57 protein-coding genes (2 of these 57 only partly in view) are annotated in these 56,262 nt (G+C 53.5%); 28 read left to right on the top strand and 29 right to left on the bottom strand.

What is annotated here, in order from left to right; genetic code table 11:
• A protein-coding gene (locus tag ACP9M6_RS02500) for an ABA4-like family protein (RefSeq protein WP_427453142.1) crosses the window boundary here: on the bottom strand, positions 1–352 show its 5' portion. 101 nt of this gene lie to the left of the window's left edge; the window shows 352 of its 453 coding nt (coding positions 1–352); it begins with the start codon at positions 350–352; its stop codon lies off the left edge, out of view.
• 163 nt (positions 353–515) lie between these two features.
• Here ACP9M6_RS02500 and ACP9M6_RS02495 point away from each other — a divergent pair, with 163 nt between their 5' ends.
• Both ACP9M6_RS02495 and ACP9M6_RS02490 read left to right on the top strand, forming a co-directional pair.
• Positions 516–887 (top strand): YMGG-like glycine zipper-containing protein, encoded by a 372-nt coding sequence (locus ACP9M6_RS02495; protein ID WP_427453141.1) that lies wholly within the window; start codon positions 516–518, stop codon positions 885–887.
• 81 nt (positions 888–968) lie between these two features.
• On the top strand, positions 969–1,334 hold the full coding sequence (locus tag ACP9M6_RS02490; protein ID WP_427453140.1) for a lecithin retinol acyltransferase family protein: 366 nt from the start codon (positions 969–971) through the stop codon (positions 1,332–1,334).
• A gap of 9 nt (positions 1,335–1,343) precedes the next feature.
• Here the strand turns inward: ACP9M6_RS02490 and ACP9M6_RS02485 are convergent, their stop codons facing one another.
• From ACP9M6_RS02485 to ACP9M6_RS02475, 3 genes are read right to left on the bottom strand one after another with little or no spacing between them, the layout of a single operon-like run.
• Complete coding sequence (locus tag ACP9M6_RS02485; RefSeq protein ID WP_427453139.1) at positions 1,344–2,651, bottom strand: HlyC/CorC family transporter; 1,308 nt, start codon at positions 2,649–2,651, stop codon at positions 1,344–1,346.
• Positions 2,652–3,770, bottom strand: coding sequence for a 3-dehydroquinate synthase (aroB, locus tag ACP9M6_RS02480; protein WP_427453138.1), 1,119 nt, complete (start codon positions 3,768–3,770; stop codon positions 2,652–2,654).
• Complete coding sequence (locus tag ACP9M6_RS02475; protein ID WP_427453137.1) at positions 3,763–4,338, bottom strand: shikimate kinase; 576 nt, start codon at positions 4,336–4,338, stop codon at positions 3,763–3,765. The genes aroB and ACP9M6_RS02475 overlap by 8 nt, the downstream gene beginning before the upstream one ends.
• 153 nt (positions 4,339–4,491) lie before the next feature.
• On the opposite strand from ACP9M6_RS02475, the gene ACP9M6_RS02470 reads away from it, so the two are divergent.
• The 6 genes from ACP9M6_RS02470 (at position 4,492) to ACP9M6_RS02445 (ending at position 8,759) form a co-directional block, all read left to right on the top strand.
• Entirely contained in the window at positions 4,492–4,626 is a 135-nt protein-coding gene (locus ACP9M6_RS02470) for a hypothetical protein (protein WP_427453136.1), read from the top strand.
• A 44-nt stretch (positions 4,627–4,670) separates the two neighbouring features.
• Positions 4,671–6,161: a hypothetical protein gene (locus ACP9M6_RS02465; RefSeq protein WP_427453134.1), complete on the top strand. Its 1,491-nt coding sequence runs from the start codon at positions 4,671–4,673 to the stop codon at positions 6,159–6,161.
• Positions 6,158–7,096, top strand: coding sequence for a site-specific tyrosine recombinase XerD (locus ACP9M6_RS02460; protein WP_427453132.1), 939 nt, complete (start codon positions 6,158–6,160; stop codon positions 7,094–7,096). Before ACP9M6_RS02465 ends, ACP9M6_RS02460 begins: the two co-directional genes overlap by 4 nt.
• 5 nt (positions 7,097–7,101) lie before the next feature.
• On the top strand, positions 7,102–7,374 hold the full coding sequence (locus ACP9M6_RS02455) for a hypothetical protein (protein WP_427453131.1): 273 nt from the start codon (positions 7,102–7,104) through the stop codon (positions 7,372–7,374).
• 1 nt (position 7,375) lies between these two features.
• Entirely contained in the window at positions 7,376–7,747 is a 372-nt protein-coding gene (locus ACP9M6_RS02450) for a hypothetical protein (RefSeq protein WP_427453129.1), read from the top strand.
• 79 nt (positions 7,748–7,826) lie between these two features.
• Complete coding sequence (locus ACP9M6_RS02445; protein WP_427453127.1) at positions 7,827–8,759, top strand: acetyl-CoA carboxylase carboxyltransferase subunit alpha; 933 nt, start codon at positions 7,827–7,829, stop codon at positions 8,757–8,759.
• A 79-nt stretch (positions 8,760–8,838) separates the two neighbouring features.
• Here the strand turns inward: ACP9M6_RS02445 and ACP9M6_RS02440 are convergent, their stop codons facing one another.
• Positions 8,839–9,576, bottom strand: coding sequence for a TorF family putative porin (locus tag ACP9M6_RS02440; protein ID WP_427453126.1), 738 nt, complete (start codon positions 9,574–9,576; stop codon positions 8,839–8,841).
• Between the two features lie 277 nt (positions 9,577–9,853).
• A complete protein-coding gene (gene secA, locus ACP9M6_RS02435) occupies positions 9,854–12,631 on the bottom strand; it encodes a preprotein translocase subunit SecA (protein ID WP_427453125.1) in 2,778 nt (925 codons plus the stop codon).
• Between the two features lie 157 nt (positions 12,632–12,788).
• Between secA and ACP9M6_RS02430 the strand changes: the two genes are divergently transcribed.
• From ACP9M6_RS02430 to ACP9M6_RS02420, 3 genes are read left to right on the top strand one after another with little or no spacing between them, the layout of a single operon-like run.
• Entirely contained in the window at positions 12,789–13,700 is a 912-nt protein-coding gene (locus ACP9M6_RS02430) for a peptidylprolyl isomerase (RefSeq protein ID WP_427453123.1), read from the top strand.
• On the top strand, positions 13,693–14,928 hold the full coding sequence (gene argJ, locus ACP9M6_RS02425; protein ID WP_427453121.1) for a bifunctional glutamate N-acetyltransferase/amino-acid acetyltransferase ArgJ: 1,236 nt from the start codon (positions 13,693–13,695) through the stop codon (positions 14,926–14,928). The genes ACP9M6_RS02430 and argJ overlap by 8 nt, the downstream gene beginning before the upstream one ends.
• Positions 14,929–14,981: 53 nt before the next feature.
• Complete coding sequence (locus ACP9M6_RS02420) at positions 14,982–15,347, top strand: (deoxy)nucleoside triphosphate pyrophosphohydrolase (RefSeq protein WP_427454743.1); 366 nt, start codon at positions 14,982–14,984, stop codon at positions 15,345–15,347.
• Here ACP9M6_RS02420 and ACP9M6_RS02415 read toward each other — a convergent pair whose 3' ends face one another.
• Together ACP9M6_RS02415 and ACP9M6_RS02410 are read right to left on the bottom strand one after the other, a co-directional pair.
• Positions 15,348–17,309: an acetyl/propionyl/methylcrotonyl-CoA carboxylase subunit alpha gene (locus tag ACP9M6_RS02415; protein WP_427453119.1), complete on the bottom strand. Its 1,962-nt coding sequence runs from the start codon at positions 17,307–17,309 to the stop codon at positions 15,348–15,350.
• Positions 17,306–18,919, bottom strand: a complete 1,614-nt coding sequence (locus ACP9M6_RS02410; RefSeq protein WP_427454742.1) for an acyl-CoA carboxylase subunit beta — start codon at positions 18,917–18,919, stop codon at positions 17,306–17,308. The genes ACP9M6_RS02415 and ACP9M6_RS02410 overlap by 4 nt, the downstream gene beginning before the upstream one ends.
• 131 nt (positions 18,920–19,050) lie before the next feature.
• Between ACP9M6_RS02410 and acs the strand changes: the two genes are divergently transcribed.
• The 5 genes from acs to ACP9M6_RS02385 are packed head-to-tail and all read left to right on the top strand — an operon-like array spanning position 19,051 to position 24,385.
• The gene (gene acs / locus ACP9M6_RS02405) at positions 19,051–20,991 is read left to right on the top strand and encodes an acetate--CoA ligase (RefSeq protein ID WP_427453118.1); all 1,941 of its coding nucleotides are present in this window, start codon (positions 19,051–19,053) and stop codon (positions 20,989–20,991) included.
• 1 nt (position 20,992) lies between these two features.
• Positions 20,993–22,060 (top strand): SMP-30/gluconolactonase/LRE family protein, encoded by a 1,068-nt coding sequence (locus ACP9M6_RS02400; RefSeq protein WP_427453117.1) that lies wholly within the window; start codon positions 20,993–20,995, stop codon positions 22,058–22,060.
• 9 nt (positions 22,061–22,069) lie between these two features.
• Entirely contained in the window at positions 22,070–22,462 is a 393-nt protein-coding gene (locus ACP9M6_RS02395) for a DUF4345 domain-containing protein (RefSeq protein WP_427453115.1), read from the top strand.
• A 54-nt stretch (positions 22,463–22,516) separates the two neighbouring features.
• The gene (locus ACP9M6_RS02390) at positions 22,517–23,164 is read left to right on the top strand and encodes an endonuclease III domain-containing protein (protein ID WP_427453114.1); all 648 of its coding nucleotides are present in this window, start codon (positions 22,517–22,519) and stop codon (positions 23,162–23,164) included.
• 54 nt (positions 23,165–23,218) lie between these two features.
• Positions 23,219–24,385 carry a saccharopine dehydrogenase family protein gene (locus tag ACP9M6_RS02385; protein ID WP_427453113.1) on the top strand — a complete coding sequence of 389 codons (1,167 nt, stop codon included), beginning with the start codon at positions 23,219–23,221 and terminating at the stop codon, positions 24,383–24,385.
• A 58-nt stretch (positions 24,386–24,443) separates the two neighbouring features.
• Here the strand turns inward: ACP9M6_RS02385 and ACP9M6_RS02380 are convergent, their stop codons facing one another.
• Positions 24,444–24,848, bottom strand: coding sequence for a hypothetical protein (locus tag ACP9M6_RS02380; protein ID WP_427453112.1), 405 nt, complete (start codon positions 24,846–24,848; stop codon positions 24,444–24,446).
• Between the two features lie 89 nt (positions 24,849–24,937).
• On the opposite strand from ACP9M6_RS02380, the gene ACP9M6_RS02375 reads away from it, so the two are divergent.
• Positions 24,938–25,936, top strand: a complete 999-nt coding sequence (locus ACP9M6_RS02375; protein WP_427453111.1) for a LysR family transcriptional regulator — start codon at positions 24,938–24,940, stop codon at positions 25,934–25,936.
• A 9-nt stretch (positions 25,937–25,945) separates the two neighbouring features.
• A complete protein-coding gene (gene ubiE, locus ACP9M6_RS02370; RefSeq protein WP_427453109.1) occupies positions 25,946–26,710 on the top strand; it encodes a bifunctional demethylmenaquinone methyltransferase/2-methoxy-6-polyprenyl-1,4-benzoquinol methylase UbiE in 765 nt (254 codons plus the stop codon).
• A 194-nt stretch (positions 26,711–26,904) separates the two neighbouring features.
• On the opposite strand, the gene ACP9M6_RS02365 is transcribed toward ubiE, so the two are convergent.
• The 7 genes from ACP9M6_RS02365 to truB form a co-directional block, all read right to left on the bottom strand.
• Complete coding sequence (locus tag ACP9M6_RS02365; RefSeq protein WP_427453107.1) at positions 26,905–27,240, bottom strand: DUF6481 family protein; 336 nt, start codon at positions 27,238–27,240, stop codon at positions 26,905–26,907.
• Positions 27,241–27,456: 216 nt separating this feature from the next.
• On the bottom strand, positions 27,457–28,041 hold the full coding sequence (locus tag ACP9M6_RS02360) for a hypothetical protein (RefSeq protein ID WP_427453105.1): 585 nt from the start codon (positions 28,039–28,041) through the stop codon (positions 27,457–27,459).
• Positions 28,038–29,237 (bottom strand): M48 family metallopeptidase, encoded by a 1,200-nt coding sequence (locus ACP9M6_RS02355; protein WP_427453103.1) that lies wholly within the window; start codon positions 29,235–29,237, stop codon positions 28,038–28,040. Before ACP9M6_RS02355 ends, ACP9M6_RS02360 begins: the two co-directional genes overlap by 4 nt.
• On the bottom strand, positions 29,237–29,977 hold the full coding sequence (locus ACP9M6_RS02350; protein WP_427453101.1) for a hypothetical protein: 741 nt from the start codon (positions 29,975–29,977) through the stop codon (positions 29,237–29,239). The genes ACP9M6_RS02355 and ACP9M6_RS02350 overlap by 1 nt, the downstream gene beginning before the upstream one ends.
• 260 nt (positions 29,978–30,237) lie before the next feature.
• Positions 30,238–32,424: a polyribonucleotide nucleotidyltransferase gene (gene pnp / locus ACP9M6_RS02345; RefSeq protein WP_427453100.1), complete on the bottom strand. Its 2,187-nt coding sequence runs from the start codon at positions 32,422–32,424 to the stop codon at positions 30,238–30,240.
• A gap of 245 nt (positions 32,425–32,669) precedes the next feature.
• Positions 32,670–32,939 carry a 30S ribosomal protein S15 gene (gene rpsO / locus ACP9M6_RS02340; protein ID WP_427453098.1) on the bottom strand — a complete coding sequence of 90 codons (270 nt, stop codon included), beginning with the start codon at positions 32,937–32,939 and terminating at the stop codon, positions 32,670–32,672.
• 13 nt (positions 32,940–32,952) lie between these two features.
• Entirely contained in the window at positions 32,953–33,867 is a 915-nt protein-coding gene (truB, locus tag ACP9M6_RS02335; RefSeq protein ID WP_427453096.1) for a tRNA pseudouridine(55) synthase TruB, read from the bottom strand.
• Between the two features lie 107 nt (positions 33,868–33,974).
• On the opposite strand from truB, the gene ACP9M6_RS02330 reads away from it, so the two are divergent.
• Complete coding sequence (locus tag ACP9M6_RS02330; protein WP_427453094.1) at positions 33,975–34,397, top strand: PEGA domain-containing protein; 423 nt, start codon at positions 33,975–33,977, stop codon at positions 34,395–34,397.
• A gap of 79 nt (positions 34,398–34,476) precedes the next feature.
• Here ACP9M6_RS02330 and rbfA read toward each other — a convergent pair whose 3' ends face one another.
• The gene (gene rbfA, locus ACP9M6_RS02325; protein WP_427453093.1) at positions 34,477–34,860 is read right to left on the bottom strand and encodes a 30S ribosome-binding factor RbfA; all 384 of its coding nucleotides are present in this window, start codon (positions 34,858–34,860) and stop codon (positions 34,477–34,479) included.
• Between the two features lie 158 nt (positions 34,861–35,018).
• Here rbfA and ACP9M6_RS02320 point away from each other — a divergent pair, with 158 nt between their 5' ends.
• Positions 35,019–35,687: an OmpW/AlkL family protein gene (locus ACP9M6_RS02320; protein ID WP_427453091.1), complete on the top strand. Its 669-nt coding sequence runs from the start codon at positions 35,019–35,021 to the stop codon at positions 35,685–35,687.
• Between the two features lie 111 nt (positions 35,688–35,798).
• Here the strand turns inward: ACP9M6_RS02320 and infB are convergent, their stop codons facing one another.
• Together infB and ACP9M6_RS02310 are read right to left on the bottom strand one after the other, a co-directional pair.
• A complete protein-coding gene (infB, locus tag ACP9M6_RS02315) occupies positions 35,799–38,390 on the bottom strand; it encodes a translation initiation factor IF-2 (protein WP_427453089.1) in 2,592 nt (863 codons plus the stop codon).
• Between the two features lie 185 nt (positions 38,391–38,575).
• On the bottom strand, positions 38,576–39,346 hold the full coding sequence (locus tag ACP9M6_RS02310; protein WP_427453088.1) for an RNA-binding protein: 771 nt from the start codon (positions 39,344–39,346) through the stop codon (positions 38,576–38,578).
• 389 nt (positions 39,347–39,735) lie between these two features.
• Between ACP9M6_RS02310 and ACP9M6_RS02305 the strand changes: the two genes are divergently transcribed.
• Together ACP9M6_RS02305 and ACP9M6_RS02300 are read left to right on the top strand one after the other, a co-directional pair.
• On the top strand, positions 39,736–40,134 hold the full coding sequence (locus ACP9M6_RS02305) for a UrcA family protein (protein WP_427453086.1): 399 nt from the start codon (positions 39,736–39,738) through the stop codon (positions 40,132–40,134).
• A 1,164-nt stretch (positions 40,135–41,298) separates the two neighbouring features.
• The gene (locus tag ACP9M6_RS02300) at positions 41,299–41,892 is read left to right on the top strand and encodes a thymidine kinase (protein WP_427453085.1); all 594 of its coding nucleotides are present in this window, start codon (positions 41,299–41,301) and stop codon (positions 41,890–41,892) included.
• Positions 41,893–41,946: 54 nt separating this feature from the next.
• Here the strand turns inward: ACP9M6_RS02300 and nusA are convergent, their stop codons facing one another.
• From nusA to gshB, 5 genes are all read right to left on the bottom strand, one after another.
• Positions 41,947–43,599: a transcription termination factor NusA gene (gene nusA, locus ACP9M6_RS02295; RefSeq protein WP_427453083.1), complete on the bottom strand. Its 1,653-nt coding sequence runs from the start codon at positions 43,597–43,599 to the stop codon at positions 41,947–41,949.
• Entirely contained in the window at positions 43,599–44,153 is a 555-nt protein-coding gene (gene rimP / locus ACP9M6_RS02290; RefSeq protein WP_427453082.1) for a ribosome maturation factor RimP, read from the bottom strand. Before rimP ends, nusA begins: the two co-directional genes overlap by 1 nt.
• Before the next feature lie 144 nt (positions 44,154–44,297).
• Positions 44,298–45,680 carry a CCXG family PEP-CTERM protein gene (locus ACP9M6_RS02285; protein ID WP_427453080.1) on the bottom strand — a complete coding sequence of 461 codons (1,383 nt, stop codon included), beginning with the start codon at positions 45,678–45,680 and terminating at the stop codon, positions 44,298–44,300.
• An 85-nt stretch (positions 45,681–45,765) separates the two neighbouring features.
• Entirely contained in the window at positions 45,766–47,358 is a 1,593-nt protein-coding gene (locus ACP9M6_RS02280) for a hypothetical protein (protein WP_427453078.1), read from the bottom strand.
• Positions 47,345–48,298: a glutathione synthase gene (gene gshB, locus ACP9M6_RS02275; RefSeq protein WP_427453076.1), complete on the bottom strand. Its 954-nt coding sequence runs from the start codon at positions 48,296–48,298 to the stop codon at positions 47,345–47,347. Before gshB ends, ACP9M6_RS02280 begins: the two co-directional genes overlap by 14 nt.
• Before the next feature lie 162 nt (positions 48,299–48,460).
• On the opposite strand from gshB, the gene ACP9M6_RS02270 reads away from it, so the two are divergent.
• From ACP9M6_RS02270 to ACP9M6_RS02250, 5 genes are all read left to right on the top strand, one after another.
• Entirely contained in the window at positions 48,461–49,132 is a 672-nt protein-coding gene (locus tag ACP9M6_RS02270; protein ID WP_427453075.1) for a fasciclin domain-containing protein, read from the top strand.
• 91 nt (positions 49,133–49,223) lie between these two features.
• Positions 49,224–49,538: a YbjQ family protein gene (locus ACP9M6_RS02265; protein ID WP_427454741.1), complete on the top strand. Its 315-nt coding sequence runs from the start codon at positions 49,224–49,226 to the stop codon at positions 49,536–49,538.
• On the top strand, positions 49,538–49,978 hold the full coding sequence (locus ACP9M6_RS02260) for a YbjQ family protein (protein WP_427453074.1): 441 nt from the start codon (positions 49,538–49,540) through the stop codon (positions 49,976–49,978). The genes ACP9M6_RS02265 and ACP9M6_RS02260 overlap by 1 nt, the downstream gene beginning before the upstream one ends.
• Positions 49,978–50,808: a lysophospholipase gene (locus ACP9M6_RS02255; protein ID WP_427453073.1), complete on the top strand. Its 831-nt coding sequence runs from the start codon at positions 49,978–49,980 to the stop codon at positions 50,806–50,808. The genes ACP9M6_RS02260 and ACP9M6_RS02255 overlap by 1 nt, the downstream gene beginning before the upstream one ends.
• Positions 50,805–51,146 carry an ArsC/Spx/MgsR family protein gene (locus ACP9M6_RS02250; protein ID WP_427453071.1) on the top strand — a complete coding sequence of 114 codons (342 nt, stop codon included), beginning with the start codon at positions 50,805–50,807 and terminating at the stop codon, positions 51,144–51,146. The genes ACP9M6_RS02255 and ACP9M6_RS02250 overlap by 4 nt, the downstream gene beginning before the upstream one ends.
• 64 nt (positions 51,147–51,210) lie before the next feature.
• Here ACP9M6_RS02250 and ACP9M6_RS02245 read toward each other — a convergent pair whose 3' ends face one another.
• The 3 genes from ACP9M6_RS02245 to ACP9M6_RS02235 all read right to left on the bottom strand — a co-directional run bounded on the left by ACP9M6_RS02245 (position 51,211) and on the right by ACP9M6_RS02235 (position 54,436).
• A complete protein-coding gene (locus tag ACP9M6_RS02245) occupies positions 51,211–51,759 on the bottom strand; it encodes a hypothetical protein (protein WP_427453070.1) in 549 nt (182 codons plus the stop codon).
• The gene (locus tag ACP9M6_RS02240) at positions 51,756–53,447 is read right to left on the bottom strand and encodes a tetratricopeptide repeat protein (protein WP_427453069.1); all 1,692 of its coding nucleotides are present in this window, start codon (positions 53,445–53,447) and stop codon (positions 51,756–51,758) included. Before ACP9M6_RS02240 ends, ACP9M6_RS02245 begins: the two co-directional genes overlap by 4 nt.
• Positions 53,448–53,962: 515 nt before the next feature.
• Positions 53,963–54,436: a GatB/YqeY domain-containing protein gene (locus tag ACP9M6_RS02235; protein WP_427453067.1), complete on the bottom strand. Its 474-nt coding sequence runs from the start codon at positions 54,434–54,436 to the stop codon at positions 53,963–53,965.
• A 199-nt stretch (positions 54,437–54,635) separates the two neighbouring features.
• Between ACP9M6_RS02235 and carA the strand changes: the two genes are divergently transcribed.
• Entirely contained in the window at positions 54,636–55,790 is a 1,155-nt protein-coding gene (gene carA, locus ACP9M6_RS02230) for a glutamine-hydrolyzing carbamoyl-phosphate synthase small subunit (RefSeq protein WP_427453065.1), read from the top strand.
• On the opposite strand, the gene ACP9M6_RS02225 is transcribed toward carA, so the two are convergent.
• Positions 55,787–56,131: a hypothetical protein gene (locus tag ACP9M6_RS02225; RefSeq protein WP_427453063.1), complete on the bottom strand. Its 345-nt coding sequence runs from the start codon at positions 56,129–56,131 to the stop codon at positions 55,787–55,789. The genes carA and ACP9M6_RS02225 overlap by 4 nt on opposite strands.
• A 24-nt stretch (positions 56,132–56,155) precedes the next feature.
• Positions 56,156–56,262, bottom strand: the 3' portion of a protein-coding gene (locus ACP9M6_RS02220; RefSeq protein ID WP_427453061.1) for an NAD-dependent epimerase/dehydratase family protein. Its footprint extends 916 nt past the window's final position; the window shows 107 of its 1,023 coding nt (coding positions 917–1,023); the start codon falls outside the window, past its right edge; it ends in the stop codon at positions 56,156–56,158.

The raw sequence follows: 56,262 nt of genomic DNA, 5'->3' as shown, positions 1-56,262 counted from the left end.
GGCAGGGGATGAGCAACCAATGACTGAACCCGCGTCTCTGTGCGTCGCGGGCTTCCCAGGCGCCGACAAAGAGATCGAAGACGAGGAAATGCGCCCAACCCACAAGGACCCCGACATCACTGCTGAAGATGGCGCGGACTTCGGCAATTGATGTAAATCCCGCGCCCTCTCCGCCCATACCGAAAAAGAGCGAGGCGATGATCCCGCAAGCATAAGCGAGGCCGAGGACGACCGGATAGAGCATGGAATGAACGAGCGTCCGCGTCATAGACCAGCGCGGCGCGAAGATCAAAAGCGCCCAGGCCGGCATGACGCTCAGGTTTAAAAGACTGAAAAGGGTTTCGACCGTCATAGTATGCCTCCAATGGTAAGCTTACAGGAAGATAACAAAAAAGAAACATGGGAACTTATTCATGCCATAATTCATTGGTCCTCTGTTAAGACGAAAAAAGTTTAGGGGCTTGAGCGAGAAATGCTCAGGCTTTTTCGTTTCAATTGTTTAGAAAGGATCTGACATGACGAATTTTATTAAACTGACATCTTTGGGCTTGGCCAGCGTCGCGTTCGCGGCCTGTACGACCACGGGAAATGTTGAAAGAAATGCTGCGGCGGGTGCTGCCATTGGTGGTGTGGCCGGTGCCGTGATCGGCAATAATGTCGGCGACGGCGATGCCGGAGAAGGTGCTCTGATCGGTGCAGCTATTGGCGGAGCCGCGGGAGCCTATAAAGGCAAACGTGATGACGAAGCGATTGGTGCGAATTCAGGATTCAAAGCGAATTTGGATCGGTCGACGCGTTATTATGACGACCGAACAAACCGTTACTACTATTATGAAAAGGGAACGTCCCGGACATTCTATGAAAATGGTCAGTTACGCTCCAGCTAAATCACTCCGAATAGGAGTTTTGAAACGGCTCCCATTTGGGGGTCGTTTTGCGTTTTGGAAAATTGTGCTTATATCAGAATTATGAGCCGATATCCGTATGAAAACGTCCCCATCCTTCATCCCGCAGGAACCCTGTTGGAAGTGGGTGTCATGGGCGTCGTTCGACATGTCGGCATTGCGACAGGATATGGGACTGTTATTCATTCCTCACGTCGGTTTGGCCGCGTGGCGGAGACATCGGAAACCCAATTTTCGCGCGGTGCGCCTGTACGGGTCGTGCCTTATCGGACAGCCTTATCCGGCACAGAAGTTGTGGCCCGCGCCCGCGGCAAGATTGGACAACGTTACGGCGTAATGACGCGCAATTGCGAACATTTTGTTAGCTGGGCAATTAGCGGGAAAGCGCGCAGCAGACAGCTTGGACCGCTGGATTTGGGCCGTCTCTAAGACGTAGGTCTAATTCTGCTCTGACCGCATGTCCGGCTCGAAAGTCTTCTTGATTTTCAAGCTCTGAATTTGGTTGCGCTGTTTTTTCAAAATTTCAAAGCGGTAGCCATGGTAGGCAAAAACCTGACCCGCATTCGGGATGGTTTGACTCTCGTGAATGACCAAGCCGGCAACTGTCACAGGACCCTCATCATCCGGTAATTTCCAATCCATCGCGCGGTTCAGATCGCGAATGGCCACATCACCTCGAACGGTTGCGCCGCCCTCTTTCAAGCGTGTGACACCTGCAAGCTCTTCATCATACTCGTCCTGAATATCGCCAACAATTTCTTCCAAAATATCCTCGAGTGAGATGACACCCATGAGCGAGCCATATTCATCGACGACCAGCGCAAAATGCTCGCGTTTCTGTTGAAACGCGCGAAGCTGTTTCACGGCGCTCGTGGTTTCAGGCACAAACCACGCATCCCGCGAGATTTTCTTGATATCTAATGTTTCAACCGATCCATTTGTGCGCGTGACGGCTTTCAAAAGGTCCTTCATGTGCAGGACGCCGATGACATTATCGGAATCTCCGCGGTAGACAGGAATGCGGGAATGGCCGGAGGCGATAAATTCTTTGATGATCTGATCAGGTGGTGCGTCCGCGTCGATCATGGCGACATTCCGACGATGGGTCATGACTTCCTCGATCGACATTTCGCCAATTTCGAGCACACCGTAAATCTGGTCCCGGGCACGTTTCGCCACGCCGCCTTCCTGCAGGTGAAGGTCGACCGCGCCCTTGATTTCATCGGCTGCCGTCCAGGCGCTGGCGTTGGTATCAATCCCAAAGACGCGAAGCACGCCATTGACGATGATCTGCACGACCGAGACAATCGGGCTGAGCAATTTGACGATTAGGTTGATGGGCCGTGCGACGATGAGGGCGAGTTTGTCGGGCTGCGAAATGGCGTAAGTCTTAGGCAGAACTTCCGCGAAAATCAGGATCAGCGCGGTCATCACGGCGGTCGCGGCTGCAAGGGCGGCGGCGCTGCCACCAAAAATATTGGTGAAGAGTGTCGTCGTCAGAACAGAGGCCAGAATATTGACGAGATTATTGCCGAGCAGAATACCGCCCAGCAGACGCTCGCGCATATTCATCAGGCGTTGGACGATCGAGGCCCGCTTATCGCCATCCTTCTCCGCCGCATGCATACGCACGCGGGAGGCGGCGGTCAGGGCCGTCTCGGAACTGGAGAAAAAGCCCGAGAAGATCAGCAGGGTGAGAATGACACCCACAAGGATCAGATTTTGCGGTTCGAGGAAGGCTTGCATTTAGAGCTTATCTCTCAAATTCATTAAAAATGCACGGACGGAGGCGGTGTCCGCCCGTTTCTCGACATAGGTCTCGCCAATCGCGCGCGGGAGGATGAGGGTCAGGTGCCCGCCCTCATTTTTCTTATCCTGCCCCATATGTCGCATGAGGGCATCCGTATCGCCCAACAGATGCGCCATGTTAGAAACGCGCGGCATATTCGTTTTCGTCAGATGCGCCGTGACGCGGTCCGCATCAGATTGTGTGCAAAGTCCTTGCGAGGCGGCATAGTGAAACGCCATTTCCATGCCCGCACTGACGGCTTCCCCGTGCAGGAGATCGCCATCATATCCGGCTTCCAATTCCAAGGCGTGGCCGAATGTGTGACCCAGATTGAGGAGTGCCCGTATTCCGCCCTCGCGTTCATCTTCGGCCACAATCCGCGCTTTGGTCGCGCAGGAGGTCTGGATGGCTTGGGTGAGGGCGGCGGGGTCTAGCGCGAGAACATCTGCGCCCAATCCCGCATCCAACACCTCGAAAAATCCGGAATCTCCTAGCAATCCATATTTCAGGATTTCCGCATAACCGGCCTTCACTTCACGCGGGGGCAATGTCGAGAGCAGGTCCGTATCAATCGCGACGAGACGGGGTTGGTGGAACGCGCCGATCAGGTTTTTGCCGTGAACCGTGTTGACCGCCGTCTTGCCGCCAACCGAACTATCCACCTGCGCGAGGAGGGTTGTCGGTATCTGAATAAAGGGCGCGCCGCGTTTATAGATCGCCGCGGCAAATCCCGCCAGATCTCCGATAACGCCCCCGCCAAAGGCCAAGATTAAATCGGACCGATCCAATCCCGAGCGGAACAAGCTGTCCAAGACCTCTTCCAGAACAGCCATGGATTTCTGCGCTTCGCCTGCGGGCCGGACAATCATGTGCGTGCGGTACTCGGCGAGCGCTTCCGCAAGGGCTGCTCCGTGTAGACCGTGGACGGTTTCATCCGTGATGACGGCCACGCGCCCCGAAGGGCTGAACGGACGGATGAGCTCACCCAGTTGCGAGATGAACTTCGGGCCAATGCGGATATCATAACTCCGTTCGCCCAGCGCGACGGAGAGTGTTTCGGTCGCGGCATCAGTCATCGGTTTTGACCTCTGCCTTTTCCTGCGCAGCCAGCAATTTCGTATCGCGCGCTTTCAGCGCCCGCATGACGCGGTTGACAGTCCGGATATGGGGCCCTCGTGCGATCTTCACCTTGATATGGGCCTGCGCATAAATCGGATGTCGTGCGTCCATTAACTCGCGCATCTTCGCGCGTTTATCTGTCCCAATCAGGAGCGGACGATTATCATTGCGGGAGACGCGTTCCACCAATGTATCCAGATCACCCTTCAACCAGACAACATGAGCATGTTCCAACAGCAATTCACGCGTTGGCGGATGAATAAAGGCCCCGCCGCCCGTGGCGATGACAATCGGCTTCTCGCTGTCCAGCAGGCGTTTGACGACGCGGAATTCGCCTTCGCGGAAATCGGCTTCCCCGTGATCGCGAAAATATCCCGCGACCGTGCGGCCTGAGGCCTGCTCAATCGCATCATCACTGTCGTCGAAAATCCGGCCAAGCCGTTTGGCAAGCCTGCGTCCGACGGTTGTCTTTCCGACGCCCATCAATCCCACCAGTGCGATGGGTCTGTCTGTCTTCAGCGGCATGAGCACGCTTTCATCGTTCGTGTGGGTAAGGTTCCGCAGTGAACTGCGCCTTACAATCTCTTAAGCCGCAATATGGTCATAAACCGTGTTAGACTCAACATCTATTGAGTGAGGTTAACTGTGTCTAAACGCGCAGGGCGTTAGGAAGTCGTCATGAAGAAAATTGGTATCATCGCGGGGGTCGTGGCCCTCCTCTTTATCGGATTATTCCTGTGGGCTTTATCAGGTGCGTCGCCGGACAATGCGCCCACGGATGAGCGCGTCATTGACGTGACGCCCGCACCGTGATGCGGGTCGGCTTGATTGCAGTTGCCCTCCTATGGCCTGGCACAGTGTTGGCTCAGGATTACGGCCTGTCCGGTCCAACGCAGATTGAGACCGAAAGCCTGGACGCCGCGCAGGATTTTGACGCGGGCATTCTGACCGAAGGCGCATTGGACACACAGCTTTGGCAGGGCACCTCCGCCAACCGCGCCGCGAAACTCCTCTCCACTGCGCCTCTGAATTCTAACGACCCAATCATTCGTGACATGGTTCGAACCGTCATCTTATCAGGCGGTGTTCCGCCGCGCGCGGAAAATGAGTCAGCCGCGAAGACCTACGAATCCGCTCGGTTACAGGCCGTCATGGCCGTGGGTGAAGGTGAGGTTCTCGACGGTTTCCTCGCTCGCAATCCCGAACTCACACGCGCTCCGTCAGCGCAGGTCGATCTCGCTTTGGCGAAAGGTGACCAATCCCGCGCCTGCGAGATTTCCGATACGATCACGACCGGACGGGGAGAACCACAATGGGTCCGACTCCGCGCGGCTTGTCATGCATTACGCGGTGAAATGGCCGCGGCGGAATTGACGCGCGATCTGCTGAGGTCACTCGGCTATCAAAATGATGCCTATTATGCCCAACTCAGCGCCTTGATTGCCGGACGTCCTCCAGCAAAAGAGACGAATAGCTCTGATGTGCTCGTGACTTATCTGGCAAAACGTAGCGGCAGTGAGCGTGAAACAGGCGCAGAGGCCGGACGCGACGCAGATCTCGCGGCGCTTTTCAAGAATTTCGCCACGCTGGATTTAGCGTCGATTGAAAACACCCTCGGCAATATCAGTTTTGATGTCGCGACCCCTGATCTCGATCTGGAGACGGCTCTGTCCGAGCCAAGTCCCCGCGCAACAGCGCGATTATTCGTCTTGGGTCGCTCCGGTGATGCGGGGGCTCTGGACGCTTTTATCTCCCGCGCAACACGGGCGGGTGTGTCGGAAGATGACGTGTTGACCAAACTCTCGCCCATTATCCAAGCCCTCCCTGCCAAAGGCCGAGTCGATTCTAATTTGAAACGCTATGCCCGCGCCGCTCTGCTCGCTCGCGATATTGGCGGCCTGCAGGGTCTCTATTCCGCTCTGCCTGAAGGCGGCCCGGCTCAGGCGCGGATTGCGCTGGCGGCGGATGCACTTGGCGGCGGCTTTAATGCGCAGGGGTTGGGCCGTGATATAGAAACGCGATTGACCGGCACGACAACTCAAGCGCAAGCGCTAACCGATGTTGTTCTTGCCGTTGCCCTTGGCGCACGGGTCTCGGATGTGGCGGGGGATGTTTTGGCAGAGGCCAATCTCCCAAAAGCGACCTTGCCTCAATCGCAAATGCTCCTGCTTAACGCAGCCGTGGACGCAAACTCGCGGGCAGAAACAACATTACGCGCTGCGACGCTCCTCTCCCGCGCAAACCTGAATACAACCGACCGGGCGCAAATTGTGACAGCATTACGCCGGGCCGGACTACAACGGTTCGCGGGGCAGGTCGCGGCGGAAGACTTTCTCGCGGCGCTGTGACAACTGCCCGCCATATCGACGCTTTCCTTGAAATGATGTCCTCTGAACGCGGCGCGTCAGAGAACACGCTTGCCGCCTACGGCCGGGATCTCTTCGGATGGGATGAGGCGCTGGGTCGTCAGAATATGTCGATTGAGACCTGCGGGACGGGTGCGTTGGAAGCCGTCTTGGCAGGCTGGGCGAAGACGGGCCTTGCGCCGTCGACGGCCGCGCGAAAACTCTCGGCGATGAAACAATTCTGCCTGTTCCTGCAAATGGACGGCATCCGGAAGGACAATCCCGCGCATAGCCTGCGCGGCCCGAAACAGGGGCGAAGCCTGCCCAAGGTTCTATCCCATGACGATATTGATGCCCTATTCAAAGTGGTCGAAGCGGACGAGTCCGTCAAAGGCGTTCGCCTCCGCACCCAGCTTGAAATTCTCTATGCGGGCGGGCTTCGCGTGTCTGAACTCGTCTCATTGAAATATAATTCCGCTGCAAGAGTTGTACGCCCGGATGCGCAACCCTGCCTGACCATTCGCGGGAAGGGCGGCAAAGAACGATTGGTCCCACTGACAGGGGCCGCCGTTCGTGCGATTGGCGAATGGGTCGCCGTGCGCGACCAAACCCTGCCGAAAAATGCGATAGCGAAAGACCGCGCGGACCCCTTCCTCTTCCCCAGTCCCGGAAAATCCGGCCATATGAGCCGTGAACGGTTCGCCCAGCTCCTCAAACAACTGGCAACGGATGCGGGACTGGATGCCTCTCGGATTTCCCCGCACACCCTCCGTCACGCTTTTGCCACGCATCTCTTGGAACGCGGGGCGGACCTTCGGGCGGTGCAGACATTACTCGGCCATGCGGATATTGCGACGACGCAGATCTATACCCATGTACTGGACGAACAGTTACAAAAGCTGGTGGAAGACCACCACCCGCTCGCCAAAATTGGATAAGATAAATGGGCTTTGAACGACGTATGCATCCGGTCCTCGCCGAGGATTTGAACATCCTGCTGGATGACCTCTGCAGTGAATGGGATTTCTGCGCAGGCGTCCGCGCGGCGGACCTGTTGGAAGGGTCCAAGCCGCTCACCTCAAAGAAATTCACCGATGCCGTCCTCGACGCTGAAGCCGAACTCCCCGGCCCCCGCGCAGGCTGGGAACGCCGGATTAAGCGCAAATTCGTCCAACGCTACGGCCATGAAGTGAGTACGAAGACCTATAAAATTTAGAATGGCTGGTTCACTCTATCCGAAACACTCGGCAGATTTTCTTGCGGAGATAGAGATCTTACCGTTAGGCAAAACCTATCGGACCAAACATCCAAAAAACGGAATAAGGTGGGCACTGGCCTATCCCGATGATTTCAATTTAGGGAACTTTACAGTCAGCGATGTCTGGCCGGATTTTTTGGATAGTGAAGGCAATTCTATTTCCAAGTCCGAAGATTTGCAGGGAGTTTATAAAGCGGAAATGCATATTCTCTTCCCTGAAATGGTTGCCGTCCATTCTGAGCGTCTAAAATTTGATGCTAACTTCTATTGCACAGAAGGCCGCGATATTGTCGCCCACGGGAAGATGATTAAGTTTTTCAAAAAGCCTTAGTCCTTACCTCCACTCTTTACCCCATCCCGCACATCGCTATGGTGCGGCACCTCTTTAATGGACTGGACAGACCTTATTTATGGCCCGTACTTATCTTGATTTTGAACGCCCCATGGCGGAATTGGACAGCCAGATTGAGGCGGCGCAGGCCGAGGGCAAGGACATTGCCGAACTGGAAGCGAAGTCAAAAGTCCAGCTAAAATCACTCTATGCCAAAATCGGCCCGTGGCAGAAAACCCACGTTGCCCGCCATCAGGACCGTCCGCATACCTCCGCTTATATTAAGGCGCTGATCTCGGATTACACGCCGCTGGCGGGTGACCGGAAATTTGGGGACGATCATGCCTTGCTTGGCGGATTGGGGAAAATTCGCGGGCGGTCTGTTGTCGTGATGGGCCATGAAAAAGGTACTGATACGGAAACCCGTCTCAAACATAATTTCGGAATGGCCAATCCGGAAGGGTATCGGAAAGCCGTGCGCCTGATGGATTTGGCTGAGCGCTTCTCGCTCCCCGTCATCAGCTTTGTCGATACGGCAGGCGCGTTCCCGGGGCGCGGCGCCGAAGAACGCGGACAGGCGGAAGCCATCGCGCGGTCGATTGATCGCGGCCTGTCCCTGAAAGTACCGTTTATTTCCGTTATCACGGGCGAGGGTGGCTCCGGCGGCGCGGTCGCAATTGCGACGGCGGACCGTGTGATGATGTTGGAACATTCGATTTATTCCGTAATTTCACCGGAAGGCTGCGCCTCCATCCTGTGGCGGACCCGTGACCGCGCCGAAGATGCGGCCAAGGCCATGAAAATCACGGCGCAGGATCTGAAACGACTAGGCGTGATTGACCGGATCATCAAGGAACCCGTCGGCGGCGCACATCGCGAACCCGATCAGGCGATGAAGACGGTTGGTGCCGTCATTCTAAAAGAGCTCAAAGAGCTTGACGGTCTTTCCTCGGATGAGCTCGTGAAAGCTCGCCGTGAGAAGTTTCTTCGTATTGGTCGAACCCTCAATTGAGTTTGATCCAATAAAAAACCCGACTGCACAGCAGTCGGGTCATTGTCCTCCCAGACATCCTCTCGCGAGGAATTCAAATTTAGAAACCGGCAGAAATACCTGTACCAAGCCAGAACAGGCTACCTTCCGGTTCGCCATTGATAATGCCGTTAAAGTCCAGAACATCCTCAGAATTCAGGGCAAAGTTTGCACCAGCATAGACCGAAACATCATCAGTGAAAGCGTGGCTCAATGCTGCGCTGGCCGTGGCCCATTCATATGAGAAGCCATCACCATCGACGAGGCCGACCGTCAGGCCAAGATCAAAGCTCTGTGCATCACCGACGGGAACAGAATGACCAACGCCACCTTCCAATGTGAAGGCCTCAAGTGTGAGGTCGTAATAGACAGAGACGCTCGGCTCCAATGGAACGTCGCCAAAGCCCACGGAGGCTGAAACTTCATAAGACCCTGTGCCGCCATTATCGGTACCAAAGAAATCGCCGCCTTGCGGATAGTGATAATAGGTTGCGCCAAGGTCGAGAGAGATGGAGCCTTCAAGCGGAACAGAGTAGCCTGCATAGAGATCAAATTCGTCACCTGCGACCGCGGAGTCGTCACCAATCGCGGTTGAGAACCACCCGCCGACTGTGAAATTTCCGACACTGACTTCTGCATAGGGCTGGATGGCATCATCGGCGAGCGAAGCGCCGCGGAAGACATATTGGCTGACGAAGTCAAAACCTGTCGCGACTGACACATCGGAGTCCTGAGCAAAGGCAGTTGGTGCAAATGTTGTCGCGGCCAGAAGTGCGGCGGCAAAAGTAAGCTGTTTCATGGTCGGTTCCCTTTTGAATAGTGCGCAAACCTCTAAATCGGCTGACGCTTCATGAAGCTGGAACCGAACTGTTCCCCGATGGCCGGTTTTGCAAAGGGTAGAGCTGATAATGGGGGCTTGAGGTCAGTCATGACGCAAAAGGGTGCGCCTCTCGCCCGATAATGATGCGCAGAGGGGCGGTTCAATAAATTATTGCGCTAAAGCGATAATTTTGAGGAGTGTGGCGCAAAAGACGCGCCTGAATAGGACAGCCCGCGAAAGACTGTCCCTTTTTGGTTTAAGCGACTTTGCCGTGACAATGTTTCACCTTGCGACCCGACCCACAGGGGCAAGGGCTGTTGCGGGACACGCCGTTCAGCGCACCTTCGGGCAGTTCCGCCGCTTCGGGGTTGGTCGGTGTACCGGCTGCAGTCGCCGCTGTCGGACCTGAGGTCAGCATATCCATCGGTCCGCGCGCGGGCGAAGCCGGAGCTGCCGCTTGTGCGGCTTGCATGGCGGCCAGACCCTGACGAGCCTGTTCCAACTGTGTTTGATTTTGTGTTTGGGTACGTTCCTGCTGCATTTGCTGGCGACGCATCTGTACGTTCAGCAACGCGCCCATCATGGCTTTCGTCACATCTTCGCGTAAGCTCGTCAGGAGGCCGTCAAACAGGGTGAAGGCCTCGGACTTATATTCATTCAGTGGATCGCGCTGGCCATAGGCCCGCATGCCGATAACGGACTTCAGGGCGTCCAATTGCTGCAAGTGATCGCGCCAGTTCTTGTCGATGACCTGCAGGAGGATTTGCTTTTCCGCCCGTGCGAGTTCAGCCGGTTCCAAGCCGTCAGAGAGTTGTTTGCTGGCCTGATCCGTCGCGTCCTGAATACGATTTTGCAGTTCTTCATCCGCGATGCCTTCCTCGGCCGCCCATTCTTTCAGGGGCAGTTCCATCATCATGGCGTCTTTGACGGATTTATCGAGACCCTCAATATCCCACTGTTCGGCATAGGCGCGTTTCGGCACATGCTTCCCGACGAGGTCTTCGACGAGTTGGTGACGGAAATCCTCAATCACGTCGGAGACATCGTCATCTGTCATAAATTCATTGCGCTGTTCGAAGATCGTCTTGCGCTGGTCGTTCATGACATCATCATATTTGAGCAGGTTTTTCCGGATGTCGAAGTTCCGCGTCTCAACCCGTTTCTGCGAGGTCTCGACAGATTTTGTCATGAAACGGTTGGTCAGGGCTTCGCCCTTTTCCCAACCCATCTTCTCCATCATGCCCTTCAGCTTATCGCCGCCGAAAATCCGGAGGAGGTCATCTTCCATGGAGAGATAGAATTTCGAACGACCCGGGTCGCCCTGACGGCCCGTCCGGCCGCGTAGCTGATTGTCAATCCGGCGGCTTTCATGCCGTTCCGTGCCCAGCACGTAGAGACCACCTGCGGCGAGGGCTTTTTGTTTGTTAAACTCGATATCGGCTTTAATCTCGGAGGTTTTCTGCTCGCGCTCGAAATCGGACATGTCCGGTGTCAGCGTTTCTTCCAGGATCATCTCCAGATTCCCGCCGAGCTGAATATCCGTCCCGCGACCCGCCATATTGGTCGCAATTGTGACCGCGCCGGGCATACCGGCTTGCGCCACGATGGAGGCTTCTTCCTCGTGGTGGCGGGCGTTCAGGACGCGATGCTCAATGCTGCGCTCTGTCAGGTAGCGGGATAAGGCCTCTGACTTCTCGATAGAGATTGTGCCGACCAGCATAGGCTGGCCCTTTTTGGCGGCTTTTTCGATATCGTCGACGATTGCGTCAAACTTCTCTTCTTCCGTGCGGTAGATGACGTCTTCATCGTCAATCCGCTGGATCGGGCGGTTGGTCGGAATGATGAGAACTTCCAGACCATAGGTATCCGCAAATTCGCCCGCTTCCGTTTCCGCTGTACCGGTCATACCGGAGAGTTTCTCATAAAGACGGAAATAGTTTTGCAGTGTGACCGAGGCCATGGTCTGGTTTTCGGGTTTGATCTCGACATTTTCTTTCGCCTCGATCGCCTGATGCAAACCGTCCGAGAGGCGACGGCCATCCATCATGCGGCCCGTAAATTCATCAATCAGGACGACCTGATCGTTCTTGACGATATAATCCTTGTCTGCCGTGAAAATCTTATGCGCTTTCAGAGCCTGGTTGATGTGATGGACAACGGTGACGTTTTCGACATCATAGAGGCTTTCGCCTTCCAACATACCGCGTTCGCGCAGGATATTTTCAATTTGCTCATTGCCTTTTTCATTAAAGGTAGCGGTGCGGGCTTTCTCATCGACCTCATAGCCTTCCGGCAGGATTTCGGGAATGATGCCGTCAATCGTGCGGTAGAGATCGGATTTGTCATCGGTCGGACCGGAAATGATGAGCGGCGTCCGCGCTTCGTCGATCAGGATCGAGTCGATCTCATCGATAATGGCATAGGCATGTCCACGCTGGCCCATTTCTTCGACGGAATATTTCATATTATCGCGCAGATAATCGAAACCGTATTCGTTATTCGTGCCGTAGGTAATGTCGCAATTATAGGCCTCTTTGCGGTACGGCCCGTATGGTTCATGCGCATTGATACAGCCGACGGTCATGCCGAGGAAATTATAAACCTGCCCCATCCACTCACTATCCCGCTTGGCGAGATAGTCATTGACGGTGACGAGATGGACACCCTTGCCGTTCAGCGCATTGAGGTAAGCCGCGAGCGTGGAGACAAGCGTCTTACCCTCACCCGTCCGCATTTCGGCAATCTCGCCGCGATGCAATGTGATTCCGCCGATCAACTGCACATCATAATGACGCTGGCCGAGGGTCCGCTTTGCGGCTTCGCGTACTGTGGCGAAAGCTTCGGGGAGGAGGTCATCCAGTGACTCGCCATCCGCGTGACGTTTTTTGTAAATTTCCGTCTGGGCGCGCAGGGCCTCATCCGTCATGGCTTCGAATGTGGGCTCCAATCCGTTGATCTTATCAACGAGGGGACGGAGTTTTTTGAGTTTCCGGTCATTTTCTGTACCGAAAAGCTTCTTGGCGATGCCGAGCATGGGAAGGTCCTACAAGGTGAGGGCGACCGTCTTCTGCGGTCTGTCCACGGGTTTGTGTCGACTTAGGAAGGGTGCCACGCTAAGTCAACGGATGGACGCGGTTACAACCGCATCATGACCTCAATTCTGCTGGGTGGATAAAGGATAGATAACAGACATGTTGATCCGCACAATTTTCCTGCCCCTCGGCCTCGCCGCAGCCATATTTATCACGGGCTGTACTGATAATTCGGGCGCTGACGATAAAACCACTTCGCCCGCGCTGGAGACTGTTGACCGCGTCGCGGATGACAATGCTGTGGCAATCGTGAACGGCACGAAAATTTTTGCAACAGATGTGAATTTATTCGCGCAGGAACAGGGCTTGATCGACGAGGGCCAGAGCCTGCCGCCGATGGATGAGCGGTTTCGCGGAACGCTGGACGAGCTGATTGACCAGCGTTTGCTTGCGCTCGATGCCGACGCGATTGATTTGGAAACGTCGCAAGAGGCGCAAATTCGCCTCGCGGCGGCGCGGGAGCGTATTCTCGGCAATCTGCGCGTGGAACGACACTTGCGCGATGCCGTGAATGAAACCTCGATCCGCCGCATGTATGAGGAACAATCCAAACTCGCCGCGCGGGGCGATGAGGTACGAGCGCGGCATATTCTGGTCGAAGAAAAAGCCAAGGCCGATGAATTGCTCGCAACGATTAAAGACGGTGGAGATTTTGCAGCGCTGGCGCGGGAAAACTCGATTGATGAAGGCAGTGCGGAACGCGGCGGGGATTTGGGCTATTTCACACAGGATATGCTCAATGGTCGTTTCACCCGTCCGGTGTTTCAGGCGGGAAAAGGCGACTATGTTGGTCCCGTCAAATCGGAATTTGGCTGGCACATCGCGGAGATCATTGACCGCCGCCCTGCGCCTCAACCGACATTTGAAACTCTTCGCCCTAAAATCGTGAACTTCATGACATTTGATGCGATACAGGACTTGCTCTTGGATTTGCGTGCGTCAGGTGAAGTCGAAATTTTAGCGGGCGAGACTCCGCCCGAGCCGGAAGACGAGACATCCGAAAATGAGTGATATGAAAATCAGCCCTTTTGCGCCGGAGCATTTCCCGGACCTGCCACCCTTGGCTGGATTTGACATGGCGACGGCGGAGGCCGGCGTGAAATATCAGGGTCGGACGGACCTCTGGGTTTTACGCGGTCAGGCGGGCACACAGGTCGCGGGCGTGTTCACACAAAATGCCTGCCCAGGTGCTCCGGTAGATTGGTCGCGTAAAGCTCTGGCGAAAAAGACTGAGGGCCCCCGCCTTGTCATCGTCAATTCCGGAACAGCCAATGTATTTGCGGGTCAGAAGGGGCGCGATGCCGTTGTGGAAACGGCTGAGGGTGCGGCCAAGGCTTTTGGTGCAGATACTAATGCCATCCAACTCGCCTCGACAGGTGTGATTGGTGTGGCGTTAGAGGCCTCTAAAGTCGTTGCGCAATTTGAAAATATGACCTTATCCTCCAATGGTTGGGCCTCTGCCGCCCGCGCGATCATGACGACGGATACCTATCCGAAAGGTGCCACCGCGACGGTAAAGATTGGTGAGACGGTTGTCACTCTTAACGGCATCGCAAAAGGCTCCGGCATGATTGCGCCGGATATGGCGACGATGTTGGCATATGTCGCGACAGATGCGAAACTCTCCCAAGAGGTTTTGCAAACATTGTTGAATGATTATGTCGACCCGACATTTAATTCCATCACGGTAGATAGCGATACCTCGACATCCGACACACTCCTCCTGATGGCGAGCGGTGCTGCGAAGCATGCTGAGATTTCCTCTGCCGATGATCCGGCGCTTAATGATTTCCGAAAAGCCCTCCACGCGGTCATGTTCGATCTCTCCCAGCAGATTATCAAGGACGGGGAAGGGATTTCGAAATTCGTGACAATCAAAATTTCCGGTGCAGTCTCAGACGCCTCGGCTAAACGAGTCGGCCTCTCCGTCGCAAATTCCCCGCTCGTGAAAACGGCCATTGCGGGGGAAGACGCAAATTGGGGTCGTATCGTGATGGCCGTCGGCAAGGCGGGTGAACCCGCCGAGCGCGATAGCCTCTCCATCTGGATTGGCCCGCATGTTCTAGCCGAAGGCGGGCAACCCGCGAGCAGTTATCGCGAGGCGTACGGCGCGAGTTATATGAAAAATGCGGAAATAAATATTCGCATTGATCTGGGTTTGGGCGAGGGGAAGGCGACGGTCTACACCTGCGACCTGACGCATAGCTATATCGACATCAACGCGGATTACCGTTCGTGAATACGCTTCTCGTTGCCGCTTGCGCATTGATTGATACGGATGGTCGTGTGCTGATGGCGCAACGTCCCGTCGGCAAAGACCATGCCGGTAAATGGGAATTCCCGGGCGGCAAAGTTGAGGTTGGCGAAACACCGGAACAAACCATCCGCCGAGAATTTTTCGAAGAATTAAATGTCGAACCCTGCGAAGGGTGTCTGCAGCCGTTCAGTTTTGCCACGCACAGCTATCCGGATTTCCACCTGCTCATGCCGCTTTTTCTCTGCCGCCAGTGGGACGGCTTTGTCCGCGCGAAAGAGGGGCAGGCGACGCGCTGGCTCTGGCCCGATAAAATTCCCGCACTCGACCTCGTGCCCGCGGATATTGACTTGGCGCAGGAATTGGCAGACCGCCTGCCTCGCGGGAAGCGGTTTCCTGTTTAATTAATTTTCGATTTTTAAAATCGGGCTGTTGGCGGCAATTTGCATTCCGGCCTTTGCGAAAACCTCTTCCACCGTTCCGTCGCGATCGGCTAAAATGTCATGGCGCATTTTCATGGCCTCTAAGACACCGAGTCGATCTCCCGTTTTTACCGCATCGCCTGTGGTGACAAATATATCCGCCAGCACGCCATGCATGGTGGCGCGGATGTCGCCTTCGCCGATCGCATCCGCAGCTTTAGACGCGAGCGCAACTTTATTGGTGAGATGGAATTGGCGGGCGCCGAAGGAGATGTGAATTTGTGCGGAACTGTTTGAGGCAAAGCGCAGTGTTTCCCCTTTTCCATCACAATTGACGATTATTCGATTGTTATCAGACTCAATTAAATGAAGCTGAAAAACCTGTTCTCCCACCTGTGCGGTGAACTCATCAGCGCTATGACTCGTGATGTCCACGCAGAGGTCCTCATAAATATAGGGCGTTGCCAGGGAGGTTGCGCTGGACCAGCCCAGCAACTGATGCGGAATATTGGCTGCGTGGGTCTCTCTATTGATTATGTGTTGAACCAAGGCGGCGAGGGCGGCTTCGCGATGTGTGAGTTCAATGGGCGCTAAATCATCTTCGGAGAAATTCTCGGCGATAAAGGCTGTCGTGGCCTGCCCTGATGCAAAATCATCGCGCTGAAGCGTCTCAATCAAAAACTGCCGATTTGTGACGACGCCGAAAATGACGGTCTCTTCCAAAGCGCGGATTAAGCTCCGTCGCGCCGTTTCGCGGTCCGGGCCCGACGCGATGAGTTTGGCCAGCATGGGGTCATAGAAAGGTGAGACGGTTCCGCCGGAGACGACACCACTGTCCACCCGCAAACCTTCCATTTCAGGAAAAGAAAGTCTCGCAATATCTCCTGTGGCAGGCAGGAAATCATGTGTCGGGTCTTCGGCATAAAGCCGCGCTTCAATGGCATGCCCGCAGAGCCAAATATCATCTTGCGCCAAGCCAAGCGGCTCACCCTGCGCGACGCGTAATTGCAGTGCGACGAGGTTCAGGCCCGTGACCAATTCCGTGACGGGATGTTCAACTTGCAGGCGGGTATTCATCTCCAGAAAATAGAAGTTTTTTTCCGCGTCCAACATGAATTCCACGGTTCCCGCGCCGACATAATCGACACTTTGCGCGGCTTTGACTGCGGCGTCTCCCATCGCATTGCGCAAGTCCTCCGTCATAACGGGACAGGGCGATTCTTCGATGACTTTCTGATGTCGTCTTTGGACGGAACAATCGCGCTCGCCGAGATGGATGATGTTCCCATACGAGTCGCCAAAAATTTGGATTTCAACATGGCGCGGTTTGATAATGGCGCGTTCGAGAATGAGAATATCTGACCCGAAAGCGTTCAGCGCTTCTGAGCGTGCCTCAGTCAGGGCGACAGATAAACTCCTTGCTTCGTCCACCAAACGCATCCCGCGACCGCCGCCCCCTGCTGCGGCTTTCACCATCAGCGGAAACCCGATTGTCTTGGCTTCTTCTATCAATCGCGCATCATCTTGCGCTTCGCCCTGATAGCCCGGAACGCAGGGCACACCTGCCGTGATCATGCGACGTTTCGCGACGGCCTTATCTCCCATCAGGGCGATGGCGTCAGGCGAAGGACCGATGAAAATTATGCCCGCATCCGCACAGGCTTTGGCGAAACCCGCATTTTCAGACAGGAACCCATAACCGGGGTGAATAGCGTCCGCGCCGGAAGTCTTTGCGGCCTCGATAATTTTCTTGATAACCAGATAGCTCTCACCCACAGGCGCGGGACCAATCGGCACGGCCTGATCGGCGAGTTTCACATGTGGCGCGTCGCGGTCTGCGTTAGAATAAACGGCGACGGAGCGCAGGCCCATATCGCGCACAGTCCGCATGATACGGCAGGCAATTTCACCGCGATTGGCGATAAGGATGGTATGAATACTCATAGTCTCGCCACCCCGAAACTATTGGGTCTGACGGTGCGGGTACGGCCTTCCGTCACAATACTTAGGAGAAGCCCCAGTAATTTCCGCGTATCTCGCGGGTCAATCACGCCGTCATCCAGTAAGTGGCCGGATGTATAAAAGGCACTCGCTTGTGAATCGAAAATCTGGGTCAGTTTTTCTCGTTGCGCGGCCCGTTTCTTTTCATCCGGTGTCACACCCGCCCGCGCTGCCTGCGCATCGGCGACGATTTCCATGACGGTCGCGGCTTGCTCTCCACCCATCACGCCCGTCATGGCGTTGGGCCAGCTAAAGACGAAATCAGGGTCATAGCCGCGCCCGCACATGCCGTAATTCCCCGCCCCGAAACTCGCGCCGATCATCACGGTGATGCGCGGGACATCGGCATTGGTGACGGCCTGTATCATCTTCGCGCCGTGTTTAATCATGCCGGATTGTTCATAGGCTTTCCCGACCATATAGCCTGTCGTGTTTTGCAGGAAGAGGAGCGGCGTATCGACCTGATCCATCAACTGAATAAATTGCGCGGCCTTTGTCGCACCGTCTGGATCAATCGGGCCGTTATTGGAAAGAATGCCGACGGGCTGCCCAAAAATGGAGGCTTGGATACAGACAGTGGATACGCCGTAACCGGATTTGAAATCTGTAAAGTCCGACCCATCGACAATCCGTGCGATGACGTCGCGCACATCATAGGGAATGCGGTAATCGACGGGGACAATGCCCGCGATATCGTCAATGTCCAGAACGGGTTCGGCGAATTTATTTCGTTCATTTCTAGATGCCCAATTCAAGCGCCCGACGACCTCGCGCAGTATCAGAACGGCTTCCGCGTCATCTTCCGCCAGATAATCGACGAGGCCGGATGTGGTCGCGTGCATTTCTGCCCCGCCCAACTCATCGGCGCTCGCGATTTCACCCGTCGCCGCTTTCAGCAAGGGCGGTCCGGCGAGGAAGGCTTTCCCGTTCCCTTTCACCCCCACCACATAATCCGACAGTCCGGGCATATAGGCGCCGCCGGCGGTTGAGGAGCCGTGCAAGATCGCAAGGACGGGAAGGCCCGCTTTTGAAAGCCGTGCCAGATTAGCGAACAGCGTTCCGCCATGTATGAAACTCTCGACCGTATAGTTCAGCAGATCGCCGCCGGCACTTTCCACAAGATGCAGGAACGGCAATTTCTGTGATAGCGCAATTTCTTGCATCCGCTCCAAACGATACCCACCCGCCGTCGTCAGAGATCCGGCCTTAATCCCACTATCATCGACAACCACTGCACAGCGTGTACCGGAGACATATCCGATGCCCGCGAGTATGGTCCCGCCGGGAATGGATTTCTCTTCCACATCTGTGTCGAGCAAATAACCCGCGAGATTACCAATCTCGAGAAATGGCGTTCCGGGGTCGAGCAATCGCGCCAATCTTTCGCGCGGCAGGAGCTGCCCCCGTTTGTCAAATCGTGCCTTTTTCGAAGCCGAGATCGCAGGCGCCCGCCCGTTCAACTCCGAGAGCTTCGCGATAAGGTCGAGCATATCCGCGCGGTTCTGCACAAATCGATCAGACGACGTTAGAATTTTGGACTGGAAAATTGGGATAAATTCACCTTGAAGAGCTATTCAGAATAACTGAATAACGTTCATTCTTTACTACGGTCAAGTCACTCGACAGATGAGCGGTCATTTCCTAACGTCAAGGAAAAGCCTAAATGCGCAAGGGAAACTCAAACATGTCCGACACCGCCTATCCTGTCCCCGCGGATTTTGCCGCCAAGGCCAATCTCTCCCCGGAAAAATATCGCAAGATGTATGCCGCTTCGATCTCCGACCCTGAACGTTTCTGGGCAGAGCAGGGCCAGCGTTTGGATTGGATGACGGATTACACACAGGCCAAAGATGTTTCTTGGGATTCGGATAATTTCCAAACGCGTTGGTATGCGGACGGCGTGTTGAATGTCTCGGCCAATTGCATCGACCGCCATTTGGACACGCGCGGGGACAAGGCGGCGTTGATCTGGGAGGGCGACAGCCCCGACGAGACGAAGACCGTCACCTATCGTCAACTCCACGGCGAGGTTTGCCGCTTCGCCAATGTGTTGAAAACCATGGGCGTGAAAAAAGGCGACCGCGTCACGCTCTATATGCCGATGATTTTGGAAGCGGCTTACGCCATGCTCGCCTGTGCGCGGATTGGCGCGGTGCATTCCGTTGTTTTTGGCGGCTTCTCGCCGGACGCGCTCGCGGGTCGCATCACGGATTGCGACAGTCACTATGTCATCACGGCGGATGAAGGTCTGCGCGGCACGAAGACCATTCCGCTAAAAGATAATTGCGACGCGGCCTGCGTGAAAGCCGGCATTGTTAAAAAAGTTCTCGTCGTGAAACGGACGGGCGGCGAGATTGCGTGGAATGCGAAGCGGGATGTCTGGCTGCATGATGCGCTGGACTCTGTGTCAGATGACTGCCCGCCGGAACCGATGAGTGCGGAAGACCCGCTCTTCATCCTCTACACGTCGGGCTCAACAGGAAAACCGAAAGGTGTGCTCCATACGACGGGCGGCTATCTCGTCTGGGCCTCCATGACGCATGAATATGTTTTCGATTTAAAAGAAGACGATGTATATTGGTGCACGGCGGATGTCGGTTGGGTGACGGGGCATACCTATATCGTCTATGGCCCGCTGGCCAATGGAGCGTCTTCTATGATGTTCGAGGGTGTGCCGAGCTATCCTGATGCGTCGCGGTTCTGGCAGGTTTGCGACAAGCATAAGGTCTCGCTGTTCTATACGGCGCCAACGGCCATCCGCGCCCTGATGCGCGAAGGCGAGGGGTTTGTGAAAGCCACGGACCGTTCCTCATTGCGCATCCTCGGGACAGTTGGAGAGCCGATCAACCCCGAAGCCTGGGAGTGGTATTTCAATGTCGTCGGTGAGAAACGCTGCCCCATCGTCGATACATGGTGGCAGACGGAAACGGGCGGCGCGATGATCGTGCCATTGCCCGGAACGGTCCCGATGAAACCGGGCAGTGCGACCCTGCCTTTCTTTGGTATTCAACCTGCACTCGTCGATGCGGAAGGTGTCGAGTTGGACGGCGCGACGGAAGGCAATCTGATTATCAAGGACAGTTGGCCCGGACAGATGCGGACCGTTTATGGCGATCATCAGCGTTTCCTGGATACTTATTTCTCCGCCTATCCAGGCAATTATTTCACGGGCGATGGCTGCCGCCGCGACGAAGATGGGTTCTATTGGATTACGGGCCGAGTCGATGATGTCATCAATGTCTCCGGCCACCGGATGGGCACGGCCGAAGTCGAGAGTGCGCTGGTTTCGCACCCGGCTGTGGCTGAAGCCGCCGTTGTCGGCTACCCGCACGACATTAAGGGGCAGGGGATTTACGCCTATGTCACGACCATCCCGGACAGCGCGGATGATGAGGATTTGCGCAAAGCGCTCGTCAAACATGTCCGGTCAGAGATTGGTCCGATCGCGAGCCCGGACCTCATCCAATTCGCGCCGGGATTACCCAAGACCCGTTCCGGGAAAATCATGCGGCGTATCTTGCGAAAAATTGCCGAAGACAGTTTCGACAATCTGGGGGATACGAGCACACTCGCGGACCCAAGCGTCGTGGATGATTTGATTGATAACCGGATGAATAGGGCTTGATATGAGAAAAGCTCTTATAGGTTTGATGGCGCTCTTCGGTATCGGCGCGCTCTATCTCACACTCGCACCCGTTCCAATTGAGCCTGAAAACTGGGATGCGCCGGAGAATGCGGGTTATGTGGGTGACTTTGCTCCAAATCGTGATTTGGTTAATCTGGAGCGGATAGAACTGCCCGAGAGTCCGGGGCCAGAAGATGCAGTCGCATTTGATGGTTATATCTTTGCTACATCTCAGACGGGCGATATTTCACGCATTGATCCTGATACAGGAGAGGTGAAAGTTGTTGCTAATACAGGGGGTGTGCCGTTGGGTATCGAAGCCTATGATAGCCTCTTATACATCGCTGACGCACATAAAGGCTTGCTAGAGCTTGGTGGAGCTGTTCGTTCTTTATCTGACACAGTCAATGGATCGCCTATCCTCTATGCTGATGATTTAGATATCAGCAAAAATGGTATTGTTTATTTCTCTGATGCTTCGACAAAATTCGGCGCTCAAGCCAATGGCTCAACTATGGCAGCATCTTTGCTTGAAATAATGGAAAGCAAAGGAACGGGCCGTGTTCTAGCCTATGATCTCGCAAGTGAACAAACGACCATCATAGCAGACAATCTCGTCTTCCCGAATGGTGTGGCCATGCATCCCGATGGTGATATTCTCGTCACTGAAACGGGACGTTATCGGGTCTTGAAAATCAATCCTGAAACAGGCGCTATGACGGATTGGATTGCGAATCTTCCGGGTTTTCCCGACAATATAAATCGCGGACCGGACGGCACGTTCTTACTCGGTCTGATTTCTCCGCGCTCTGACTGGCTCGACGCCAATGCCTCAAAGCCCGCCATGCGGAAACTTGCCATGCGCTTGCCGCCCTCTATGCGGCCCAAGGCGGAACATTATGGTCATATTGTGCAGTTGGATGCGGGTGGAAATGTCTTGCGAACCTTTCAAGATCCGGACGGCGCTTACCATGACGCGACAGGCGCGATTTTTCACGACGGCATGCTCTATGTCACGAGTTTACATGAAGACGCGCTCGCGCGGATGCCCTATCCGGAACTGAATTAGGAGACTGCTATGAGAACTGCTTTCAAGATTGCTCTAATGATCCTCTCGCTCATCCCGCTTTACTTTGCGGCAGTCGGGGCATTTGGCGGACCCGTTCCACAAAATGGCGGGGAGCCTGTGACGGCGGCTTTGGACAATCAATTTCGATATCTCTCAGCTTACTACGTTTCGCTTTTTCTCCTGATTTGGTGGGTTCTGGGCGATATAGACAATCGCGGGACGGTTCTGCGTTTGCTTGTGATTGCAATCTTCCTCGGCGGCGTGGCGCGGCTTTACAGCTATCTTCATATCGGTACGCCCGAGCCTATGCAGGTCATTGGAATGGTTTTGGAACTGGGCGCACCCGTCCTGATCCTCTGGCAGCGCCACATTGCCCATTCGCCGGGACCTGTTGTTCCGTAAACCGTCCGGCCTCTGGCGCGTATGAAGACCATGCCAAGGGCCAAAGTCAGACCTATGCCGCTCGAGGATATCGAGACGGCCATTCGTATTCTCTCGGAAATCATGCCGGGCGACTCCCGCAAGTCGCGGGGGCCGAAGCGCGCCAAGAGTCCGTTCCGCTCCTGCGTCTCCTGCATGCTCTCCGCGCAATCGCTGGACCGCAATACGGCGGCGGCAACCACGGCCTTGTTCAAACTCGCGCGGTCGCCCAAAGGGATGTTGAAACTCTCGGATGAGCAGATCGCCACCGCCATTCGTCCGGCGGGTCTTTACAATATGAAGACCCGAAACATCCGAAAGTTTTGCGAACAATTGCTGGAAGATCATGACGGCGTCGTGCCGCAGACGCGTGACGAGTTGCTGAAACTTCACGGTATAGGTCGAAAATGCGCGGACATCGTTGCGCATTTCGTCTTCGGCGAAAAACATATCGCTGTTGATACGCATATCCGCCGCGTCTGTCAGCGGACAGGCATCGCGGTGGGCAAGACGGCGGATCAGGTCGCGGTGTCCCTGGATGCCCGCGCGCCCGACTGGGCCAAGCCGGAAGCACATTTCTGGCTGCTGAATTTTGGCAAACGTATCTGCAAGAGCCGCACACCTGAGTGCACCAGCTGTCCCATCCGGCAGTTTTGTAATTATCCGGACAAGGTGCGGGCTTGAAGCCGGACGCATTTCACAGCATGTTTGACCACAATAACAAGAGAGAGAAAAATTATGAGTGATCGGGAATTTGACATTATCGTTTACGGTGCCTCCGGCTTTACCGGACGGCTCGTTGCGGAATATCTGCAAGCTGAATATGGCGATTCAGATATTAAATGGGCGATGGCTGGACGGAACGCGGAGAAGATCGCCGCTGTCCGAGATGAAATGGGCGTCTCCGACTCAGTCGCGATTGTAACCGCTAATTCTGACAAACCCGAAACACTCGCCGATATGGCGAAGCGGACCAAAGCCATCATCACGACGGTTGGACCTTATCAGCTTTACGGCGAACCGCTTCTGAAAGCCTGTGCCGAAAACGGAACGGATTATGTCGATCTCTGTGGTGAACCCGCTTGGATGAAGGACATGATCGACCGCTGTGACGCAACGGCCAAATCGTCCGGCGCACGGATTGTGCTCTCCTGTGGGTTTGATTCCATTCCCTTCGACCTCGGCGTCTTATTCACGCAGAACCACGCCATTGAGACGCATGGAGGTGTCCTGCCGCGTATTCGATGTCGTGTGCGCGGGATGAAGGGGACCTTCTCCGGCGGGACCGCTGCGAGTTTTGCAGAGACAATGAAGCGCGCACAAAAACAGCCGGAAATTCTCGGCTGGCTGAAGGACCCGTTCTCCCTCTCGCCGGAAGCCGGCGTGGACCAACCCCCCATTCACAAGCCTATCGAAGAAGTTGATCTTGGCTCTTGGGCGACGCCTTTTATTATGGCGAGTATTAATACGAAAAATGTCCATCGCTCAAATGCACTCCTCGGCTATAAATATGGCAAGGACTTTCAATATGGCGAAATGGTCCTGACGGGCCCGGGTGAGAAGGGTGAGGCACTCGCAAAGGGCATGGCCAGCAGCAATGCGTTTGGTGACAACCCGCCAAAACCGGGTGAGGGCCCGTCCAAGGAAGAGCGCGAAAACGGCTCTTATGACGTCATGTTTGTCGGCGCGGCGTCAGATGGTAGTGTAATTATTACCTCTGTCAAAGGTGACAAGGATCCGGGTTATGGCTCGACCTCAAAAATGATCGCCGAGTCAGCCATAGCGCTTGTTAAAGACGTTCAGGGTCCCGGCGGTGTGATGACGCCCGCGCCTGCCATGGGAACGGCGCTGATCAAACGTTTGCAAGACCATGCGGGTCTGACGTTTGCGGTTGAACGCGGTTAGGACATAAAAAAACCCGCGTCCTTTTCAGGCGCGGGTTTCTCAGTTTCGTCCGGGGGACTTATTTCTGGGCGAGCTTGATATTGAGCAGCTCTTTATTAGCCAGCGCCGGTTTGTAATCCGGGCGCAGATCAAGCGCTGTATCGCAAGCTTCCTCGGCTTGCTCCAAATCACCCATCATGGCCCAACTGGCACAAAGATTGGATTGCGCGACGGCGGTCTTGCGTTTGGACATGCTGCCCTTGATGGCCGCACGGTGCAGGGCGATGGCTTTCTCGTAATCACCCTTGCGATAGGCTTTGACGCCGGATTTCACGACACCATCCGTTGTCGTCGCGACTTCAAATTGGCTCGTTGTCTCTGTCTGGTCGGCGGCCATAGCGCTGGCGGGAATGAATGCGATAGAACCGGCTGCCATGATGGACAGAGCGGCGGTGAGGGCGGTTTTTCTGGTTTTCAAAGTCATTTTCGTCTCCTTTAATTGACATTTCCCCCTAGTTTCAATCATTTTCGAATGGAATTGACATTATCAGCAGGGCGGATATACACATCTGTATGAAAAACTGGTCCGATTATCCGATATTTCTCTCTGTGGCGGAGGCAGGCTCTTTAACGGCTGCTGGCAAAGCTTTAGGCATGAGCCAACCGACTGTTGGGCGTCGTATACGGGCCTTAGAAGACCATTTTGGCACGGCCCTTTTAAAGCGCGAAAGCGGTCAGCTTGTCCCGACAAATTTCGGCCAATCTATGCTCGATCATATCCGCAGGATGCAGGAAGAAGCTTCGGCCATTGACCGCTCCTCTGCCACTCTCGAAGATTCGCTGTCCGGTGTTGTCCGCCTGTCCGCGACCGAAGGGCTAGGCACGGGCTGGTTGCCGGGTGTTATGAAAACATTCCGCAATGAACACCCTGACGTGCTGGTCGATATCGGCATCGGATTTCAGAGCTTTAACCTCGCTCAGCGTGAAGCCGATATTGCGCTGCGTTGGCGTAGCCCGGGGGAGCAAAACTCCCTGATCGGGCGCAAGGTGGCGGAAGTCGGTTTCGGTCTCTTCGCCTCTCCGCAATATTTACAGCAAAATGGTGTCCCGCAAACGCTGGAAGATTTGGCGGATCATGATGGCGTCAATGCGCAAATCATGGACGGTAAGTCGCTCTGGCTGATGGATGATGACGGAAACACGATCCATCCGCCCAAGCGCATCACATTTAATACCAATTCCATCTGGGCTTATGATCAGGCGCTGGTCCATGGCTACGGGATCGGTGTCCTTCCCATGTGCGGCGTGATTGGTAAAGACCTCGGCCTCATCCGCGTTCTGCCCGAGGTCGTTCACCTCGAATCTCTCTATCTGGTGGCGCATCAGGACCTTAAACGCAGCCTGCGAATTCGCGCTGTGTTTGACTATCTCGTGGGGGCCTTCCGTCAGGATACGGCCTTCTTCCAGGGTGAAAGCGCAAGCACTTTTAACTGCGATCTCTGTACATCGCCCGGCGTAAAGCTTAGTGCCCCGAAGAGCTTAACCCCGCAGTCTTTACAGGCTGCCGAATAGGATTGCTGCATGTCTGACAAGACGATTGATTTCGGGTTTGAAACCATTCCTGAGGCTGAGAAGGTTGGCCGCGTCAAAGGCGTCTTTGACTCTGTTGCCTCCAATTATGACCTGATGAACGACGCGATGAGTGTTGGGATTCACCGCGTCTGGAAGAATATGACCATGACGCGCCTTAACCCTCAACCGGGTGAGGCTCTCTTGGATGTTGCGGGTGGGACGGGCGATCTTGCAAGGCGTTTTATTCGCGCGGCAGAAGAAGTGCGCCTACGTCGGGGCGGCGCGCCCGCCTCCGCCGTGATCTGCGATATTAATGACCAGATGTTGCTGGCGGGCATTGATCCGGTCAAAGATGCGGGGTTGGATATTACGCGGGTCTGTGGAAATGCGGAATGCCTGCCCTTTGACGATGCGCAATTCGATGTTGTTACGATTGCTTTTGGCATCCGGAACGTGACGGACCGCATGGCCGCGTTACGGGAATTTCGGCGTGTCCTGAAACCGGGTGGTCGCCTCGCCGTGTTGGAGTTTTCAACACCGCCGGCCAATGTTATCCGTGCCTTTTATGATGCTTATTCCTTCGCCGTCATTCCGCGCTTGGGTCAGGTTCTCGCAGGCGATCGCGACAGCTATCAATATCTCGTCGAATCCATTCGCAAATTCCCTAAACAGGAACAATTTGCGGAGATGGTAAAAGACGCAGGCTTCGCGAATGTGAAATATCAGGATTACAGCGCGGGCATCGCGGCGTTGCACACGGGTTGGAAGATATAATGAAGGTTTGTCATTGTCCAACTTGATCGGACAATCCATTCGCATTCAGTTTAACCCATATTATAAACTCTCGTCAGTTGACGAAAGTCGATGCGAATCGATCATCCGGTCAAGCCGGATGATGACAATCTGAATCATGGCCAATAAAAAACGGCCCCGCAGGACCGTGATTTAATTTTGAATTTGATGTGCAGCTAGCGGCGTTTTTTCCGCGCAGCATATTTGGCGTCGCGACGAGCTTTTTGCGCCTTTTTCAGATCTTCCTGCGCTTTCTTCTGGGCTTCAATGGCGAGCTGTTTCTTACGCTCTTCCTCGGCTTTCAGCGCGGCAGCTTCCGCCTCTTTGCGCTTACGCTCTTCGCGGCGCTTCTTCTCACGCTCTTCCCGGGCGGCGTTGCGCTTCGCGCGGGCTTCCATCAGTTTTTCTTTCTCGGCCGGGTCGAGTTCTTTCTCTTTGGCGCGCTTGAGCATGGCGAGTTTCGCCTCTTTTTGCGCCTTCAGACGGTCGTTAAAATTCGTGCCGGGGATCATGTAAAACCTTGGGGTTAGTATCGTGTTGAAGCCGCTATATCGGCGCTAAAGCTTGATAAATCAAGGCCTGCCAACAGGGTTGGCAGGCCTTGATTCGGTCTTGAAATCTCGAAGCGCGGTGGGGCCGATGACCGCATCCGTCCTCAAAAGATTTGCGGGCCTCCCGGCGCCCGCACTATATTATTTATGGTAACACCAACCGTTTCCGGTCAAGGCCTATTCCAAATCAATGGAGGCCATGAGGGTTTCGGCGGCCTGACGGTATTTTTCATAATAGACCATCTCGGCAGCCGTATAGACGAGAACGTTTAAACCCTCATCCGATTCAACCAGAACGGCGTCGCCTTTCATGTTCAGCCCATTGGCATACTTTCCGTTCAGACCCATGCGCGTCCCCGTCTTTCCGTCAACCGGTTCCGAGCGCACATCCGATGTTTCGACATTGGAAAAGCCAATCAGTTCCAGAGACGCGGTCAGAAAGTCGATTTGCTCGAGTGGTGTGCTGCCCGTTGTATAGCGGGGCAGATTTGCGGAGCCGCCGGCCGTGTCGACCATGGCTTTGTCATTCTTGACGGTTACCATATAGACAGCCCCCAGCGGTGTCCCGTCCTGCGTCAGAGCGGATCCACGGGTCGGGTTCAACCCGTTGGGCAGGCGTGTCCAGCTTTCAGACGGTGTGACTTCAAAAGCGGTTTCAGCCTTGAACGGTTGATTGGCCGGAACGGCCGACATGGAGACGCAAGCGGATAAAAGCGCTGTAGCGGCCGCCGCCAGCGCGAGAGATTTAAGTGTATATGTCATGAGGAGCCTTCCGACTTTAGCATAAGTGATTTGATAAGCGCGGCGTCTTTCGCCGCAGGATTTTGATCAAGATAGACCTGGAATGCACGGGATGCCTCGGTATGACGACCAGCCTTGTAAAGGCGGTTCCCGAGTTCGCGATGGGCTTGCGCAGGGGCGTCCGCATTCGATGTGGACGCCTCCAGCAACTCGATCACAGTTTCCGGAGAATATGTCTCCATCAGCTTGCGTGTGAGTTTGTCTTTCTTCAGTCTTTTATTCGACAGGGCGCGATCAATCACTCTGGCCCTGGCATAGAGCAAGGTACCCTCATCGCCGGGCACGGCGTCAAGACGATCCAGAAGATGAAGTGTGGATCCGGCGTCCCGACGGCCAATTTCATCTTCCAACCAAGTAAGAAGATAGGGCCGGATAATTGCACGGTAAGCTTCCCGCTTCTCTGCGGAAGGTTCGGGCAATGGGCCCTCGACACCAACAAGGGTTTTCAGGGTGTCGAGACGCTCCAGACTCGTTGGATGCGTATCAAAAATTGACGATCCGCGTTTACGTACGGCACGAATAGATGAGGCCTTTTTTTCTGCTTCAAGATTATCCCAAAGCCGGATGGCCACCGCTGAGTCATACCCTGTTCCAGGCAAAATTTCTGCGCCGATTTTATCCGCTTCGCTCTCTTGAGAACGTGAGAACGAGGAAATTTCAGCCCCCGCGACGATTAACCCAATAAGGCTATACCCCGTCGCTGCAAATAAGATATTCGCATTGTTGGCCGCAGCAAATCTTTCCTCTACATGCTTTTCGTAATAGTGGCCGAATTCATGACCCAGAACGAGGGCTAATTCATCTTCGGTTTCGGCGCGCAATAACAGACCTGAATAAACACCCATCGTACCATTTGGCATCATGAAGGCATTAAAAACGGGTGCCTGTAGAAGATAGACATTGATTTCTTCCCCAAAATCGCCCGCGCTGGCTTCGGCAATGGTTTGAACATAGCGTTCAAGATTGGGATCAATAATTCTGTCGCCTGAACGTCGAATGGTGTCTTCTGCTTTAGCCGATTCAAGCTCTAACATGGCAGCCGTGCTCGCCTTGTCTGTCGCCTTTTCACCGACTATTCGCTGTCCCTGATCGGTGGTGACGCATCCGCTCAGCAGAAATATTGACGTCAGACCGAGCGTGACGATTGTGTCGCGCATTATTCAGTCTCATCCATGAAAGGGCTTTTATCCATAATGGATGCAATCGTTTTTGTGGCATTGCCAGCATCGCGGGCATCGCCAGCCAAGATACTTCCGGCGACTTTGGAATTCAGCCAGACAATTTCTCCATCATCCAGATTGACGAGGCTGACCAGCGTACCACGGAAATCACTGCCCGCAGGTGTATAACCCGTCAGCGTGCCAATCGCGATTTTTGTCAGGAACGAACCGCCGCTTTCGATTGTCGAGCGATAAGTGAGGAAGGCAGCGTAATCCGCATCTGTGGAGGCCTTGATCGGGGCGATGGCTTCGCCGAGGGAATAGTCCAGTTCTCTCTTACGATCCTTTTTGTGCGGCAATGGACCCAAAAAAGGTGTGTTGCCGATACTGACCGCATGTTGACCCATGGCGACACTGACCTGTTCGTTCAATGCGAGAAGCTGATCCAGCTCTTCTTGACTGATGGTGGCTGTGTCGAACTCCGTCACGCTTTCTCCGGTTGATTCCAGATGCGCCATGATGGCGGCTTTCAGATTGGCCTCGGATTGCTCCGTCCAGTCGACGCGCGTTTCCGTCGTGCCGACCTTGTCGAATTTGACTTCGACATCCGGCTTCATCAGGACGACGGAGACGCTCTCGCGCGTTTCTTCGAAATCCGATGCCATCATAGGCGAAGTGGCGCAGGCGCTTAGACAGGCCATGGCAATCGCCAGACCGATAGTTGATTGTAGCTTCACGGTAAGTCCCTTTTTTTTGTATAATCTCAGGGATTGCAGAACAATCCTACCATGACAAGGTTCCCGGCAAAAACTATTTTAGGTTATTAATGCATGTTAAATTTCGGAATGTTATTACCTGACCCATAAGCGGATTAGTCCATAAAAAAAACCCGCCCTCAAATGAGAGCGGGTTTCTTTCTTTTTATCTAACATAGAGTCCTGACCCGTTACTGGGTCAGCTCATCGCATAAATCGACACTTTAGTGTCGATTTATTGGCTAGTCCTCGCGACGCTTGCGTGGGCGACGACTGCGCTTTGGCTTATCATCTTCTTCAGACGCATCGCCTTCTTCGCGTGGGATTTCGAGACCTGTTTCCTGATCGACGAATTTCATCGATAGGCGGACCTTGCCGCGATCGTCAAAGCCCATCAGCTTGACATAGACTTCTTGACCTTCGGCCAAGAAATCGGACGGGTGGTTCACGCGCTCAGGTTTGATTTGAGACACGTGGACAAGGCCGTCCTTTTTGCCAAAGAAGTTCACGAAGGCGCCAAAATCGACGACCTTCACAACTTTACCTTTATAGATCGCGCCAGCTTCCGGATCGGCCGTCAGGCCGTGGATCCATTCGCGGGCCGCATCGATGGACTTCTTATCCGTGGATGCGATCTTGATTGTGCCGTCATCCTCAACAGAAACGCGGGCGCCTGTTGTGTCGACGATTTCGCGGATGACCTTGCCGCCCGTACCGATGACGTCGCGGATTTTATCAACCGGGATTTTCATCGTTTCGATCCGTGGTGCAAATTCACCGACTTCTTCACGAGACTCGGCGAGACCTTTATTCATCTCGTCCAGAATGTGGAGGCGACCGGCATTGGCTTGTTCCAACGCTGTCGTCATGATCTCTTCAGAGATACCGGCGATTTTGATGTCCATCTGCAAGGACGTGATGCCCTCGGACGTACCGGCCACTTTAAAGTCCATATCGCCCAAGTGATCTTCGTCACCCAAGATATCGGAGAGAACCGCAATACCGGCGTCATCTTTAATGAGGCCCATGGCGATACCGGACACCGGACGACGCAGTGGAACACCCGCATCCATCATGGCGAGGGAACAGCCACAAACTGTCGCCATGGAGGACGACCCGTTGGATTCCATGATCTCGGAGACGAGACGGATGGTGTAAGGGAAATCTTCCGGCGTTGGCAGAACGGCCTGAAGCGCGCGCCAGGCGAGCTTACCATGACCGTGCTCACGACGGGATGTGCCGCCCATACGGCCGGCTTCACCGACAGAATATGGCGGGAAGTTATAGTGCAGGAGGAACTTGTTCTTGATCGTGCCTGTCAGCTGATCGACGAATTGCTCGTCATCAGACGTGCCGAGTGTCGCGACACAGAGGGCCTGTGTTTCACCACGCGTGAAGAGCGCGGAACCATGTGTACGTTCCAGCAATCCAACCTGTGATTCAATCGGGCGAACCTGATCCAGCTTACGACCGTCAATCCGTTTCTTCGTCTTAATGACGGAGGTGCGGACAGTCTCGGATTCGATGGATTTGAACACGTCGGAGAAGACGTTTCCGGCCATGCCGTCCGGATTGTCGTCAGATGCCAGAAGTTCCGCAGAGGCCATGTCGCGAACATCGCGCAGCGCGTCCTGGCGCTCCATCTTGTCCGTTTTCTTATAGGCCGCCTTGATGCCTTTCTCGGCAATCTTCTTCATGGCTTTCTTCTCGGCGGAGTAATCCGGTGTGACGAAATCCCAAGCGGGCTTCGCGGATTCTTCGGCCAATTCGATGATGGCATCGATAACGTCCTGACAGCTCTCATGCGCGAACATGACACCGCCGAGCATTTGCTCCTCGGTCAATTCGTCCGCTTGTGACTCCACCATCATAACGGCGTCTTCTGTGCCTGCCACGACGAGGTCGAGTTCAGACTCTTCCAGCTCTTGCAGGGTTGGGTTCAAAACATAGTCGCCGTCAATGAGGCCGACACGCGCCGCGCCAATCGGGCCCATGAAGGGCACACCGGAAATGGTCAGCGCAGCGGAGGCCGCGATCATGCCAATAATATCCGGCTCATTTTCAAGGTCATGTTGCAGGACCGTGATGACGACCTGAACTTCGTTCTTGAAACCCTTCGGGAAGAGCGGGCGAAGTGGACGGTCTGTCAGGCGGGAGATCAGCGTCTCACGCTCTGTCGGGCGACCTTCACGTTTGAAATATCCACCCGGGATTTTACCCGCGGCATAGAATTTTTCCATGTAATTCACGGTCAGCGGGAAGAAGCTCTGTCCCGGCTTTTCGGATTTCGCGGCACAGACGGTCGCGAGGAGTTTGGTGTCGCCGTAAGTGGCGAAGACTGCGCCATCGGCTTGGCGGGCCATGCCACCGGTTTCGAGGGTCAGCGTGCGGCCGGCCCAATCAATTGAGACTGTTTTCTTATCGAACATACGTAGATTTTCTTTCTTTCATCGTACTTGCTTTGCCATCTGGCAATTTTCCGCCCGCGTTCATTCGTGGTCCGGAAGGGATGCGCATCGTTGCGCCGTGCATTTAACTAACGCACAAGGGGCCGCTTTGTTCAGCGACCTCTGATTTCTTAGATAATTTGGGTGTTGTCGTGGAGCGGCACGCGTAAATCTTTCAGATTTAAGCTGTCGCCCTATCGGTAATTCGCTGACGCGAATGGCCTTTTTTAACGACGCAGACCCAAGCGTTTGATGAGGTCCTGATAACGGCTCTCATCTTTTTTCTTCACATAGGACAACAGGCTGCGACGCTTATTGACCATCAACAAAAGACCCCGACGGGAGTGGTTGTCTTTTTTGTTGGTTTTGAAATGTTCTGTCAGGTTGACAATCCGCTCTGTGAGGATCGCGACCTGGACTTCGGGTGACCCTGTATCGCCGGGTTGCACTGCGTATTCGTTGATCAAAGCGGCTTTGCGCTCGGGTGTGATCGACATCGGATATCTCCGTTTAAGTTATATTAAAAACACGTTTTGGAACTAACGTTCCATCACGCGGCGACAGAAGCGCAATTGGCGTGTCGTTCCATTCCGCCAAAATCAGATCGATGTCGGTGAATGTCTGCGGCGCGACAATAGAGCGTCCGTGTTTCAGATGATTTGCGTCGGTTTCCGTGACGGCCAGCACCGGGATGTCGTCCAGTGCGGTCGAAACGGGATGCAACCCGTCCGAGACGCGCGCGACATCGCACATCTGTTCCAGTTCGTCCAGTGTTATTGACTGCGCCAGCGTGAACGGCCCGACCCGGGTGCGGCGCAGGAGCGTCACATATCCGCAAGCGCCGAGAGAGGCTGCGAGATCGCGCGCAAGGGAGCGGATATAGGTGCCTTTTCCGCAATCGACTTCGAACCGAGCTGTTTCTTTTGTTGTCTCGACCAACTCAAAACGGTCCACGCGGACGGGACGGGATTTGATCTCAACCTTTTCTCCGGCACGGGCCAGATCATAAGCGCGCTTGCCGTCAATTTTTATGGCGGAGAATTTAGGTGGGACTTGCTCAATCTCGCCCGTAAATTCAGGCAGGGCCGCGCGGATATCCGCCTCAGTCGGGCGCACGGCCGATGTCGCGGTCACGTCGCCCTCTGCGTCCTGCGTCGTCCGGCTCTCGCCCCACGTAATTTCGAAAATATAAGACTTCGCGGCGTCCATCATAAAAGGCACGGTCTTCGTCGCCTCGCCCAGTGCAATTGGCAGAATACCACTCGCCAGCGGGTCCAACGTTCCCGCATGTCCGGCTTTTTGTGCCTGAAAGAGCCAGCGAACCTTACCGACCATCGGCGTTGAGCCAATACCGACCGCTTTATCCAGAACAACCCAGCCATGGACAGGGTTGCCTTTTTTTCGTTTTCGTCCGTTCGGGTCCATAGGGTTGCTTCTTTGATAACCGTAATGCTGATCTTATTGTTCCTTGCCGATCAGTGCGACATCGGCAATGTTATGAAATATCACAAAAACTAGGTCTGGAGCTACCAATGAATAATACTAAATTATTTTTAGGATTGGCGGCAACGGTGAGTCTTTCTGCCTGCGTCACTGGGTTAGATACAGTAAAAATGACATCACAACCTTCCGAGGCGCTAGTCGTTTTTGAAGATAGCGCCCAGGAACTGCAGCCCCAAACGTGCAATACCCCTTGTGAGATCAAGCTTAGTGAGTACCGGACCTATAAAACGACGGTGAGTAAAAGCGGTTATGAAGATTACACCGTTATCATTGAACCGCAGGTTTCGACGTCGCTAGAGACCGTTATGGTACCAGGAACAGCGGGAGGTGCGATCATTGGGGCGCAAGTTTCGACACAAAGAGTAACGACCGAGTCTTTGTCTCCTAATGATTTGGATATCATTTTGGTCCCAACAGAGGGGTCATCTGACGGCAAGGACGCAGACGGATAAACGTCTGAGAGCAGGTGTTTTTTTGCAGAGATACAATCTCGGTCTGATATAAGCCGTCTCTGCTTCGCGGAGATTTCTTTTATTTACCTAAATCCTGTTGGATTTTTGGGTCTTTTAGAAGACGGGTCATGGCTTCCGCCGTATCGAAACTCTCATCCTTCATAAAACGAAGACGCGGTGTGGATTTCATTTGCATCTCTTTTCCCAAGCGCCCGCGCAGGAACGATCCACACCGTTGTAGCGCTTTGATGACTTTATCCGCGTCATGATCGGTTCCCAGCGGGCTCGCATAGACGATCGCGTGTTTCAGGTCCGGAGAGGCGCGGACTTCGGAAATTGTCACAGACACACCTTGCAAGTCGGGATCACGCAGATTTTCTTTCGCTAAAATTTCGGCCAGTGCACGACGGATTAATTCACCGGCCTTGAGTTGGCGCTGAGAGGGGGGGCGGTTCTTAGACATAGTCTCCCTTAAAGATTTAATGAGGCGTTTCCAAGTCATTGGCCCAGCTAGGAATCATAATCAAAAAAAGACGATATTTCCTTTTTATATAAAAAAACCTATGCAAAATATAGAAACTTAATAGCCCTCAAATTTCTAATCTCCCGTGTAATTGGGTTATGAAAACGCCTACAGGAGATAAAAATGCGTTCACGTTTATTCATGATGGCCGCCGCAACGACAGCATGATGTCATTGCCGATTGGGCAGGCTTTTGCCTCCGACGTCGAGGACCCTTGGTTAATCCGCCTGCGCGGTTTGGCCGTTGTGCCTGAAGAAGACGGAACGGCCACGCCCATTGGTGGTGATGTCAGTATTGATGATCAAATTGTGCCCGAAATCGACTTTTCATATTTCGTGAAAGAAAATATTGCTTTCGAATTGGTCGTCGCCACGACACCGCATGATAATTCGGTCCAAAACTCCAGTCTTGGAAATGTCAATATTGGTGACGTGTGGCTCTTGCCGCCCACTCTTCTGGCGCAATACCACTTTAGCCCGCGTGCCAATATCCGCCCTTACGTCGGGGCTGGAATTTATTACACATTCTTCCTTGAGCAGGATGTACCGGATGGTCTGACCTCTGTTAATCACGATAATAATTTCGGGTTCGCGCTACAGGCCGGTGTCGATATTCCGGTCAATGAGACCTATTTTGTCAACTTCGATGTAAAGAAGTTATGGCTTGAAACGGATGTCACTGTTGATGCTAGCGGACTGGGTATTTTAACGGCGGAAGCCGATATTGATCCTTGGATTTTCGGTGTAGGCGTCGGCCGCCGATTCTAAACTAATTCGGTAAATTTTGGACACCCCTCCCTTTGTCGTCCGAATTTTACAAAAAAGCCCTCCCGGATCAATCCGAGGAGGGCTAAATTTTTATAATGATGTAAGTATGGTCTAGTCCAGTGTGCGGTCCAGCATCTCGACGGTGAAGCACTCGATCTGATCGCCTTTGCGAAGATCGTGATAACCTTCAAAGCCCATACCGCATTCCATACCAGCCTGAACCTTTGGCACTTCGTCCTTGAAACGTTTGAGAGTCGACAGCTCGCCTTCATGGATGACAACGTCATCGCGGAGGAGGCGTACACCGGAGCCACGTTCGACGCGACCTTCCGTGACTTTACACCCGGCAACTTTACCGAGCTTGGTAATGTCGAAGACTTCCAGAATTTCGGCATAACCGATAAAGGTTTCGCGACGTTCCGGCTTGAGCATGCCTTCCAGCGCACCTTTAATTTCATCCAGTAATTGATAGATGATTGAGTAATAGCGGATTTCGACGCCCTCGCGCTCGGCCAAATCCTTGGCTTGGCGATTGGCGCGGACGTTAAAGGCGATGATTGGCGCGCCGGCCGTTTTGGCCTGCATGACATCGCTTTCGGAAATACCACCGGCGGCGGCATATACCACGCGCGCGCGGACTTCGTCATTACCAAGATCTTCGAGTGAGGTCTTGATCGCTTGCGCGGAGCCCTCAACGTCAGATTTGACCAGAACGGGGAGGTCGGAAACTTCCTTATTCTGCAATTTCGCCATCATCTGTTCCATGGAGGCCATAGCAGATGGTGCGGAAATTTCCGTCTTCTTACGTTTCTCGACGCGGTATTCCGTGATCTCGCGCGCTTTCTGCTCATCAGAGACGACCGCGAAAGGCTCACCCGGCATGGGTGCGCCGTCCAGGCCCATCATTTCCACGGCGACGGATGGCCCGGCCTTTTTCACAGGCTTGCCCTTCTCATCCATCATGGCTTTGACCTTGCCCCAATGTTCGCCCGCCACAACGACAGCGCCGCGTTCCAGCGTACCGCGTTTGACGAGAAGCGTTGCGACTGCGCCGCGTCCCTTCTCGATCTTGGATTCAATGACCAGACCATCCGAATTACGGGTCGGGTTGGCTTTCAATTCCATCAGCTCAGCTTGGTTGACGATGGCTTCTGCCAAGTCTTGCAAGCCTGTCTTCTCCTTGGCGGAGACGGGAATTGCCTGAACGTCACCGGACATGCTTTCCGTGATGATGTTGTGTTGCAGGAGGTCGGTTTCGACTTTTTGCGGGTTAGCCTCATAGGCGTCCATTTTGTTAATGGCGACAATGATCGGCGTGTCAGCTTCCTGAGCATATTTAATTGACTCAATCGTTTGCGGCATAACACCGTCATCCGCTGCAACGACCAGGACGACAATATCCACAGCCGCCGCACCCCGTGTCCGCATTTCAGAGAACGCGGCATGGCCCGGTGTGTCGAGGACAGTAATCTTATCGCCGGACTTCAGCTCGATTTGATACGCACCAATATGTTGCGTAATCCCGCCCGCTTCGCCGGACGCTACATCCGTCGTGCGGAGGGCATCGAGGAGCGAGGTCTTACCGTGGTCAACGTGACCCATCACGGCGATGACGGGTGCGCGCGGCTTACGGTCTTTTTCATCCGACGGTGTATCATCAATAATAAAGTCGGTTTCGACATCCGCGTCAGAGACACGTTTAACGATATGTCCAAAGTCTTCGACGATGAGTTCCGCGAGATCCGCATCAATCACATCATTGACGGTGTGCATCTCACCTTGGTTCATCAGGTATTTGACAACGGCTGCGCCACGTTCGGACATCCGGTTGGCCAGATCGGCGATCGTGATGGCTTCCGGAATCGTGACTTCGCGTTGGACCTTATCCGCCCCGCGACCGCCACCCCTCTGGCGTTGCTTTTCGCGTTCCCTTGCGCGTTTCATAGACGCGAGAGAGCGTTGACGCTCATCATTACCGGACAGGGCCGACACGATGGTCAACTTACCGCGACGACGCTTGGTTTCACCCTTGGACCGCGTTGGTGGCGGCGCGGCCCGCTTTTTCTTCACACGACCGCCGGCTTTTTGCAGCTCGGTCAGGGCGTCTTTTTTCTCTTCAGGTTTTTTATTCAGCGGTGAGCCAACAGATTTTTTCTGCAGACGCGCAGCTTCTTCGGCCTCGGCTTTTTTCTTGGCAGCTTCCTCTTCTTCGAGGCGCTTCATTTCCTCGGCTTCCGCTTCGCGGCGTTTCTGCTCCAGCAGTTGGCGCTCTTCCTCGACACGGGCGAGGCGGGCTTCTTCTTCGGCTTTGCGCTGTGCGGCGCGTTCTTCCTGCTGCTTCTGCGCAGATGAAAGCGCCTTTTGACGCTTCATATATTCTGCTTTGGATAGGCCAAGGCGTCGCGCGGCCTCTGCAATTTGCGCATCCTTGGTCAGGATGGGCGGCGCTTTTGGTTTGGGCGGCGTAACCGGTGCAGCCGTCTTTGGCGCAGCAGGTTTCGGCGGCGCCATTTTAGGCGGGCTGATCGGCGTCGCGGTCTTGGACGTCGCAGGTTTTTTTGCGCCGGGCCGAACGATAACCTTCTTTTTCTTTTCGACCACAACGGCTGAATTCGGGCCGGAGCGTCTGGCGGGACCACGGTTTGCGCCACCAAGCGTCAGAGGGCGGCGGCCACCGGGTTTTTTATCATTACTATTTGTCATATCATTTTCCTGCGAAGCGGGGCCGGGTCATAACGCCGGGTGGCCGTTTCGCGTAGTGTTCCTTGCTCGCGCGGAGAGTCCGCGTAACTTAAGGGAATTGGCGCATTTGGCAACATCCAATCACCGTCTGCGTTAAAACTGTCTGTCTAGGCTCTTCCGCCCTAGAATACGGCTCTATAGACGCATTAGAAAGCTTCGTGTTGAGCGTCCACCCAACCCTCTGGAACTAACGGAATAAAGCCACTCAAACGTCGCGCGGAAATCCCCAATGATTTTGCCAGCCGCCCATGGGGTAGCGCGCAATGGATAATGGCCTCACGCCCCACGACCGCGCCAATCTCTTGGCTGTCAAAACACCCAATCACGCGGGGTAGGGGTAACTCAACTTCAAAAGCTATCGCTTTGGACAGGGCGCGGATTTTCCCGCGCGATCCTTCCGCCCCGTCAGACGCCTCAATGCGCCAGCCGAGCGCATCGGATCGTGCAGCAGCCATGACTTGGTCAAATCCGATAAATAATTTGCCGGATTTCTTCGCCATCCCGATCAGGGACAGGGTATGACGCTTTAAGCCCGCCTCGACCTGCGCGGGCAGATCATCCGGAAGAGAGACATTACCCTTGAAGCCCCGTTTGAAACCGCCTTTTTTAATGGCCGTCTCTAAATCCTCACGCGTGGAACTCACCCAAATACCCCGTCCGGGCAGTTTGCCTTTAATATCAGGATAAACCGTATTTTCCGGTCCCACGACAAAGCGGATCATCTCCTGTGGGTCGCGAACTTCATTCCGTGCCACGCAACGACGCTCACGCGATTTATGACCGCGCGTATCGAGATGGTCGGGGATGATGATATCGGGTTGGTCGTTCAAGTCGCGCGATATGGGGGATGGGTTGGGGTTTGGCAAGAGGTGAGCCGCGCAGACATTCGCAAAACCTGTCTGGGTTATTATACTCACTCACGTGGCCTTAATCGCCTCAACGATTATATCCAACAGGATTTCCGTATGTTTTATAGGCAAAACCGAAAAATTTTGCACAGCAACTGTCCGATGAAAGTCGGAACAGCACAAAATATTGGCTTCATTTTGACATTTTTTTCAACGGAGGCAATGTGCGACCCATATTACGAATTTGATTATTTTTAGTAGTGAATCCAAGGTAGACAAACAAGCTTTGTCTGGCCTATAAACTCGTTTAACCTATTGTTTTAGCTGTCTATTTTTGCATATCTGCTAAGGCGTCTATGTGGGTTCCGGGATGATTTTTTCGGTCTAAAGAAAAATGGCGGCAAGGGTGTGACCTCGCCGCCCAACGCCTAAAAGCATCGATAGAAAGGACCCATCACATGCTTATTAAACGAAACGTCAATATGCTCTCTCAGATTGGTGCCGTCAATAATTTGGGGCGCGCTCTTGCCTCGGCGGCTATCATCTCCACGCTCGCTCTGGCGTCCACAGCTCACGCTGGCGGCGAAATCCTCGTCGAACGGGTCGTTACAGTTAAATTTAATGCGTCTGAACTTGTCGCGCCAAACGGTGTCGAAGATGTTTATGCAAAAATTGAGAAGAAAGCGATACGCGTCTGCAAAGATGATCGTGCAACCCGATATTATACGGGCGAAACCGTCTCGGAATGTACCAAAGACCTCTTGACCCAATTTATTGAAGCCGCAGATATTGAGTCGCTGCAAGCTTATCACGCCTCAAAATTGTCATCGAAAAGTGAGAAATTTGCGCTTAATTAATGCGGATGATTGACGCGGTTGAACGACCATCCAGATATTTAAGATACATAAATTTAGCGCCTCGCAGAATATAGGTTTTGCGGGGCGTTATTGCCGGAAATCTACCCCTGTCGGACTTAGAGCAAACTTAATTCTCAACTATTTGGTTTTAAATATTCTTAGCCGCGAAGCTTTCCACTGTCATGTCGTGCTTGATGAGGGACCTAAGCCTACTCTCTCAAATTTGCGTTTTGCAAACGATAGCCCCCGCATCACATGCGGAGTGAAAGTTGGTTTTTTACGGCGCTGTAAAGATAATACTCGGTAATGCAAATTTTTAAACCGTAGATTGGCATTTTCTTTTCTAGAAATAAGTGCCTGTCCTAGGTGCAGACCGTGGCCTCGTGGTTTGTTGAAATCATTGCGTTAATCGACCTCCGCGCCTGTGACGGACAAGGCCCCGGTCTGTACTCGGGACAAGCTTATCATCGGGGATTGCAAAAACCTAAAAAGTGCGTCCCCAACCTAGCGGACTTGTGCAATTTTAAGCCTGTCTTCTTTCGCGGGGCGGTCAAGTGTACATTGGCTTAATCGGAAAGAAACGGTGCTTGTCATTAGGTGAAGCCGGGTAATGTCGGTGGAGCTGGGTGGCCTGACGGGCGCGGAGCGTCCGCAATCGACCCTGTGAGTCGATTGCAGCGTAGCGCCGAACCGCTATGCGGTTCGGTTCCTTGCCATTTGATTATCAATCAAATGTCTTCGTCATGAATGGTTTGGTCGTCCGTGCGAAAAGGCATCGCCGCGTGAGACCGGAAGGTTCGAAAACATAACTTATATTTGGTTTGCGATCAGAACCCAGACGACCACGCGGACACCCCGTTTTTATTCGAGAATAAACGAAGCGAAACGGAAACAACTAAGAGATACAGGCGCCAAATGGCGGCGAGGACTACAAGGTCAACGACCACCACTGATGTCATCCTCTACGTGATGCGGGACCTGTCGGTTGCACGATCAAACCTGCGTCATAAACGACAGGCCCTGCATCACATGCGGGGTGACATAGAGGTATGATTTTGTGTCTATCCCAATACGCCTGCCTATAACGCACACATATTTCCGCACTCACATCTGGATTCGCCTCTCCTAAATCAGCATATTCCAGACCGAATCGGGACATCTTTCATGGCTAAACTCTATTTCAATTATTCCGCCATGAATGCGGGGAAGTCGACGATTTTGCTGCAGTCGTCTTACAACTATCATGAACGCGGGATGCGGACTCTGCTCCTGAAGCCTGCGATTGATACGCGGGATTGCGCCCACGGAAATATTGTGTCGCGGATTGGCCTGACGGCTGAGGCTGACCTATTCACACCCGAGACAAATTTAGAAAAACACATTCATAAAGCTCATGTGGCTAATCCCATTAATTGCGTTTTGCTCGATGAGGCGCAATTCCTGACCGAGGATCAGGTCTGGCAGTTATCACGCGTGGCGGATGAAATGCGCCTTCCGATTATGTGTTATGGCTTGCGCACAGATTTTAAAGGCAAGTTATTTCCGGGCAGTGCGGCGCTCCTCGCGATTGCGGATGTCATAAAGGAAATCAAAACGCTTTGTTGGTGCGGGCGCAAGGCGACGATGACCTTGCGCGTCAGCAAGACAGGGGCCGCCGTCACGCGCGGGGCGCAGGTCGAAATCGGCGGGAATGACCGCTATGTCTCGCTGTGCCGGCAACACTGGGTCGCCAAGGAAACGCGTCCGGTCACCTCATAAAAAAGCCGCTCCTCTTTCGAAGAACGGCTCTCAATTTTTACGTAACGGAGGCCCCTAATTAAATAGAGTTTCCGCAGTTGGTTCGGCAGGTGCAGCGTCTTCCGCCACTTCATCTTCGCCCTCTTCAACGTTCGGCTCTAATGCGGAGGCGTCAATCCAACCGGCCTGCACACGGGCCATCATGATGAGGCGGGTTGCGTCTTCTTCCGTCAGTTTGAAGTCTTCGATCATGCCGTCTTCATGGACGCGTTCGCCGTTCTTATACTCAGAATAACCGTTGAGATCATCCGGGACGAGGCCTGCGACGTCTTCGACAGTAAGAACTTCATTTTCGCCAAAGCGCACAGCCATGGGCAGCGTGACGCCTTCAATTTCAAGAACGCTGTCTTCGACACCCAGTTCAACACGTTTCGCGTCCTGCTCGGCGGCGACTTTGTCCAGATATTCACGGGCACGGGCTTGGAGTTCTTCCGCGGTTTCGTCGTCAAAGCCTTCGATGGAGGTCAGGTCGTCAAGTGCGACATAGCCGACTTCTTCCATGGTCTCGAACCCTTCCGAGACGAGGAGTTGCGCGACCATTTCGTCGACGTCCAGTCCGTTCATGAACAGCTCGGAGCGCTCTTGGAATTCCTTCTGACGACGCTCGGATTCTTGCTCTTCCGTGAGTATGTCCAAGGCCCAACCGGAAAGTTGCGACGCGAGACGGACGTTCTGGCCACGACGACCAATCGCGAGGGAGAGTTGCTCTTCCGGCACGACGACTTCGATTTTGCCATTGGCTTCATCGATGACGACTTTCGTAACGGTCGCGGGCTGCAACGCATTGACGATGAAGGTACCCATATCTTCGGTGTAAGGAATGATGTCGATGCGCTCGCCTTGCAGTTCATTGACGACGGCCTGAACGCGGGAGCCGCGCATACCGACGCATGCGCCGACGGGGTCGATGGAACTGTCGTTAGAATAAACTGCGATCTTGGCACGGGAGCCAGGATCGCGGGCGACACCGACGATCTGGATGACGCCTTCATAAACTTCCGGCACTTCCTGCGCGAAGAGTTGCGCCATGAATTGCGGATGGGCGCGGGAGAGGAAGATCTGGCTGCCCCGCGGTTCTTCGCGGACATCCATGATGTAAGCGCGGATGCGGTCACCGCCCTTGACATTTTCACGCGGCAGGGCCTGATCCCGGCGGATGACGCCTTCGGCGCGGCCGAGATCGACAATGATGTGACCATATTCGACGCGCTTGACGATGCCGTTGATGATCTCGCCGACACGGTCTTTGAACTCGAGATATTGACGCGCGCGTTCGGCATCGCGGACTTTGCCCATGATGACCTGTTTCGCCATTTGCGCTTGCACCCGACCGAATTCCAGCGGCGGAAGTTGTGTCGAGATTTCATCACCGATCTCGGACAATTTATTGTCCATTTTGGCGGTGGAGATCCCGACCTGAGTCGTTTCGTTCTCGATCTCGTCATCGGCGACGATGGTGATGACGCGTTTCAGCGACTGCTCACCCGTGGCGGGATTGATCTTGGCGCGGATGTCCTGTTCTGCGCCGTAGCGAAGACGGGCGGCCTTTTGAATGGCTTCCTCAATCGCTTCGAGGACGATGGACTCGTCAATGGATTTCTCCGTCGCAACCGCTTTCGCGATCTGGAGGAGTTCGAGTTTATTGGCGGAAATTCCTGCAGTGGACATTATGTGTCTCCGTTTTCAGCAGTGGGGTTATTTTGTTTCTCGGCTTCGGCTTTGGCTTTTTGGCCGGCCTCAATCAGCTCATCCGTGATCAGCAGCTTGGCTTCGGAAATCCAGTCAAAGGGGATGGAGGCGGTGCTGTCCGTCTCGCCGTCCAGATTGATGTCCACATGGCCGTCTTCAACACCGGCCAGCACGCCGCGAAAGCGCTTCCGGCCCTCGACGAGGCGGTCTAGTTCCAGCTTTGCGAGATAGCCCTCGTAGGTCGTGAAATCGTCCAGCGAGGTCAGCGGGCGGTCCAAACCGGGGGAGCCTACCTCCAGCATGTAAGCGTCCGCAATCGGGTCCTCGACCTCCATAATGGCGGAGAGTTCGCGCGACAGCGCGGCGCATTCATCGACGTGAATTTGGCCGTCACTGATGCGCTCGGCCATGATCTGCACGGTCCGGCGCTTGCCCGCCATGACCCGCACCCGCACAATGCGCAGGCCAAGGTCTGCCGCAATCGGCTCGGCAATGGCGAGAATCCGCTCGTCAGTATTTGTCTTGGTCTTCATCGAGTGAAGCACCTTTCCGCCTGATTTCAGGCAATAAAAAAAGCGACCCGAGGGCCGCCCTGTCGGCATCTTGTGCCGCGGGATTGTTTTTGTTGAACGCTATCTAGGTCAGGCGAACGGATTTGGCAAGCCCTCCCTTCACCCTCAATTAATGCGTCCCAAAATGCGGATGGAAAAACCCGGCTTGTCGCCACTGTCATTCGGGTTGAACACGCCGCTCGGGCTGAACCGGACATGGGTGACCGTGTCGTCAAAAGGCGAAGCGGGTATGTATGTAAAGTCGATTCCGTCCGTCGAGAAGGACACGCTATCGCCAGCATCTGTCGGCCCGCCATAGGTGAAGCTGAGGCCGGAGGAAATCGCACCGTCTGTGAATTGGAACACGCCTGTGCCGACGGTCATCAAGGACACATCGGGCGGAAAAACATCGGTCAGAGCAATCGTCCCCGCATCGACAATTTGACCCGGATTTTCGACATCTAAATCATAACGCACAATTGCGCCGGGGATGAAATAATCTGACGGGCTGGAGGCATCCATTTGCAACGTCTTGGCGGCGTCCAAAACTGTGCTGCAACTCTCGGCAGACGCTTTTGAGACGGTCACCGTCGTCGCGATACATTGCGAGGCGCGGAGCGTGAAATTGCTTGAAGACAAATCCTGCCACCCACCGCCTGCGGGCGAGAGGGCTTGGAATCCGGTCGGACCGTCGCAGCATCCCTCAAAGCCGAGCGCTTCATAGCGATGCCAACCTTCGGGGAGGACAATCGTGCCTTCTAATGTCTCATTCGTGTTGCCGTAATTATTTGCCCACCAGAGATCGTCATTCCATTGTTCTTCCAATTCCTGACCCCGCACATAAAGATGCCCGCCGCGTCCGAAATCCCCGCCATAGCGAAATCCCCATGTGCCCTCTGTTGCCGCCGTGACATTCAAGACCGCGCTGACGCACCAGCCATAATTGCCATTGGTTCCACCAAGGGCGCGGTTGTTCAATCCGGAAATCGTCGTGCGGACGGAATTATCGACATCCGTTGTGGCTGCCGCAAAGGCGGCCAATCCATCCGCCGGGCTGATGGGGTCTGCGCTGGAGACGCGACTGTGCAAACGCACGCCAATATCGGGAAAGACCGCGCTGGCATTATTGCCGGAGGGTAGGCTTTCATCGCCGAGATAGATGTAAAGCGTCTGGCTCGCCCCGGCGGCTATGGCGGGCAGGCGCACATAAAAGCTCGCGGTCCGCGCGATCTCGTCCCAGCCCGCGACGACGAAATTGACGGGCGTCAGATCATCGGCGAGGAAGACCCGCGCATCATCGCCCGCCATAGAGAACACATATTCGCTCGGGATATCGGCACTCGTCAGGTCAATGCGGATTTCCGCATCATGCCCCAACGGCCCCGCCGTAATCGTGACGGGAATGCGGTGGCGCAGGCTACAACTCTGCTCCGGCCATTCGGCAAAAGCAGGCCGGGCCTGAAAATTGACACCAAGAAGCCCGAAACAAACCAGAAAAAGCCGAGCCAAAGCCCAGCCTCGAGAATAGGATATTCTCTGCGTCCACATGCGCGGGAGGGTGGGGGATTATGGTTAAGGAGGGGTGAAGGGGTAATTAAAGCAGAGGTGGCTGAGAGACAATATTTACTTCATCACCATTGGCGCCGTATTTTCTAACTAGTTCTATTGTGTCTTGATGATCACAGACATTTTTGTCCAAAAACTTCGTATAGTCATCTTCCTCAAGCCCTTTTCTTAATCTTATTGCTTTGGATGAAGTAAGTTCATGGCATGAAATTTTCCATTTCGAATTTTCAAGTTTTAATGTGGCAGATGCACGAAAAGAAACAGCAAATTCTTCTGTACCAATGCTGAATGAATAACAAAAACCAATGTATTTTATTTTGTTGGGATTGCTCAAACTTGCACTTTCATCGGTAGTAAGAGTGACATCACCTAAAGCGATTAATTCTTTTTGGGGACTTAGAATTTCACTAGCAAGAAATATATCCTGTGAGTTTACAGAATTGAGCTTTACGAGATACGGTTCATGGCCAGTTTCCTCCCAAACAGATAGGATGCATTTTGCTAAACTCAACCAACCAAGAATATCAAGATTAGTATCAACGTCAGTATTTTTTTCAATATCAAGTTCAATTGATACGTCATTATATTTAAAGCTTAACAATCCTTTTTGAGGGCTAGATAGCAATGTAAGGAACTTCATTGTATCGTAGGCTTTCTTGACATCTATGAGTGTTTCCAAAATAATCTCTGCATTTAAAGTAAACTTTCCTTCACCTTTGTTCGGCTTTGAAACAAAGGTGAAGAGAGAATTAGAAAAACGATATTGCCACTCTTCATTTTCCATGGGTAGAAAGTCTGATGAAGTTATTACGCCTTGAAGACTCACAGATTGATCTTTTTTCTCAATGGTTGCCGATACTTCTTCAATTCCACTTGGCTTAACAAATATTTCGGTGTTTGAAAGTTTACCAAAGAGTCCTTTTGAAGGTAGAGTAATTCCGAATCTGTTTTCAAATTCCTGTAGTTCTAATACAGGTATCGGTTTGTCTCCCATAAATCCTGAGACTAAATCTGATAATTCAATTTCCGCTGTTTGAAATTGAATTTGATGCCTCGATTTATCGTAACCACATTCTTTTTTAAACTCTATTTTCTTTTTAGTGTAGTCATCTAAATCGTGGGTGACTACTTTTCCTAGCTTAAAGCCTATGCTCTCAGTTAAATAGTTCGCCCTTAACCCTTTTGAAAAAGGGAAGTTTATGACTGATTTATTAGGGGATTTATTTTTGGCAGTGCAGTTTCTCAACCTTTTCAAAATGTATTCGATCCAAAATTCATTGATATGAAAGAGATATATTTTTTCTAAATCGTTTGAATCATTAAATACCATTGCAACAACAAATGATGGTTCAGCTTTGTCGACTAATTTTTTCGCGGAAGAAAGGCTTAGCGTAACTTGCTTGTGCTTCTTATTGGTCGACTTGATTTGTAAAAAAGCTCGCTTTTGAGAAGGCGTTTTATCGTATGAAATTTCTACTGGTTCTTCTTCGGGCCAGTAAATTTCTAGGTCTCCGCCATTAATATCAGGGACTGGTTTAGTAGATGCGATATTTTCAGATAATAGTTTTGCCCTTAATGTACTCTCGCCAAGTTCTCCTAAATTTTGATTAGAAATATTCACTATTTTTACTCTCAATCGCATTCCAACACGCCGCAACAGCATCTACCCCGCTAAAGCGTTTCAATTCCTGCACGCCCGTCGGGCTCGTAATATTAATCTCAGTCATTTTATCCCCAATCACATCAATACCCACCAAGATCTGACCCCGCTCTTTCAACATCGGGCCAATCGCGCGGCAGATGCGGAGGTCGTCTTCTGTTAGTTCTGTCGGGACGGCTTTGCCGCCGACATGCATGTTGGAGCGGGTTTCGCCTTTTTGCGGGACGCGGTTGATCGCGCCGATGGGTTCACCGTTAATTATGAGGATGCGTTTATCGCCTTTGGAGACATCGGGGAGGAAGGCTTGGGCGATAATCGGTTCGCGGGAGCTTTCCATGAACATCTCAAAGATCGAGCTGTAATTCGGATCGCCCTCTTTGACGCGGAAAATCCCCGCGCCGCCATTGCCGTAAAGCGGCTTGAGGATGATGTCTTTATATTCAGCGCGAAATGCATCAATCGCGATCTTATCGCGGGAGATGAGCGTCGCGGGCATGAGATCGGGATAATCCAGCGGCAGGATTTTCTCCGGGCAATCGCGCACCCATTTCGGATCATTCACGACGAGGGTTTGCCCCTCCAGCCGTTCCAGCAAATGGGTCGCTGTGATATAGGACATGTCAAAAGGCGGGTCCTGCCGCATCCAGACAACGTCAATATCTGTCGCGAGGTCGATCAGTTCCCGCTCGCCGAAAATGGCGGGTTGGCTCTGATCGCGCTGCACCGTCATCGGGCGCGCGCGGGCGAGAATTCTATCGCGGTCATAGGTCAGATGTTCCGGCCCATATTCCCACATCGTCCAGCCGCGCGCTTGCGCTTCCTCGGCGAGGGCGAAGGTCGTGTCTCCGTTAATGTCAACGGATTCCATCGGGTCCATTTGGAAGGCGACGTGTTTTCTCATGGTGGCAGGCTCTCGAAATATGTGTTGAACTGGAAGTGGCGTGGGCGGCCCTGAAAATCAATGGGCAGATTATGACTGTGCTGGCCGCTGGTTATTCCGATCCAATAGGTCCAACGCCGTCGGCGTATCACCTAGAACATAAATATAAGCCGGAGACTACGCATGCCACACTATCTCAAACTCACGACGGCCTTCGCGCTGGCCTTCACATTGGCGGCCTGCGCCTCAACTTATGACAAGCCGTCTGTTGGCATGGACGATTCGGACGCGGCTGTTTTGGTCGCTGAGACGGTCGAGAGCAAAGAAGAGCCGGTCGCTGTTATCCTAAATGAGGGTCGTGGCGAGATGCCTACGCCCGTGATGGTTGGCGGTGCGGCTATGACAGCGGATAAGACGATTGTTGAAAATGCGAGCGCGGCGGATAATCTCACGACGCTTGTGACTTTGGTGAAACAGGCAGAGCTCGTCGAGACGCTCTCCGGTCCCGGCCCGTTCACAGTTTTCGCCCCGACAGATGCCGCCTTTAGCGTGCTTCCGGCGGCGACACGCGACTCTCTAATGTTGGATGAAAACCGCGCGCAGTTGCAGAATATTTTGACCAATCACGTGATTGCCAGCAAACTCACGGCGGGCGATCTCATCTTTAACATTGAACGTAATGGTGGGGCTTATTCGACGACGACCGTTGCGGGCACATCATTGGATTTCTTTATCGTGGATGGGAAAGTTAAAATTGCTGACGCGAATGGTCTTGTCTCGACGGTCACAACCGCCGATGTCCTGCAATCCAATGGCGTCGTCCATGTCGTCAGCTCTGTTCTGATGCCAAAATAGGCTTACTACATTTTAAACATCAGCCCTGACGCGCCTTGCGCAGCAGGGCTTTTTTGTGTCAGAAATTGCGGGAACTTTAAAAGGTGCCGCCATGATCCTCTCCAATCTCGAAACCGTGCCCGGGCGCGACATTGTCGATTATAAAGGCCTCGTCCAAGGCAACACGGTCCGCGCCAAACACGTGGGCCGCGACATCATGGCAGGCTTGAAAAATATCGTCGGCGGGGAATTGGTCGGCTATACCGAATTGCTCGATGAGGCCCGCTCAGAAGCGACAAGCCGGATGGTGGCCGAAGCCAGTGCAATGGGCGCGAATGCGGTCGTCAATGTCCGCTTTTCGACGAGTGCGATCACGCAGGGCGCGTCCGAGCTTTATGTTTACGGGACCGCTGTGGTGATCAGCTGATGTATGCGATTGCGACGACACTTGTCCTTCTGCTGATCGGCGTGTTTTTTGGCACGCGGGCCGAGAAGAAACACGTCGCCTATCTCGCGCTGCGAGAGGAAGAGCTGTCCCATATCATCGTGACGAATTTGAAATCTGTACCCGATGGTTTTGGCACGCCGGAACTCGTGACGGGCTCAACAGTGATTGCCTTTGATTATTTCCGCCGTTTCATCGCGCGGATTGTTATGCTCGTTGGCGGGCGGATTACGATGTATGAAACGATGTTGGATCGCGCGCGGCGGCAGGCTTTGGTCAGGTTGTTGGAAGATGCGGAACGGCGCGGGGCAAAGGCCGTGCATAATATCCGGTTCGAATTTTCCCGCGTTGGCTCCTCCAGCCAGCAGGCGCAAGTCGGCGGCGGGGCGGAATTATTCGCTTACGGCACGGCAGTGAAATAATGAGCCTGAGTTTTACAACATCGGATGGGTTGGCGCTTTACGGCTATCACTGGCCTGTCGACAATCCGAAAGCCATGATGACCCTCGTGCACGGGTTTGGGGAACATGCCGGGCGCTATGCGGATATGGCCGCGCACTTAAACGCGCAGGGCATTGCCGTCGTTGCAGTCGATTTTCGGGGTCATGGGCAGAGCCCTGGCCCGCGTGGCGTTATCCGCGATTATAATGATTTCCGCATGGATCTCTCGGCATTGTTGGAAGGCAGTCGCATGCTCTATCCGAAATGCACGCGTGTTTTATTCGGACATTCCATGGGCGGCGGGATAGTTTTGGATCACGGGCTGAGCGAAGCCTGCGATGTTTGCGCGGTCATCGCAAGTGCGCCGCTTATTGCGCTGGCAAAGCCCGTGCCTGCGCCCTTGCGGATTGTCTCGAAACTCATGGCCAAGCTGACGCCAAAAGGCGTCATGTCCCAACCCATTGATGGGAGTAAAATTTCGACACTGAAATCAGAGCAGGATATTTATGTTCAAGACCCGCTCAATCATGGAAAGCTCGGCTTTCGCCTTGCCGTTGAAATGGTTGAGACCGGCGAAGCGGTCGCGGCAAAAGCAGAGCAATGGGACGCGCCTCTGCTCCTGTTCCATTCCCGGGATGACGCATTGACGGGATTTGCGGCGTCGGAAGATTTCGCGGCGCGCGCAAAACACACCGTCTTTCACGCAATGGAGGGCGTTGCGCATGAAATGCATAATGATACGACGCGGCAGCAGGTCTATGGCCTGATCTCTGATTTTATCCTAACCCAAGCTAAGAGGCCCCGCGCATGAAAATCTATCATCTGAAAACCTGCGACACGTGTCGGAGAGCGATCAAGGCCTTGAAAGTGGCAGGGCATGATCCCGTCCTGCATGATGTGCGGGCGGATGGGTTGGACATTGCGACTGTCGAGGCGCTGGAAGCGGAACTCGGGTTTGCGGCTTTGGTGAATAAGAAAAGTACGACCTGGCGTGGTCTGGATGATGCGACAAAGGAGGGTTTAAGCCGCGAGACGGCTATCCCGCTTCTCGTCGAAAACCCAACTCTGATGAAACGACCTGTGATCGATCATGACGGACATTACACAGTCGGGTGGACGAAAGATGTGCAAGCGGGATACGGTGCCTGACGCATAAAAAAGCCCCCGCGCGAGCAGAGGCTGACTATTTAATTCTTGAAGCGGGGGCCTATGGCTATCCCCATCCTCCCGTCCCAACGGAGCCTTCGGGGTCGAAGAAATAAAGCTTGTTCATCTCTTTGTCATTGAGTTTTACAATAACAGAAAGATAGCCTGAAATCTTCCACTGGCCTTCCTCCGCAGTCACGAGAAGCGGTTTTTTGGTCGAATTTGTTATTGTAACGCGACTGTTCTCTGGATCAACAACCGGCTTATCGGTTTTCCAGCCCGAAATAGCCGTACATGCATTGGCCGGATCAAAGAAGGACAGGTCCTGATCTCCCGGCGGTTTTATGGACACTAATGTACAGTCCACAATCTCATAATCGAACTCTGGAATTGTACCAAGACCGGGTTTGCTCTCAGCGGACCCAACGATTTGGACGATGATTTGGTCGTTTTTTTGGAAATTAAATGTTCCTGCTAAGGGGCCATGTCCGAGTTCGTCACACCGTTCTCCGGCATCGGTAAATATGCGATATTGAAGTGTTTCTGTAACTTGTACAGCGTCGAAGCTCAGCTCCAATATGTAAGTTGCTGATGTCAATTGATTTGAATCTGTCATAGATTTTTGCCCTCCTGCGACAACAATAGGTGGTAATTCTTATCTTGCCGTAAATATGCGAGTTCAGGATCGTTTTTTATTTCCATCAGCGGATAGCCTGATTGCAGCGCTTTTTTCAGCATGGCGAGAGCATTGTCACGCTCAGACAAAATTTCATAGGTTACGAGGGCGCGGTAATAGTCGACTGATGATAGGTTGAGTTCGAGCGGGACATTTCCAAGGGATACCCGTGCTCCCTCCAAATCCCCACGTTTGGCTTTATAAAGCGCGGCCCGACTGTTGAGTGTTCGGTTCGTCGGGGATTTCTCCAACTCGGCATTTAAAAGGGTGAGGGCTTGATCATACGCGGCACCTGCTTCTTTCTTGCGGGATGGCAGGAAACGATAAGCGTCTGCCAGATTAGCCCAATATAAATATTTATGGGAATTTCCGTCCAGTTCCAATGTCTTCTCAAACGCTTCCGCAGAAAGCTCAAATTGTCCCTGAAAGAAAAGATATGTACCAAGATTATTATAAAGCTGCGAAGCTTTGTCGATCTTCAAACCGTCTTGCAAAACCTTAATCGCTTCCGTGGTCCGGTCTTGCATATGTAAGGTATGCGCCAAGCGCGCATATCCGCTCGCATCCTCTTTCGAGAGTGTGATGACGTGCCGGAACATGGACTCCGCATGGGCATATTCATTCTGACCCAAGAGTTGCAGCCCCGAATAGGCATAAAAAACAGGCGCGTCGGGGTAGAGCGAAATCGCGCGTTCCAGTGTGGCTTTTGCGTCTTCACCTCGCCTTTGTTTGTTATAGGTCCGAGCCAGCCCTTCCAGCATGAACATATTATCCGGGTCGAGAATATCTGCCCGGTCATAGGCTTTATGCGCCCCTTCCAGATCGCCCTCCAGTTCTTTGGCCCAGCCCAGTGCAACATTGGCGAGACCCAGATGACTATCATTTCGTAAAGCGGCTTCGGCAGAGGATTTGGCCCGGCGTAAAATAGCGGGGTCTGACTCCAGATCTGTATATTCACGCATCAGGGCCAGGGACAGTCCCGCTCTCGCGGCGGCATTGTCAGGATTTTCCGATAAAATGTTTGTGAAAATAGACTGAGCCGTCTCAATCGCATTTTCATGCGTGTAATATTTCACATGTTCCAATCCCCGCTCTACCCGCGCGGTTTCAGACTTAACCGCCAGAGGCGCTTTCAAGAACATGAAAGATGCGCCAGCCAGACATATCACAAGAAGACTGGCGGCAATCCCATATATCGACTTTTTACTCATCAGGTTTTTAGTCGGTTTTTGTGGTTCAGGTTTTGGGCGCTCAGCCGAGAGCTGTTTATGTTGAATGGCCTCCGGTTGGACCGCCTTCGTTTCCAGTCCTTCTTTTAAGTCTGAGGCGATCGGGATGTCTGCAATGAAACGATATCCGCGTCGGGGTATGGTCTCTATGTAATCATGCCGTCCCCGACTGTCTCCCAAGGCCTTCCGGATGAGGGAGATACCGCGAGAGAGTCTTTCATCGCCTCCAAACTCCACGCCCCAGACAGCTTCGATCAAGTTGGAACGCGTCATAACTGTTTGAGGGTTGTCGACCAGCACCCGTAAAAGGCGCATGACTTTTGATTCCATTGTGAATTGTCCGGCAGGACTCACAATTGTGAGCCCTTCAAAGTCAACGTCTGCTTGTCCGATGCGCATGGCACACTCCGAAAAACGGGCGTAAATAATTCTAAACTCAGCCCTGTTCCGATTTCCTATAATTGGACGTCTTAAAAAAGCCAATAAAAACTGTACGTTATAGACCTAAGAAATACCTAAGAAAGAGCTTATAGCTCCAACAGGACTTAATTTTTCTAATACTACAAACGAAAGCTGTCTTCTGAAGCGATGACGGGAAATTGAAAAAGTGGGGCGTTCAGATGTCTCGTTTCTCGCCCAAGAGATAGCCCGAGCGACCCTTCCCATCCGGTCGTTCGGGCAGATACCCTAGTCGGTTCGTTCACGCCGAATTGGCTCTAAATATCTGAAAGCTTCTATTATTGGTGTGGGCCAATGATGTGAAGCAGACAGACCCTCGCGAGAGGATGCTAGGCCTGCCAGTTTACAATTGGAATAATAGTGGGGCGCTTCCACAATTCATTGTATCGGCAGGCCTAGTGCCTGCCGCCTATGCGCGTCAAATTCAGATAAAGCGTGGTTAAATTTATAGCGTCTTAGCTGCAGAGATGCTGTTTCACGACAGCCCCTGCTTTACCCATATCGACGCGTCCGGCATAATCTTTCTTCAACTGCCCCATAATCTGCCCCATATTTTTGAGACAGGTCGCGCCGGACTCTTCTACGAGTCCTGCAATGACGGCTTTCATTTCCTCATCCGATAGGGGCTGCGGCATGAATTCGCGGATGATTTCAATCTCCTCGCGTTCGCGTTCGGCCAATTCAGGGCGGCCATTGTCCTCATAAGTCTTGGCACTTTCCTCGCGCTGCTTGACCATTTTGGCGAGTAGGGACAAAATTTCGGCCGTCGTGATGCCCTCGCAACGATCTTCCGCACGGGCGGAGATGTCACGATCTTTGACTGCAGCGGTGATCAGGCGCAATGTTGAAACGCGAAGGCGGTCTTTTTCCTTCATCGCGGTTTTTGTGGCGTCATTAATACGGGTCCGCATATCATCAGCAGCTGGCATGGAAAATCCATCATAACCGGGGGCCGCCGCAACGGACCCACTTTCTTGAAGTCGTTGCTAATACGCGCCTATTTCTGTTTTGCCAAGCAGGGAGTGCTGTTTGCTATAATCCTGTGTTTTCCGATCAGGGGGCTTGCGAATCCGCAGAACGGCTCTAAAAGCTCCGACAGTTTGCCTGCCCGTTAGCTGGACACCGATCATGAACGATTACACACCGACGCGTCTTCCAACTGCCGCCCTCGTGCTGGCGAATGGGGAGGTGTTTTATGGCGACGGCATTGGCTATATTGGCAGCGCTGTTGGCGAAGTCTGTTTTAATACCGCAATGACGGGCTATCAGGAAATCCTGACGGATCCGTCCTATGCGGCGCAAATTGTCTGTTTCACGTTTCCACATGTTGGGAATACGGGCACAACAATTGAAGATGAAGAGGCTAGCAGCCCGCGTGCAGAAATCGCGGCGCGTGGCGCGATTTTCCGGGCGGCTGTCACGCCGTCTTCAAGCTGGCGGTCCGATGCTGAATTGGGTGACTGGCTGGCCGCGCGCAAGATCATCGGAATATCCGGTGTCGATACGCGGGCGCTGACAGCCCATATCCGAGATGCAGGTATGCCCAATGGTGTCATCGCGCATGCGCCCGATGGGCAGTTTGATATTCCCGCCTTGGTCGCGCATGCCAAAGATTGGTCGGGACTGGTCGGGGCTGACCTCGCGCAGGACGTGACATCAGAGGCGGGTTTTGAATGGACAGAGGCGAGTTGGATTTTTCCCGAGGGTTACACGAACCGGGAGAATATAAAACGGGTTGTCCTGATTGATTATGGCGTGAAGCGAAACATAATGCGAAACCTGGTAAGTGCCGGGCTAGCCGTCACGGCTGTGTCCGCCAAAACATCAGCAGAAGATATTTTGGCGCTAAAACCCGACGGTATTGTCCTGTCGAATGGTCCAGGTGACCCCGCGGCTACGGGTGAGTATGCGCTACCAACAATCCGGACATTAGTTGAGGCCGATCTGCCCATGCTCGGCATTTGTCTTGGGCATCAGATGTTGGCCCTCGCCTTGGGCGCAAAAACTGTGAAGATGGAACAGGGCCATCACGGTGCGAACCATCCCGTAAAAGACCACACAACCGGAAAAGTCGAAATCGTCTCCATGAATCATGGCTTTGCCGTGGATCAGGACACTCTACCGGATACAGTCGAAGAAACGCATCTCAGCCTGTTTGATGGCAGTAATTGCGGCATCCGCCTGAAAGGCAAACCTGTCTTTTCGGTTCAACACCACCCCGAGGCTAGCCCTGGCCCGCAGGATAGCTACTACCTGTTCGAGCGCTTTGCGGCGATGGTTTAGAAGAGAAACTTTCCAAGAGAATAGAATATAGCAGCCATTGCAAAGGCACTAACAAAGTGCTTCGCGGTCAGTTTTAATCTGTTCCAATCAAGGCGCTGCCATACCGTATTTGGTTTAACTGTCTGACCCGTTCGAAAATTCTCATGCGCTAATATTTGGGGACGTAACAGAGTTGTCGGGGCGCGTTTTACACAGGCTATGAGGCACAAACTAAATAAAGTGAGTTGAATAGCTGACACTATTCCCGAGTCATTGGCTCCAAGATACATCATCAAAAAGCGTGTCGGAATTCTTATGAGATAAAGTACGAGTTTTTCATATTTTTGTACGAAGTCACGCATGGGCCATGGATAGACTGCTGAGAACTAGATTGTCATCCGCCCATTCTCCATCAAACTCCCGGCTGCGGCCAGGACGGCGTCTTTTGCTGGGCGTGGGACGACGCCCGTTAGGGCCGTGACGTAAGCGGCGT

This window comes from Litorimonas sp. WD9-15, assembly GCF_050271975.1.
Taxonomy (GTDB): Bacteria; Pseudomonadota; Alphaproteobacteria; order Caulobacterales; family Maricaulaceae; genus Litorimonas.
This window is presented reverse-complemented; position numbering and strand designations above follow the sequence as displayed.

Bases quoted from the DNA above. Each gene is read 5' to 3' on its own strand.
- ACP9M6_RS02495 (WP_427453141.1), top strand. From the start codon at position 516: ATGACGAATTTTATTAAACTGACATCTTTGGGCTTGGCCAGCGTCGCG.
- ACP9M6_RS02490 (WP_427453140.1), top strand. From the start codon at position 969: ATGAGCCGATATCCGTATGAAAACGTCCCCATCCTTCATCCCGCAGGA.
- ACP9M6_RS02485 (WP_427453139.1), bottom strand. From the start codon at position 2,651: ATGCAAGCCTTCCTCGAACCGCAAAATCTGATCCTTGTGGGTGTCATT.
- aroB (WP_427453138.1), bottom strand. From the start codon at position 3,770: ATGACTGATGCCGCGACCGAAACACTCTCCGTCGCGCTGGGCGAACGG.
- ACP9M6_RS02475 (WP_427453137.1), bottom strand. From the start codon at position 4,338: ATGCCGCTGAAGACAGACAGACCCATCGCACTGGTGGGATTGATGGGC.
- ACP9M6_RS02470 (WP_427453136.1), top strand. From the start codon at position 4,492: ATGAAGAAAATTGGTATCATCGCGGGGGTCGTGGCCCTCCTCTTTATC.
- ACP9M6_RS02455 (WP_427453131.1), top strand. From the start codon at position 7,102: ATGGGCTTTGAACGACGTATGCATCCGGTCCTCGCCGAGGATTTGAAC.
- ACP9M6_RS02450 (WP_427453129.1), top strand. From the start codon at position 7,376: ATGGCTGGTTCACTCTATCCGAAACACTCGGCAGATTTTCTTGCGGAG.
- ACP9M6_RS02445 (WP_427453127.1), top strand. From the start codon at position 7,827: ATGGCCCGTACTTATCTTGATTTTGAACGCCCCATGGCGGAATTGGAC.
- ACP9M6_RS02440 (WP_427453126.1), bottom strand. From the start codon at position 9,576: ATGAAACAGCTTACTTTTGCCGCCGCACTTCTGGCCGCGACAACATTT.
- secA (WP_427453125.1), bottom strand. From the start codon at position 12,631: ATGCTCGGCATCGCCAAGAAGCTTTTCGGTACAGAAAATGACCGGAAA.
- ACP9M6_RS02430 (WP_427453123.1), top strand. From the start codon at position 12,789: ATGTTGATCCGCACAATTTTCCTGCCCCTCGGCCTCGCCGCAGCCATA.
- argJ (WP_427453121.1), top strand. From the start codon at position 13,693: ATGAGTGATATGAAAATCAGCCCTTTTGCGCCGGAGCATTTCCCGGAC.
- ACP9M6_RS02420 (WP_427454743.1), top strand. From the start codon at position 14,982: ATGGCGCAACGTCCCGTCGGCAAAGACCATGCCGGTAAATGGGAATTC.
- ACP9M6_RS02415 (WP_427453119.1), bottom strand. From the start codon at position 17,309: ATGAGTATTCATACCATCCTTATCGCCAATCGCGGTGAAATTGCCTGC.
- acs (WP_427453118.1), top strand. From the start codon at position 19,051: ATGTCCGACACCGCCTATCCTGTCCCCGCGGATTTTGCCGCCAAGGCC.
- ACP9M6_RS02400 (WP_427453117.1), top strand. From the start codon at position 20,993: ATGAGAAAAGCTCTTATAGGTTTGATGGCGCTCTTCGGTATCGGCGCG.
- ACP9M6_RS02395 (WP_427453115.1), top strand. From the start codon at position 22,070: ATGAGAACTGCTTTCAAGATTGCTCTAATGATCCTCTCGCTCATCCCG.
- ACP9M6_RS02390 (WP_427453114.1), top strand. From the start codon at position 22,517: ATGCCGCTCGAGGATATCGAGACGGCCATTCGTATTCTCTCGGAAATC.
- ACP9M6_RS02385 (WP_427453113.1), top strand. From the start codon at position 23,219: ATGAGTGATCGGGAATTTGACATTATCGTTTACGGTGCCTCCGGCTTT.
- ACP9M6_RS02380 (WP_427453112.1), bottom strand. From the start codon at position 24,848: ATGACTTTGAAAACCAGAAAAACCGCCCTCACCGCCGCTCTGTCCATC.
- ACP9M6_RS02375 (WP_427453111.1), top strand. From the start codon at position 24,938: ATGAAAAACTGGTCCGATTATCCGATATTTCTCTCTGTGGCGGAGGCA.
- ubiE (WP_427453109.1), top strand. From the start codon at position 25,946: ATGTCTGACAAGACGATTGATTTCGGGTTTGAAACCATTCCTGAGGCT.
- ACP9M6_RS02365 (WP_427453107.1), bottom strand. From the start codon at position 27,240: ATGATCCCCGGCACGAATTTTAACGACCGTCTGAAGGCGCAAAAAGAG.
- ACP9M6_RS02360 (WP_427453105.1), bottom strand. From the start codon at position 28,041: ATGACATATACACTTAAATCTCTCGCGCTGGCGGCGGCCGCTACAGCG.
- ACP9M6_RS02355 (WP_427453103.1), bottom strand. From the start codon at position 29,237: ATGCGCGACACAATCGTCACGCTCGGTCTGACGTCAATATTTCTGCTG.
- pnp (WP_427453100.1), bottom strand. From the start codon at position 32,424: ATGTTCGATAAGAAAACAGTCTCAATTGATTGGGCCGGCCGCACGCTG.
- rpsO (WP_427453098.1), bottom strand. From the start codon at position 32,939: ATGTCGATCACACCCGAGCGCAAAGCCGCTTTGATCAACGAATACGCA.
- truB (WP_427453096.1), bottom strand. From the start codon at position 33,867: ATGGACCCGAACGGACGAAAACGAAAAAAAGGCAACCCTGTCCATGGC.
- ACP9M6_RS02330 (WP_427453094.1), top strand. From the start codon at position 33,975: ATGAATAATACTAAATTATTTTTAGGATTGGCGGCAACGGTGAGTCTT.
- rbfA (WP_427453093.1), bottom strand. From the start codon at position 34,860: ATGTCTAAGAACCGCCCCCCCTCTCAGCGCCAACTCAAGGCCGGTGAA.
- ACP9M6_RS02320 (WP_427453091.1), top strand. From the start codon at position 35,019: ATGAAAACGCCTACAGGAGATAAAAATGCGTTCACGTTTATTCATGAT.
- infB (WP_427453089.1), bottom strand. From the start codon at position 38,390: ATGACAAATAGTAATGATAAAAAACCCGGTGGCCGCCGCCCTCTGACG.
- ACP9M6_RS02305 (WP_427453086.1), top strand. From the start codon at position 39,736: ATGCTTATTAAACGAAACGTCAATATGCTCTCTCAGATTGGTGCCGTC.
- ACP9M6_RS02300 (WP_427453085.1), top strand. From the start codon at position 41,299: ATGGCTAAACTCTATTTCAATTATTCCGCCATGAATGCGGGGAAGTCG.
- nusA (WP_427453083.1), bottom strand. From the start codon at position 43,599: ATGTCCACTGCAGGAATTTCCGCCAATAAACTCGAACTCCTCCAGATC.
- rimP (WP_427453082.1), bottom strand. From the start codon at position 44,153: ATGAAGACCAAGACAAATACTGACGAGCGGATTCTCGCCATTGCCGAG.
- gshB (WP_427453076.1), bottom strand. From the start codon at position 48,298: ATGAGAAAACACGTCGCCTTCCAAATGGACCCGATGGAATCCGTTGAC.
- ACP9M6_RS02270 (WP_427453075.1), top strand. From the start codon at position 48,461: ATGCCACACTATCTCAAACTCACGACGGCCTTCGCGCTGGCCTTCACA.
- ACP9M6_RS02265 (WP_427454741.1), top strand. From the start codon at position 49,224: ATGATCCTCTCCAATCTCGAAACCGTGCCCGGGCGCGACATTGTCGAT.
- ACP9M6_RS02260 (WP_427453074.1), top strand. From the start codon at position 49,538: ATGTATGCGATTGCGACGACACTTGTCCTTCTGCTGATCGGCGTGTTT.
- ACP9M6_RS02255 (WP_427453073.1), top strand. From the start codon at position 49,978: ATGAGCCTGAGTTTTACAACATCGGATGGGTTGGCGCTTTACGGCTAT.
- ACP9M6_RS02250 (WP_427453071.1), top strand. From the start codon at position 50,805: ATGAAAATCTATCATCTGAAAACCTGCGACACGTGTCGGAGAGCGATC.
- ACP9M6_RS02245 (WP_427453070.1), bottom strand. From the start codon at position 51,759: ATGACAGATTCAAATCAATTGACATCAGCAACTTACATATTGGAGCTG.
- ACP9M6_RS02240 (WP_427453069.1), bottom strand. From the start codon at position 53,447: ATGCGCATCGGACAAGCAGACGTTGACTTTGAAGGGCTCACAATTGTG.
- ACP9M6_RS02235 (WP_427453067.1), bottom strand. From the start codon at position 54,436: ATGCCAGCTGCTGATGATATGCGGACCCGTATTAATGACGCCACAAAA.
- carA (WP_427453065.1), top strand. From the start codon at position 54,636: ATGAACGATTACACACCGACGCGTCTTCCAACTGCCGCCCTCGTGCTG.
- ACP9M6_RS02225 (WP_427453063.1), bottom strand. From the start codon at position 56,131: ATGCGTGACTTCGTACAAAAATATGAAAAACTCGTACTTTATCTCATA.